This window comes from Streptomyces sp. NPDC006197 (assembly GCF_040613865.1).
Classification (GTDB): Bacteria; Actinomycetota; Actinomycetes; order Streptomycetales; family Streptomycetaceae; genus Streptomyces.
Map to the genome: position 1 here is coordinate 1 of NZ_JBEXSZ010000030.1, position 57,010 is coordinate 57,010.

At 71.9% G+C, this 57,010-nt stretch carries 51 protein-coding genes and 1 pseudogene (1 of these 52 cut by a window edge); 19 read left to right on the top strand and 33 right to left on the bottom strand.

Annotated features, from left to right (window positions below; genetic code table 11):
- Positions 1-113: 113 nt before the first annotated feature.
- The 3 genes from ABZ318_RS12415 to ABZ318_RS12425 all read right to left on the bottom strand — a co-directional run bounded on the left by ABZ318_RS12415 (position 114) and on the right by ABZ318_RS12425 (position 1,822).
- Entirely contained in the window at positions 114-308 is a 195-nt protein-coding gene (locus ABZ318_RS12415; protein ID WP_356902416.1) for a hypothetical protein, read from the bottom strand.
- 156 nt (positions 309-464) lie between these two features.
- On the bottom strand, positions 465-911 hold the full coding sequence (locus tag ABZ318_RS12420; protein WP_356902417.1) for a VOC family protein: 447 nt from the start codon (positions 909-911) through the stop codon (positions 465-467).
- Between the two features lie 38 nt (positions 912-949).
- Complete coding sequence (locus ABZ318_RS12425) at positions 950-1,822, bottom strand: alpha/beta hydrolase (protein ID WP_356902418.1); 873 nt, start codon at positions 1,820-1,822, stop codon at positions 950-952.
- Positions 1,823-2,170: 348 nt separating this feature from the next.
- Here ABZ318_RS12425 and ABZ318_RS12430 point away from each other — a divergent pair, with 348 nt between their 5' ends.
- Together ABZ318_RS12430 and ABZ318_RS12435 are read left to right on the top strand one after the other, a co-directional pair.
- Positions 2,171-3,229, top strand: coding sequence for an alpha/beta hydrolase (locus ABZ318_RS12430; protein WP_356902419.1), 1,059 nt, complete (start codon positions 2,171-2,173; stop codon positions 3,227-3,229).
- Between the two features lie 113 nt (positions 3,230-3,342).
- Positions 3,343-3,510 carry a hypothetical protein gene (locus tag ABZ318_RS12435; RefSeq protein WP_356902420.1) on the top strand — a complete coding sequence of 56 codons (168 nt, stop codon included), beginning with the start codon at positions 3,343-3,345 and terminating at the stop codon, positions 3,508-3,510.
- Positions 3,511-3,526: 16 nt separating this feature from the next.
- Here ABZ318_RS12435 and ABZ318_RS12440 read toward each other — a convergent pair whose 3' ends face one another.
- A complete protein-coding gene (locus tag ABZ318_RS12440) occupies positions 3,527-5,146 on the bottom strand; it encodes a DUF6351 family protein (protein ID WP_356902421.1) in 1,620 nt (539 codons plus the stop codon).
- Between the two features lie 248 nt (positions 5,147-5,394).
- Here ABZ318_RS12440 and ABZ318_RS12445 point away from each other — a divergent pair, with 248 nt between their 5' ends.
- Entirely contained in the window at positions 5,395-5,967 is a 573-nt protein-coding gene (locus ABZ318_RS12445) for a hypothetical protein (protein ID WP_356902422.1), read from the top strand.
- A 162-nt stretch (positions 5,968-6,129) separates the two neighbouring features.
- Here the strand turns inward: ABZ318_RS12445 and ABZ318_RS12450 are convergent, their stop codons facing one another.
- Entirely contained in the window at positions 6,130-6,930 is an 801-nt protein-coding gene (locus tag ABZ318_RS12450) for a GNAT family N-acetyltransferase (RefSeq protein WP_356902423.1), read from the bottom strand.
- 283 nt (positions 6,931-7,213) lie between these two features.
- Here ABZ318_RS12450 and ABZ318_RS12455 point away from each other — a divergent pair, with 283 nt between their 5' ends.
- Positions 7,214-8,059, top strand: a complete 846-nt coding sequence (locus ABZ318_RS12455; RefSeq protein WP_356902424.1) for a prephenate dehydratase — start codon at positions 7,214-7,216, stop codon at positions 8,057-8,059.
- Positions 8,060-8,182: 123 nt separating this feature from the next.
- On the opposite strand, the gene msrA is transcribed toward ABZ318_RS12455, so the two are convergent.
- From msrA to ABZ318_RS12475, 4 genes are all read right to left on the bottom strand, one after another.
- Positions 8,183-8,695: a peptide-methionine (S)-S-oxide reductase MsrA gene (gene msrA, locus ABZ318_RS12460; protein ID WP_356902425.1), complete on the bottom strand. Its 513-nt coding sequence runs from the start codon at positions 8,693-8,695 to the stop codon at positions 8,183-8,185.
- Positions 8,696-8,874: 179 nt separating this feature from the next.
- Complete coding sequence (locus ABZ318_RS12465) at positions 8,875-9,423, bottom strand: ABATE domain-containing protein (RefSeq protein WP_356902426.1); 549 nt, start codon at positions 9,421-9,423, stop codon at positions 8,875-8,877.
- A 156-nt stretch (positions 9,424-9,579) separates the two neighbouring features.
- On the bottom strand, positions 9,580-10,398 hold the full coding sequence (locus ABZ318_RS12470) for a pyridoxamine 5'-phosphate oxidase family protein (protein WP_356902428.1): 819 nt from the start codon (positions 10,396-10,398) through the stop codon (positions 9,580-9,582).
- A complete protein-coding gene (locus ABZ318_RS12475) occupies positions 10,395-11,720 on the bottom strand; it encodes a globin domain-containing protein (protein WP_356902429.1) in 1,326 nt (441 codons plus the stop codon). Before ABZ318_RS12475 ends, ABZ318_RS12470 begins: the two co-directional genes overlap by 4 nt.
- 514 nt (positions 11,721-12,234) lie before the next feature.
- On the opposite strand from ABZ318_RS12475, the gene ABZ318_RS12480 reads away from it, so the two are divergent.
- Both ABZ318_RS12480 and ABZ318_RS12485 read left to right on the top strand, forming a co-directional pair.
- Positions 12,235-13,428, top strand: a complete 1,194-nt coding sequence (locus tag ABZ318_RS12480) for a cytochrome P450 (RefSeq protein ID WP_356902430.1) — start codon at positions 12,235-12,237, stop codon at positions 13,426-13,428.
- A complete protein-coding gene (locus ABZ318_RS12485) occupies positions 13,425-13,646 on the top strand; it encodes a ferredoxin (protein WP_356902431.1) in 222 nt (73 codons plus the stop codon). Before ABZ318_RS12480 ends, ABZ318_RS12485 begins: the two co-directional genes overlap by 4 nt.
- A gap of 228 nt (positions 13,647-13,874) precedes the next feature.
- Here ABZ318_RS12485 and ABZ318_RS12490 read toward each other — a convergent pair whose 3' ends face one another.
- The 4 genes from ABZ318_RS12490 to ABZ318_RS12505 form a co-directional block, all read right to left on the bottom strand.
- Positions 13,875-15,809, bottom strand: a complete 1,935-nt coding sequence (locus tag ABZ318_RS12490; RefSeq protein WP_356902432.1) for a GAF domain-containing protein — start codon at positions 15,807-15,809, stop codon at positions 13,875-13,877.
- A 112-nt stretch (positions 15,810-15,921) separates the two neighbouring features.
- Positions 15,922-17,289: an MFS transporter gene (locus ABZ318_RS12495; protein WP_356902433.1), complete on the bottom strand. Its 1,368-nt coding sequence runs from the start codon at positions 17,287-17,289 to the stop codon at positions 15,922-15,924.
- Between the two features lie 79 nt (positions 17,290-17,368).
- Complete coding sequence (locus ABZ318_RS12500) at positions 17,369-18,163, bottom strand: 3-hydroxybutyrate dehydrogenase (RefSeq protein ID WP_356902434.1); 795 nt, start codon at positions 18,161-18,163, stop codon at positions 17,369-17,371.
- A gap of 114 nt (positions 18,164-18,277) precedes the next feature.
- Positions 18,278-19,720 carry a tannase/feruloyl esterase family alpha/beta hydrolase gene (locus ABZ318_RS12505; protein ID WP_356902435.1) on the bottom strand — a complete coding sequence of 481 codons (1,443 nt, stop codon included), beginning with the start codon at positions 19,718-19,720 and terminating at the stop codon, positions 18,278-18,280.
- 353 nt (positions 19,721-20,073) lie between these two features.
- Here ABZ318_RS12505 and ABZ318_RS12510 point away from each other — a divergent pair, with 353 nt between their 5' ends.
- The 5 genes from ABZ318_RS12510 (at position 20,074) to ABZ318_RS12530 (ending at position 25,649) form a co-directional block, all read left to right on the top strand.
- A complete protein-coding gene (locus tag ABZ318_RS12510) occupies positions 20,074-21,564 on the top strand; it encodes a PHB depolymerase family esterase (protein WP_356902436.1) in 1,491 nt (496 codons plus the stop codon).
- A 233-nt stretch (positions 21,565-21,797) separates the two neighbouring features.
- Positions 21,798-22,574, top strand: coding sequence for a CoA transferase subunit A (locus tag ABZ318_RS12515; RefSeq protein WP_356902437.1), 777 nt, complete (start codon positions 21,798-21,800; stop codon positions 22,572-22,574).
- Between the two features lies 1 nt (position 22,575).
- Complete coding sequence (locus tag ABZ318_RS12520; RefSeq protein WP_356902438.1) at positions 22,576-23,229, top strand: CoA transferase subunit B; 654 nt, start codon at positions 22,576-22,578, stop codon at positions 23,227-23,229.
- Between the two features lie 265 nt (positions 23,230-23,494).
- Positions 23,495-23,821, top strand: a complete 327-nt coding sequence (locus ABZ318_RS12525) for a plasmid stabilization protein (RefSeq protein ID WP_356902439.1) — start codon at positions 23,495-23,497, stop codon at positions 23,819-23,821.
- A gap of 442 nt (positions 23,822-24,263) precedes the next feature.
- Complete coding sequence (locus ABZ318_RS12530) at positions 24,264-25,649, top strand: M20/M25/M40 family metallo-hydrolase (RefSeq protein ID WP_356902440.1); 1,386 nt, start codon at positions 24,264-24,266, stop codon at positions 25,647-25,649.
- A 155-nt stretch (positions 25,650-25,804) separates the two neighbouring features.
- Here ABZ318_RS12530 and ruvB read toward each other — a convergent pair whose 3' ends face one another.
- The 9 genes from ruvB to ABZ318_RS12575 form a co-directional block, all read right to left on the bottom strand.
- Entirely contained in the window at positions 25,805-27,037 is a 1,233-nt protein-coding gene (gene ruvB, locus ABZ318_RS12535; protein WP_356902441.1) for a Holliday junction branch migration DNA helicase RuvB, read from the bottom strand.
- 44 nt (positions 27,038-27,081) lie between these two features.
- Entirely contained in the window at positions 27,082-28,251 is a 1,170-nt protein-coding gene (gene recA / locus ABZ318_RS12540) for a recombinase RecA (protein ID WP_356902442.1), read from the bottom strand.
- Between the two features lie 61 nt (positions 28,252-28,312).
- Positions 28,313-28,816 carry a single-stranded DNA-binding protein gene (locus ABZ318_RS12545; protein ID WP_356902443.1) on the bottom strand — a complete coding sequence of 168 codons (504 nt, stop codon included), beginning with the start codon at positions 28,814-28,816 and terminating at the stop codon, positions 28,313-28,315.
- Positions 28,817-29,041: 225 nt separating this feature from the next.
- Positions 29,042-29,824 carry a hypothetical protein gene (locus ABZ318_RS12550; protein WP_356902444.1) on the bottom strand — a complete coding sequence of 261 codons (783 nt, stop codon included), beginning with the start codon at positions 29,822-29,824 and terminating at the stop codon, positions 29,042-29,044.
- Positions 29,821-30,336, bottom strand: a complete 516-nt coding sequence (locus ABZ318_RS12555; protein ID WP_356902445.1) for a hypothetical protein — start codon at positions 30,334-30,336, stop codon at positions 29,821-29,823. Before ABZ318_RS12555 ends, ABZ318_RS12550 begins: the two co-directional genes overlap by 4 nt.
- Entirely contained in the window at positions 30,333-31,289 is a 957-nt protein-coding gene (locus tag ABZ318_RS12560) for an ATP-binding protein (RefSeq protein ID WP_356902446.1), read from the bottom strand. Before ABZ318_RS12560 ends, ABZ318_RS12555 begins: the two co-directional genes overlap by 4 nt.
- A 257-nt stretch (positions 31,290-31,546) precedes the next feature.
- Positions 31,547-32,467 carry a RecB family exonuclease gene (locus tag ABZ318_RS12565; protein ID WP_356902447.1) on the bottom strand — a complete coding sequence of 307 codons (921 nt, stop codon included), beginning with the start codon at positions 32,465-32,467 and terminating at the stop codon, positions 31,547-31,549.
- A 172-nt stretch (positions 32,468-32,639) separates the two neighbouring features.
- Positions 32,640-33,140: a histidine phosphatase family protein gene (locus ABZ318_RS12570; protein WP_356902468.1), complete on the bottom strand. Its 501-nt coding sequence runs from the start codon at positions 33,138-33,140 to the stop codon at positions 32,640-32,642.
- A 137-nt stretch (positions 33,141-33,277) separates the two neighbouring features.
- Positions 33,278-33,739 carry an Rrf2 family transcriptional regulator gene (locus ABZ318_RS12575; protein ID WP_356902448.1) on the bottom strand — a complete coding sequence of 154 codons (462 nt, stop codon included), beginning with the start codon at positions 33,737-33,739 and terminating at the stop codon, positions 33,278-33,280.
- A gap of 235 nt (positions 33,740-33,974) precedes the next feature.
- Here ABZ318_RS12575 and ABZ318_RS12580 point away from each other — a divergent pair, with 235 nt between their 5' ends.
- Positions 33,975-36,668, top strand: coding sequence for an FAD/NAD(P)-binding protein (locus ABZ318_RS12580; protein WP_356902449.1), 2,694 nt, complete (start codon positions 33,975-33,977; stop codon positions 36,666-36,668).
- A gap of 156 nt (positions 36,669-36,824) precedes the next feature.
- Here the strand turns inward: ABZ318_RS12580 and ABZ318_RS12585 are convergent, their stop codons facing one another.
- From ABZ318_RS12585 to ABZ318_RS12625, 9 genes and pseudogenes are all read right to left on the bottom strand, one after another.
- Entirely contained in the window at positions 36,825-38,249 is a 1,425-nt protein-coding gene (locus ABZ318_RS12585) for a tetratricopeptide repeat protein (RefSeq protein WP_356902450.1), read from the bottom strand.
- Positions 38,250-38,416: 167 nt separating this feature from the next.
- Positions 38,417-40,366 carry an alkyl sulfatase dimerization domain-containing protein gene (locus tag ABZ318_RS12590; RefSeq protein WP_356902451.1) on the bottom strand — a complete coding sequence of 650 codons (1,950 nt, stop codon included), beginning with the start codon at positions 40,364-40,366 and terminating at the stop codon, positions 38,417-38,419.
- A gap of 173 nt (positions 40,367-40,539) precedes the next feature.
- Positions 40,540-41,082 (bottom strand): TetR/AcrR family transcriptional regulator, encoded by a 543-nt coding sequence (locus ABZ318_RS12595; protein ID WP_356902452.1) that lies wholly within the window; start codon positions 41,080-41,082, stop codon positions 40,540-40,542.
- 177 nt (positions 41,083-41,259) lie between these two features.
- Positions 41,260-41,691 carry an aldehyde dehydrogenase family protein gene (locus ABZ318_RS12600; RefSeq protein WP_356902469.1) on the bottom strand — a complete coding sequence of 144 codons (432 nt, stop codon included), beginning with the start codon at positions 41,689-41,691 and terminating at the stop codon, positions 41,260-41,262.
- Positions 41,692-41,818: 127 nt separating this feature from the next.
- Positions 41,819-41,917 (bottom strand): annotated as a pseudogene (locus ABZ318_RS12605) (restriction endonuclease); the annotation flags it as partial.
- A gap of 99 nt (positions 41,918-42,016) precedes the next feature.
- The gene (locus tag ABZ318_RS12610; protein WP_356902453.1) at positions 42,017-42,622 is read right to left on the bottom strand and encodes an antibiotic biosynthesis monooxygenase; all 606 of its coding nucleotides are present in this window, start codon (positions 42,620-42,622) and stop codon (positions 42,017-42,019) included.
- Positions 42,623-42,969: 347 nt separating this feature from the next.
- Complete coding sequence (locus ABZ318_RS12615; protein ID WP_356902454.1) at positions 42,970-43,836, bottom strand: glycosyltransferase; 867 nt, start codon at positions 43,834-43,836, stop codon at positions 42,970-42,972.
- Between the two features lie 29 nt (positions 43,837-43,865).
- On the bottom strand, positions 43,866-44,615 hold the full coding sequence (locus ABZ318_RS12620; protein WP_356902455.1) for a hypothetical protein: 750 nt from the start codon (positions 44,613-44,615) through the stop codon (positions 43,866-43,868).
- Positions 44,612-45,262 (bottom strand): 2OG-Fe(II) oxygenase, encoded by a 651-nt coding sequence (locus tag ABZ318_RS12625; protein ID WP_356902456.1) that lies wholly within the window; start codon positions 45,260-45,262, stop codon positions 44,612-44,614. Before ABZ318_RS12625 ends, ABZ318_RS12620 begins: the two co-directional genes overlap by 4 nt.
- A gap of 306 nt (positions 45,263-45,568) precedes the next feature.
- Here ABZ318_RS12625 and ABZ318_RS12630 point away from each other — a divergent pair, with 306 nt between their 5' ends.
- The 6 genes from ABZ318_RS12630 to ABZ318_RS12655 all read left to right on the top strand — a co-directional run bounded on the left by ABZ318_RS12630 (position 45,569) and on the right by ABZ318_RS12655 (position 53,458).
- Positions 45,569-45,943: a PRC-barrel domain containing protein gene (locus tag ABZ318_RS12630; protein ID WP_356902457.1), complete on the top strand. Its 375-nt coding sequence runs from the start codon at positions 45,569-45,571 to the stop codon at positions 45,941-45,943.
- A gap of 272 nt (positions 45,944-46,215) precedes the next feature.
- On the top strand, positions 46,216-47,724 hold the full coding sequence (locus ABZ318_RS12635) for an aldehyde dehydrogenase family protein (RefSeq protein ID WP_356902458.1): 1,509 nt from the start codon (positions 46,216-46,218) through the stop codon (positions 47,722-47,724).
- Positions 47,721-49,247 (top strand): GMC oxidoreductase, encoded by a 1,527-nt coding sequence (locus tag ABZ318_RS12640; RefSeq protein WP_356902459.1) that lies wholly within the window; start codon positions 47,721-47,723, stop codon positions 49,245-49,247. Before ABZ318_RS12635 ends, ABZ318_RS12640 begins: the two co-directional genes overlap by 4 nt.
- On the top strand, positions 49,244-50,317 hold the full coding sequence (locus tag ABZ318_RS12645; RefSeq protein WP_356902460.1) for a glycine betaine/L-proline ABC transporter ATP-binding protein: 1,074 nt from the start codon (positions 49,244-49,246) through the stop codon (positions 50,315-50,317). Before ABZ318_RS12640 ends, ABZ318_RS12645 begins: the two co-directional genes overlap by 4 nt.
- A gap of 193 nt (positions 50,318-50,510) precedes the next feature.
- Complete coding sequence (locus ABZ318_RS12650; protein ID WP_356902461.1) at positions 50,511-52,484, top strand: ABC transporter permease subunit; 1,974 nt, start codon at positions 50,511-50,513, stop codon at positions 52,482-52,484.
- A 2-nt stretch (positions 52,485-52,486) separates the two neighbouring features.
- Entirely contained in the window at positions 52,487-53,458 is a 972-nt protein-coding gene (locus tag ABZ318_RS12655; protein WP_356902462.1) for an ABC transporter substrate-binding protein, read from the top strand.
- Positions 53,459-53,556: 98 nt separating this feature from the next.
- Here ABZ318_RS12655 and ABZ318_RS12660 read toward each other — a convergent pair whose 3' ends face one another.
- Positions 53,557-53,889 carry a GYD domain-containing protein gene (locus tag ABZ318_RS12660; protein WP_356902463.1) on the bottom strand — a complete coding sequence of 111 codons (333 nt, stop codon included), beginning with the start codon at positions 53,887-53,889 and terminating at the stop codon, positions 53,557-53,559.
- 569 nt (positions 53,890-54,458) lie between these two features.
- Here ABZ318_RS12660 and ABZ318_RS12665 point away from each other — a divergent pair.
- Positions 54,459-54,848 carry a hypothetical protein gene (locus ABZ318_RS12665; RefSeq protein WP_356902464.1) on the top strand — a complete coding sequence of 130 codons (390 nt, stop codon included), beginning with the start codon at positions 54,459-54,461 and terminating at the stop codon, positions 54,846-54,848.
- A gap of 25 nt (positions 54,849-54,873) precedes the next feature.
- On the opposite strand, the gene ABZ318_RS12670 is transcribed toward ABZ318_RS12665, so the two are convergent.
- On the bottom strand, positions 54,874-57,010 hold the 3' portion of the coding sequence (locus ABZ318_RS12670) for a CHAT domain-containing protein (RefSeq protein WP_356902465.1). 14 nt of this gene lie beyond the right edge of the window; 2,137 of the gene's 2,151 nt are visible here — the last part of the coding sequence; its start codon lies beyond the right edge, outside the window; it ends in the stop codon at positions 54,874-54,876.

Consider the following 57,010-nt stretch of genomic DNA (forward strand, 5'->3'; position numbering starts at 1 on the left):
GTCCGGCGACGTGGCCGAGGAGTACTTCACCACCATCGGCGACGACCGGGACGCGGTGTTCGCCGCGCGGGAAACGCATGTGCGTCGTAAGAACGCGTCGCCCGCGCGACCGACTACAGCCCCAGGTCCAGAGCGAGGCAGGAGTAGAAGTTCCACGCGCCTTCGGGGTTGTACTCCGCGGTCACCCCTGCGTTCGGCTCGGCCTGCTTCTCCTCGATCATGCTCTCGAGAGGGACGCGCTCGGGGAGCTTGCCGAACCGCTCGTGCCGCGCCACCGCCGCGGGGTCCACCGTGAGTTCCCTGTTCATGGCCGGTCTCCACTTCGTCGCTCATGGATCACGTTCTGCTCACTGTCCGAACAACCATCACTATGCCCCTCCTCGCGTAACCAGTCAAGATGGTTACGCGAGACGCGCCCGCGAGAGAGGTCGTCACGGGACGCCGAAGGGCGTGACGCGCGAGGGTCAGCGTCCAGGGGCGCGGACGGTGACCTCCTGGAGGAACCACTCGTTGCCGTCGGGGTCGGTGAAGGCGGCGAAGGTGCCGTAGCTGCGACGCTCCGGGGCCGGGCCGGGCACCCGGTGGGTCCCGCCGGCGTGGTGGAAGGCTCCGGTGGCGTCGTGGAACGGGCCGTCGACGTCGATGCCGCGCCCGGTCAGTTCCTCCACCGCCTGCTCGATGTCGGTCACGATCAGGTGCAGCCCCTGGGCCGAACCGGCCGGCGCGGTGGTCAGCCCCTCGCCGAAGATGACCGAGCAGGCGGAGCCGGGGGGCGTGACCTGGACGATGCGGTAGCCGTCGTGGATGGGGAAGTCGGCGTCGGCGCGGAATCCGAGCGTGTCGATATAGAACTCCTTGGCCTTGTCGACGTCCGAGACGGGGATGACGACGACTTCGAGCTTCAGGTCCATGGCGGTGCTCTCTCTTCCGGAGGTGCGGGGGCGGGAGGTCAGCGGGTGGCGCGTGCGGCGTTCTCGATGACGCGGGCGACGACGCCGGGCCGGGAGACGGCGACGGAGTGCGAGGCCGCGACCTCCGTGACGTGGGCGCCGGCCCGCTCGGCCATGAAGCGCTGCGCGGCGGCCGGGATGTTCAGGTCCTGGGTGGTGACGACGGCCCAGCTGGGGATGGTCTTCCAGGCGGCCGCGGTGGCCTTCTCCTCCAGCGCGGCCTGGGCGATGGGGCGCTGGCCGGCGGCGGCGAGGGCGGCCTCGGCGCGAGGGACGTCCGCCGCGAACTGGTGGGGGAACTCGTCCTGCCGGATGTAGAGGTCGGTTCCCGTGGCGCCGTCGGGGTTGGTCACGGGGACCGGGTCGAGGGCGCCGGGGAGGGTGGAGCCGGGGTACTTGCCGGTCAGCTCCAGCGCGGTCTCGCCGGGGGCGGGGAGGAACGCCGCCACGTAGACGAGGGCCTTGACGTCGGTACGGTCGGCGGCGGCCTCGCTGATCACGGAACCGCCGTACGAGTGACCGACGAGGATCTTCGGCCCCTTGACGTGGTCGAGCAGACCCCGCAGAGCGGTGGCGTCGCCGTGGGGGCCGCGCAGCGGGTTGGCGGCGGCCACGACGGGGTAACCGTCGGCGCGCAGCCTGGAGATGACGCCGTTCCAGCTGGAGGAGTCCGCGAACGCGCCGTGCTCCAGGACGACGGTGGGCCTGGATCCGTGCTTGCCGCCCTCGGCGGCGACGGCGGCGACCTCACCGGGGGCGCCGGCGCTGGCGGTGCCGGCCAGGGCGAGAGCCCCGAACGCGGCCGCCGCGAGGACTGCGGCTGCGACCCCGGTCGCCATCCGCTTCCCACCTACGCCCTTGAGGTTCGTCACGACAGATCCTTTCGACAGTGGATCGGCGGGCACGTGATGCGCCGTCACCGGTTTGCACGGTGACTAACTTGTCAGCCGCACCGTAACCTGTCAAGACGGTGATGCGGCTTGAGAAACGGGCACTTCCTGGATTCATAACCGCTTCGACAGGTGATACCTTCACGACAAGGAAGTAACCGCCTTATCCGGTTACTTACCAGGGGTACGGCACACGCGTCGCGCAAGGCCGTCACACGCACTGATGTGCGGACGGGCTGCGCGGAGAAGAGTGAGGGCGTGCGCCGGCCCCCGGTCCGACCGCCCCCTGCGCCGGGCAGGGAGCGAGCCACAGCGCACGGAGGGTTTCACATGATCAACAGGCGTACCTTCAGCAAGGTCTTGGGGCTCGGTACGGGAACGGCCGCCGCTTCGCTGGCCGGCCTCCAGGGCGTGGCGAACGCCGCCGCCCCGAGCCACGACGACGAAGCACCCGCCGTACCGGCGGCCACTTCGGGCACGCACGCCTCCTTCCCCGTCCTCAAGCAGGTGAAGGCCGGTCTGCTGGACGTCGGCTACGCCGAACTGGGTCCCGCCCACGGGCCCGCGGTCATCTGCCTGCACGGCTGGCCGTACGACATCCACAGTTACGTCGACGTCGCTCCCCTGCTGGCGGACCAGGGCTACCGCGTGATCGTGCCCTACCTCCGCGGCCACGGCACGACGCGCTTCCTCTCCTCCCGAACGTTCCGCAACGCGCAGCAGTCGGCGATCGCACTGGACGTCATCGCGCTCATGGACGCCCTCAGGATCCACAAGGCCGTGATCGCAGGCTTCGACTGGGGTTCGCGGACGGGCGACATCCTCGCGGCCCTGTGGCCGGAGCGGGTCAAGGCGCTGGTCTCGGTCAGCGGCTACCTCGTCACCAACCGCGCCATGCAACTGGAGCCGATCTCACCGGCCGCCGAGCACACGTGGTGGTACCAGTACTACTTCGCGACCGAGCGCGGCAAGAAGGCCATGGAGCGCGAAGACCTCCGCCACGACCTGACCCGGCTCGTCTGGGACCTGGTCTCGCCGACCTGGAACTTCGACGACGCCACCTTCGAGCGCACCGCGGCGGCCTTCCGGAACCCCGACTATGCCGCGATCGTCATCCACAACTACCGCTGGCGACTGGGTCTCGCCGAGGGCGAGCGCCGCTACGACCGCTACGAGGACCTGCTCGCCACAGCCCCGCTCATCGGGGTGCCCACCCTCACCATCGACCCCCTGCTCGACCCCTTCACCGCACCGCCCGGTGACGGCTCCTCCTACCGCGGCAAGTTCACCGGCCCGTACGAGCACCGCGCGCTGTCCGTCGGACACAACGTGCCGCAGGAGGCGCCGACGGCGTTCGCGCAGGCCGTCGTCGACGTGGACCACTTCTAGCGGAACCGGGCCGGCCGCCCCCTCCCCCGTCGGCCGGCCTCTCCCCCACCGCCCGCGCCGGTTCGCGGCGCGCCTGGGCGACGGTCCGCCTCCGGGCCCAGGACCTGCGCCCCATGCGCGCCGCGAACCCGCCGGCTTTCGACGTGGTGCTGCTGCAAGGGGAGGCGACGTGCCATCCCGCGCGGGAAGTTCTGACACCGGCGATGCCCGTCGCGGTCGCGGCCTGCGTACCGGGCATCCTGGTGTCCGTCTCACGGCGGTCGGCCCACCTCAGCGACTGAGGGGCGTTTCAGCAGGTCAGTGCCGGGCCGGTGACACGCACCGGAAGCTGTCGGCGGCGGCCGGGTCGCCGTGGCCCCGGTAGCGGGACACCTTCGGGTAGGCGCACAGATCGCGGGTGACCTGCTCACCGGAGGAGTTCGTGAGCGTGGCGGTCAGGGTGCTGGGCGCCCTGCCCTGCTCGACCCAGGCCCGCAGGGCTCCGAGGTCGTCGGTCTGCCCCGTCAGGGCGCAGTGGGCCGCACCGGGCGCGAGGAAGAGACGGTAGAAGTCGTCGACCCGCCGGGCGCCGCCCATCTTCCGCTCGACCTGCCGGCGGTAGGTCACCGTGCCCTGGGTCGGGATGAGCTGGTCCTGCTGTCCGTGCCAGGTCAGGAGCTTGCCGCCGGACTTGCGGAAGGCGGTCAGGTCCGGGTCGTCGGTGCCGATGACCCGGTCGTACTCGGCCTGGGACTGCCGGAACAGTTCGGTGAACCGGCTGTAGGTGATCGTCGAGACGTCGAAGGAGGGCTGCTTCTTCAGCCAGGTGGCGACCCAGGCGGACGGGACGGGGAACGGAGCGCCCTTGAGGTCGCCGTTCGCGTCCGGCAGCGTGCCCGCCAGGTACGGGAACTTCAGGTCGGCGCCGATCGGGACGCCGGACCACAGCTTCTTGCCCGAGGTGGTGCGCGGGCCGTCCCAGACCTTGCGGACCACGGCCGCGTCGGCCGCGCTGACGGTCAGCTCCCTGCCCTCGCACACGACCTTGGTGCCGATGAGCCGGCGGGGGTCGAAGTCGCAGTGGGCCGGGTTCTCGACCAGGCCGTCCTCGACGCCGTCGAGGGGGTCGCAGGCCTTGACGGCGGCGGTGTTGAAGGCGTCGAACTCACACCCGCTGGGGTAGGTCTTCTCGTTGTTCATCACCACCTGCGGCCACAGCGTGGCGACCTCGAACTCGTCCCAGTTGACGGCCGGCGCGTTGGCGAGGATGCCGTCGTAGTCGTCGGGGTGGCGCTGGGCTTCCGCGTAGCCCTGGCGGCCGCCGGTGGAGCAGCCGTTGAAGTACGCGTAGGAGGCCGCCCTGCCGTAGTAGTCGCCGATGACCTGCTTGGCGACGACGGCCGTCTCGTGCTCGGAGCGGGAGGCGAAGTTCTTCAGCAGCGTGGTGTCGACCTGGCCCTTGGCGTCCAGGGCCCAGCTGGTGTCGAGGTAGGTCTTGACGCCGGCGTCGGTGGTGGCGGCGGCGTAGCCGTTCTTGACGGCGCCCGCCAGCGCGGTGCCGTAGTCGCCGGCGGCGAAGGCGCTTCCGCCGACCGTCTGCAGGCGGCCGTTCCAACTGTCCTGGGGAAGCCAGATCTTCACCTTGGTGTGGTCGCCCTCGCCCGGGTGGGTGAGCGTGACCGTCAGATCGCAGGAGGCCGGCACGTCGGTGATCTGCGAGGCGGGGAGAGGCGGGATCGCCGGCACGTCGACGGTCCCGGCCGGACGGGCGACCGCCACGACGTTCTCCACCGCGGTGCCCGCGGGGGCCTGCACGGTGACGGTCGAGCAGCTGAGCGGCTGGGCGGAGATCCCGGCACCCGCCCATGCGGTCGGCGGGGACACCGCCGCGGCCAGCGGCATCCCCGCCGCGACGGCGGTCAGAAGTCGTCGTCTCATGTTTCCTCCACCAGAAGTGCGTCACCGCACGAAGCGGTTCCTCTTGCGTTGACATGTTTCCGCACAGCGTGCGCGAGAAGAGACTGACATGAGCCTGCATCACCGGTCAAGACGGTTACTCAGCAGGGAAGGGGAGCCATGACCGGGGCGAGCACCGAGGTCGTACGACATCACCCGGGCTTTCTGCACGGCCGCCCCCGCCTGGGTAGCATGCGCAGCTACATCCATGTGTTAGGGAGTGAACGGTTGTGACCAGCCAGCCAGCCGCCACGCTCCGAACGCGGCTCGTCGATCAGGCCGCGTCGGATCTGAAGGAGAACCGTCGACGCCAGCAGGAGCTGGCCGAGAAGGTCAGGATGCTGAAGCAGGAGGAAGCTCTCCTCGTCGACATCCTCAAACTCGCCGAACGGTACGAGAGTTTGGCGGAACCCTCGCCTCTGCCCGAGCAGGCTCAGGAAGATCCCGTGACCACCGGGACCACGTCACGCAAGGCACCCGCCTCGTCATCCACCGGTGCTCCCGCGCGGCGGGCGGCACGGACGGGAAAGCCCGCGAGGGCAGTCGCGAAGGGGAAGTCGCGGCAGCCCCTGCTCGGAGACCTCCTGATGTCCCTGCTCGCCGGTGGCGACGAGCCGCGCCGTGCGAAGGAACTGCGGGACGAGCTGCTGGAGAAGCACCCGGACCGCAACCCCACTCCGCAGGTCGTGCGCAACACCCTGGAGTCGCTCGTGGCCAAGGGGCACATCCGGCGTCACAAACAGCAGCGATCCGTGATGTACACCCTCGAAGAATCCGGCCGCCGCGCACTCGCGGCCCAGTGAGCCGCCCACGCGGCACACGGCTGAAGCGGACGCCCCTTCGTCGGCGGTTCGTCGGACGGCCGGAGGCGCGCCGCTGAAACCGGCCGGCCGAACGGCAGCGGCGGCGTCCGGAGCGGGCGGCGTTCGGCAACGCGTGGCGCGCCTCCGACCGGTGGCGGCCGGTCAGCCCTTGAGGGCGAAGAAGCGCATCGGCGAGTTCGGTTCGAAGCCGATGCGCGGGTACACGGGTGCCCCGGCGACGGTCGCGTGCAGGGTGGCGCGGGTCAGGCCGGTGGCGCGGGCCCCCTCGTACAGCGCCTTCCTCGTCACCGCCTCCCCGTATCCGCGACGCTCCCAGTCAGGGTCCGTGGCGACCAGTACGACGAAGAGACGGCCGTCCGCCTCCACCGTCGCGGCGCAGGTCACCGGGACTCCGTCGCGCATGCCCAGGTAGGCATGGACCTGGTCCTTCCACAGCGCGGAGCCGGCGAGGCCGTCCCTGCCGTCCTCCAAGGGGAAGCCGTACGCGCGGGAGTTGAGGTCCGCGTACGCCTGAAGCTGTTCGTCGGTCGTCACCCGCACGAACGTCAGATCCGGATGGACCGGCTCCGGCAGGGGCAGCAGGTCCCCCGCCATGCCCGTGCCGGGGAAGGCGTGCACAAGGCCCGCTCGCTCGGCCGCCGCGTCCAGGCCCGCGCGCGCGTCGTCCTCGATCAGGTCCTCGAAGACCCACAGGAAGCCCGGCTGCCTCTTCGCGCGCATGACCTCCGCCGCCTCGTGCAGACGCTGCTCCAGAAGCCCGGCGTCGACGCCGACATCGGTCAGGGTGACGCAGTTCCAGAAGGCGAACCGACAGTCGGCCCAGCGGACGGCGATGCCCGGAAGGTCACGGACGTCCGCGTCCTTGTCCCGGTCGAGCACCATGGCCCGCCAGGCCACCGCCAGTTGCTCCATCGATTCGACAGAGTCCCCGAGAACGGCCACTGGAATCCCTCACTTCGTCGAGATGTACGAGATATGCGAGACGTACGGGATCTGCGCGCAGATCGCACGGCTTCGGGGTCTCCTTCCCTCCTGGAGCGCTCATCAGTCGGCAACGAGGTGAGTGGTGGGAGCTCGGTGCGGAGCTCCTTCGGGCCGGCGGCGCACTTCTCGGCGTCTCTGGTGGTGGACAGGACCACGGTCGTCCACCGCCCGAGGTCTACGGTGGCTCTTCTGCCGGTCGCCGAGTCCGGCCGCCTCACATGATGAAAGGTGTTACAAGGCAATGATCGCCGCATATCAGGGTGAACCGGGTTCCAATTCGGCGGCAGCCACGCAGCACCTGTTTCCCGGCATCACGGAGCTGCCCTGCACCGGCTTCGAGCAGGCCCTGGACGCCGTGACGCTCGGCACCGCCGACCTGGCGGTGATTCCGGTGGACAACTCCGCCGCCGGTCGGGTCGCGGACGTGCACCACCTGCTGCCGGAGTCGGGGCTCTTCGTGACCGGCGAGCACTTCCTCGCCATCCGCTTCGACCTGATGGGCGTCCCCGGAGCCACGCTGGACGACATCGAGTGCGTACGCAGCCATGTGCACGCGCTGGGGCAGTGCCGGAAGGTGCTGCGGGAGGGCGGCTGGCGCACGCTCGTCAGTGACGACACGGCGGGGGCCGCCCGTGAGGTGGCGGAGCTCGGCGACGTACGGCATGCGGCGCTGGCCCCGCCCGCCGCGGCCCGGCACTACGGTCTGGAGGTCCTCCGCCCGGAGGTCGAGGACGATCCGGACAATACGACGCGGTTCGTCGTGCTCTCCCGCGAGCCCGCGTTCGCGCCCGTCGGCGAGGGGCCGACGATGACGAGCCTGTTCTTCGCCGTACGGAACATCCCGAGCGCCCTCTACAAGGCTCTGGGCGGCTTCGCCAGCAGCGCGGTCAACCTCACCAAGATCGAGAGCTACCAGAGGGGCGCCGGGCTCAGCCCGAGCCGGTTCTACGTGGAGATCGAGGGGCACCCGGACGAACCGCAGGTGGCGCTGGCCCTGCACGAGCTGCGTTTCTTCTCCACCGAGGTACGCGTCCTCGGTGTGTACCCGGCCCATCCGCACCGCCGCAGCGGCGTGGCGACCGCCTGACGGTCAGGGCGGGCCTGCGGGCACGATCGCCCTCGGGACGGCGACGGGGCAGGGCGGCGCTCCCGGGCGCGGGTCACAAGCCGACCTCCGCACCCGTGGCGCCTCCCTGCCCCGTCGACCGGGTCAGGACCCTTCTCGCCTGGGCAGTCGCCAGCCGGGGCGCGGGAAGTGGCAGGTGTACCCGTCCGGGTAGCGCTGCAGGTAGTCCTGGTGCTCGGGCTCGGCCTCCCAGAACGGGCCCGCGGGGGTGACCTCGGTGACCACGGGGCCCGGCCACAGGCCCGAGGCGTCGACGTCGGCGATGGTGTCCTCGGCCACGCGCCGCTGCTCGTCGTCCAGGTAGAACACGGCGGAGCGGTAGCTGTCCCCGATGTCGTTGCCCTGGCGGTTCTTCGTGCTCGGGTCGTGGATCTGGAAGAAGAACTCCAGCAGGGTCCGGTAGTCGGTCACCGTACCGTCGAAGATGATCTCGACGGCCTCCGCGTGCCCCTCGTGACGGCGGTACGTGGGGTGGGCCAGGTCGCCGCCGCTGTATCCCACCCGCGTCGCCAGCACACCCGGCTGCGCGCGGATGAGTTCCTGCATGCCCCAGAAGCAGCCGCCCGCCAGTACGGCCCTCTCCTCGCTGCCGGTCATCGCCCGTCACCGTCCTCTTCGCTTGTCGCGTCGCCTCGGGCCGCCCTCTCGGGCCGGCCGGTCGGCCTCGGGTGTGTCGTATCACCGAAGGGTGGACACGCTCCAGACTGACACAGAAGCTCATCACCGGTCAAACAGGTGACGCAATGGAAGGTGCCGCCGGGTCGGGGCCGGAGCGGTCAGGCCTGGGCGGCCTGCTGACGCGCCCGGTAGTTGGCGGCCTTGACCCGGTTGCCACAGGTCTTCATCGCGCACCATTCCCGGCGGTGGCCCCGCGAGCGGTCGAGGTAGACCTGCGTGCACTCCGGGCGGGCGCACTCCCTCAGCAGGGTGGCTTCGTCGCCGCCCAGGAGCCGGACCGCCTCGCGGGCCAGCGTCGCCAGCCCCTGCGCGACCGACCCCGTCCGCATGACCCCATCGGGCCCCAGCCGCAGCGTCACCGGCAGACCGGAGGCGTGCAGGTTCACCTCCGCGACCGCTTCCGTCGGCAGTGGCCGCGCATCGAGGCGAGCGGCCACCAGGTCGTAGACCGCCTCGCGCAACTGCACGGCGATCACCACATCCGCCTCACCCGCACCGGGCGCCAGGTCCACCATCCCCGACTCCACGAACCAGTCGTCCAGGAGACCGGGCGTGGCCAGCTTCTCCAGGGGCGCGGCATTGCGGCGCGCCCGCAGGGTGCCGACGAAGTCCAGGCAGAGCGTCCCGCAGGGAAATGCATGATTCACGTAACCATACTGAACGGTGACTGCGCGCATGGCAAGCCCCGGCCGGCCGGCACTGACCGAGAATCGCGTTCCCGGCCCCTCCCGCAAGCGTTGATCATCGGGATCACGGCCGTGACAGGAGCCTCCGTACGGTTCTGCCGCCTTCGCCTGAGCGGCTCAGCGCGGGCCGGTGCCGCGACTGAACCAGCCGCTGAACGCCCGTGCCCCCGCCGCGGAATCGGCCTTCTCCAGTACCGTCTCGGCCGCCGCGCGCCAGGTCGCCCGGTCGGCGCGGGGCGGCGGCACGAACGGGCCGCGCTCCGGGGCGTCGACGGCCGCGCCGAAGAAGTCGCCGCCCTTGCGCTTGACGTCGTCCGTGCCCCAGGACCGGCCGCTGCCGCGGGCGGGGGCCTTCTGGAGGTGGGGAATGTGCTTGGCGCAGTGGATGTACGCCTCGTCGACGGCGATCTCGACCCACATCAGGGCCCGCCGGCCGGGTACCGGGTCGACGGTGAGTGCGGCGTCGGGATGGGCGCGGCGCATCTCGTCGTCGGCGACGACCCTGGCCCGGCCGTTGACGTGGAGGCCGATGCGGTCGCGGAGGAAGTCCACCATCAGGACGCCGACGTGCGGGTTCTCCTCGATGTTGCCGAGGCTGGCGTGGACGCCGTTGCCCCGGTACTCGGGGTAGGCGAGTGTCGTCTCGTCGAGGACGTGGAGGAAGCCGGGCGGGCCGGCTCGGAAGGTGCTGTCGCAGGCTCCGTGGCGGTCGGCGGTGGCCAGGAAGAACATCTCCTGTCGTGCCGTGAACTCGCGCATCCGGGGGTTCAGCCGATCGAGGACCTGTTCGGCGTAGAACCGGTCGGCGCGTTCGGTGGTGCCCAGGCGCCGCTGGACGAGGTGTTCGCCGTCGCTGCCCGGGCGGGTGGTGCGCAGGGCTGCCGTCCGCCGCTCGGTCTGTTCGAAGGTGCTCGGGTCCTGCTGGAAAGTGCTCACGTCGTTGCCCCGGCCAGTTCCTCTAGGGAGTCGTGTCGTATGCGGTGGGTGGGGATGCCGACACCCACCAGGGCCTCGACACCGCGGCGGATCATTCCGGGCGGGCCGGACAGATAGGCGTCGTGGGTGTACCACGGGCCGTGCTCACGGATGGCGTCGGGCAGTCCGCCGGAGGGCAGGCCGCCGGGGCCGTCGTCCAGGACGGGTCGGACCGAGAGCCAGGAGTGCGACTGCCGGAGCCGGAGCATCGTCTCGATGTCGTACAGGCCGTGGTTCTCGCGGGCACCGTAGAAGACGTCGACGGTGCGACGCCTGCCGTGCCGGGCGACGTCCTCCACGAGGGCCTTGATGGGTGCGATGCCGGTGCCGCCGCCGAGGCACAGCAGCCCGTTGTCGGTGCTGTGGTCCACGGTCATGGAGCCGGCGGGGGGACCGAGCCGGATGACGTCGCCGGGACGGGCGCGGCGCACGAGGGCGGTGGAGACCCAGCCCGCCGGGACGGCCTTGACGTGGAAGGAGAGCAGCCCGTCGGCGCGGGGCGCGGAGGCGAAGGAGTAGTGCCGCCAGACGCGCGGCCACCACGGGGTCTCCAGGGAGGTGTACTGCCCGGCGAGGAAGGGGTACGGCTGGTCGGGCCGGACCGTGACGACCGCGATGTCCGGGGTCCGCATCTCGTGGGCGACCACCTCGGCCTGCCACCAGGCGGGCGAACGGAGTTCGTCCTCGGTCGCCGCGTCGATCATGATCTGCGAGATCGTGGTGTAGGCGGCCACCCACGCGGCCTCGGTCCTCGGCCCCCAGACGGCGGAGGCGTGACGGGTGAGGGCGCCGATCAGGGCCTCACCGACGGCCGGGTAGTGCTCGGGGCGGGTGCCGTACTTCCGGTGCCCGCGGCCGAGGTGGGTGAGGTACGTGGTCAGGGTGGCGGGGTCGTCCGCGTGGGTCGCGGCGGTGAGCAGTGCCTTGAAGAGGCGGTCCCGCTGGGTGTTCATCGCCGCGGGGAAGAGCTCCCGCAGCTCGGGGTGGTGGAGGAAGAGCAGGGCGTAGAAGTACGAGGTGACCTGGTCGGCGATCGGCTCGATCTCGGCCATGGTGCGGCGCAGGAGGGCCGCGTCCGACTCGTCCGACGGGCCGGTCCCGGCCGTGCCGGCCGGCGCGTGGGGCCCCTGGGTTGTGTAGGGGCTGTGAGGCGCGTGAGGTGCCTGGGATGCCTGGGGCACCTGGGGAGCAGAAAACGCGTCAGGTGCCTGAGCCGGCCTGCGTGTGAACCAACCCCCGCCTTCACCTGCCCCGTCGGACGACGGAGTGGTCGGAGTTCCCATCGGTGTGCCTCGCCTCGAATTGCCTCGCCCTCACGCCCACCCGTACGAGGGCGGCCTGACCATACATCGGCCGTCTGAAGGAGCGGATATGCGCGATGGGCCACTCCGTGAACGCGTTCGCCCAGCTCAGAGGCGTGTTACCAATGAGTTCGAAGGATGCGCATACGTGTTCGGTGGGCTGCGGGCGGCGAACCCCCGACGGAAAAGTCACGCGACCACCAGAACTTCTCCATAATCTTCCGAAGAATTCCTCGACGATCAGCGGTCCGCTCCGGCGGCGGGTCCGGCCGCGCTGTGTTCGCGGTCCTCCTGGGCCATCCGTCCTCCCGGCATGCCCCGAGCACGCTTCCGCCATCATTCATTGCAACGCATCGTTGCATTCAGCTTCAGCGTCATTGCATCAATTTACCGCTATTCACCTGGGGTTACGCGGTCAACTCATTGACGTCAATGTGAATGCAACGTAGCTTTCATACATCTTCGAACAAGTCGTATCGCGAGATGAGGACGCACCATGAGCGACTCCCTCCACACCGTCACGGCACTGCCGACGGAGCGTCGGACCGGCTGCCCCTTCGACCCCCCGGCCGAGCTGCTCGACGCCCGCCGGCACGGACCCATCAGCCACTACACCCACCCCGGCGGAAAACCCGGCTGGCTGATCACCGGATACGACATGGTGCGGTCGGTCCTGGCCGACCCGCGGTTCAGCTCGCGCAAGGACCTCATGAACGTCGTCGACTTCCAGCTTCCTCCGGCGCCGCCCGGCGAGTTCCTCCTCATGGACGAGCCCGAGCACGGCCGCTACCGCAAGCCCCTGATCGGCAAGTTCACCGTGCGGCGGATGCGGATGCTCACCGAGCGGATCGAGCAGATCACCGCCGACTGCCTGGACGCCATGGAGGAGGCCGGGCCGACGGCGGATCTGGTGACCGCGTTCGCCAAGCCCATCCCCACCATCGTGATCTGCGAGATCCTGGGCGTGCCCTACGAGGACCGGGCGTCCTTCCAGGAGCAGATCGACACGTTCATGGGCGGGGAGGTCAGCGACGAGGAACTGATCGCTGCCTACACCGCGACCCAGGAGTACCTCGCACAGCTGGTGGCGGCCAAGCGCGCCCACCCCACCGACGACGTCCTCAGCGAGCTCACCGACAGCGATCTGACCGACGAGGAGCTGAGGGGCATCAGCCTCATCCTCCTGGCGGCCGGTTTCGACACCACCGCGAACATGCTGTCCCTCGGCACCTTCGCGCTGCTGCAGAACCCGGACCAACTCGCGGCGCTGCGTGCCGATCCCGCGCTCACCGACGGGGCCGTGGAGGAACTGCTGCGGTATCTGAGCGTCGCCAAGACGTTCCACAGGACGGCGCTGGAAGACATCGAGCTGGGCGGCCAGACCATCAAGGCCGGCACGACGGTCGTCCTCTCGTACAACACCGCCAACCGCGACCCCGACCGCTTCGCCGACCCCCACGCGCTCGACCTGAGCAGGCAGGCCGCCGGACACCTGGCCTTCAGCCACGGCATCCACCAGTGTCTGGGCCAGCAGCTGGCCCGCGTCGAGATGCGGGTCGCGTTCCGCGCGCTGGTCGACCGCTTCCCCACCCTGCGCCTGGCGGTGCCGGCCGAGGAGGTCGTCCTGCGCCCGGAGAGCGCGGACATCTTCGGGGTGAAGAGCCTCCCCGTCATCTGGGACGCGAAGTGAGCGCGCCCCGGCTGACCGCCGACCGGGAACGCTGCATCGGCGCCGGCATGTGCGCCATGACCGCCCCCGACGTCTTCGACCAGGACCCGGACGACGGCCTCGTGCTCCTGTTGCACGCCGAGCCGCCCGCCGCCCACCGCGCGGCCGCACGGATGGCCGTCGGCGTCTGCCCCTCCGGGGCGATCGCCCTCCACGAGCCGGAACCCGACGGCTCCTAGCCGCCAGGGGCGACCGCATCCGTCCGAGCCCCCGCCGCGCAGGTCGGGGGCTCCCGCACGACCACGCTCCTGACCCTGACGGCACGGTGAGGTCGACAGGTGGGACCGATTCGTTCCACGCCGCCGTTCGAAACGGTACGCGGCCGCCCCGCAAGCCGGAAGAAGCCTCCTCGCCGGCGGAAGCGTCCCTGTCCCCAGGACTCGCCCGGTCTGCCCGGCCCGCCGGGTTCAGTGGCCGGTCGTTCCCAGCGAGAGGTGGTGGAGGCGGAGCGCCAGGTGGATCTCCAGGGCATTGGCCGGGGTGTTCCAGTCGGGGCCCAGGAGCTGCGCGACGCGGTCGAGGCGCTGGACGACGGTGTTGACGTGGACGTGGAGGGCGTCCTTGGCACGGGAGAGGCTGGCCCCCTGGTCGTAGTAGGCGTGCAGGGTGCGCACCAGTTCGGTGCCGCGCTCGCTGTCGTAGGCGAGGACGGGGCCGAGGACGCGCTCGACGTACGCGCCGACGTCGGCCCGGTCGCCGAGCAGGACACCGATGAATCCCAGGTCGGCGATGTCGGCGCCGTCTCCGGTGCGGTCGAGGGCGTGGAGCGCCGACAGGCAGCGCAGGGCCTCGGCGTGGAGGGCGGCGAGGTGTTCCGGCCCGGTCCCGGGCCCGGCCGCGCCCACGGTGACGGGCGCGCCGACGACCCGCGCGAGGTCGGCGGCGAGTTCACGGGCGAGCGCTCCCGGCCGGTCGCAGGGCACCAGCAGGACGCTGCGCCCGTGCCGGGTGCCCGCCAGGCCGCCGGGCCCTCGCACGACGCGGGCGGCTTCCGCGGCGAGCCGGGGGCGCAGGGCGGACTCGCTGTCGAGGACGGCGACGGCGTGGGGCCGGGTCAGGTCGACTCCGAGGCGCCGGGCGCGCAGGGTGAGGCTTCTGCCGTCCCAGTGCGCCGAGGAGGAGGGGCCCGCGAGGAGGTCGTCGAGGAGCTCGCCTCGTACCCGGTCCTCGGTCTCGGCGACCGAGCGGCGGATCAGCAGGAGCATCGCGGTGACGAGCGCCGCGCGTTCGAACAGACGCCGGTCGGCCTCGGAGAGATCCGCGCGTCCGGTCAGGACGATGCTGCCCAGCGGTTCGGCGCCGGCGAGGACGGCGCAGGTCCACACGCCGTGGGCGTGGACGGCGCGGCCCTCGCTGTGCGCCGCGTCGAGACTGACGGTGGAGGGCGTCACCGGTTCGGTGCCGACCCGGGCCAGCTCCGTGCCGTCGGTGTCGTGGACGGCCACTCCTCCGCCGAGCAGCGCCGCGATCTCGGCCGCCACCTCGTCGGTGCCGGCGCCGCGCAGGACCAGCTTGGACAGCCGGTCGTGGGCGTCGGAGGCCTGGTGCAGGGCCTCGCTGTGGGCGCGGGCGGTCGCGTTGGCGGCTTCGAGCCGGGCGAGGGCGGTGCGGGTCTCCTCCAGTCGGCGTGCGCTGTCGATGGCGACGGCGGCGTGGTCGGCGAGCGAGCCGAGGAGGGCGATGGCGTCGGGCGTGAACTCGCGCGGGGTGCGGTCCGCCGCGAAGAGGACGCCGATGATCTCCTCCCCCAGGCGGAGCGGGACGCCGAGGATGCCGCGGAGTCCTTCCTCGGCCACGCCGTCGTCGATGGTGCCGGTGTGCCGGTAGCGCCGGTCGGTGCGGTAGTCCGTACTGGCGTAGGGGCGGGCGGTCTGCGCGACCAGGCCGCCCAGGCCCTCGCCCATGCCCAGTCGGAGCTGCTGGAAGGCCGCCGAGACGGACCCCTCGGTGACACGCATGAAGGTGTCGTGTGCGACCGGGTCGTTCAACGTCAGGTAGGCGACGTCCGAACCGAGCAGGGTACGGGCCCGGCGGACGATGGCGCGCAGCACGGCGTCCAGGTCCCGCAGGCCGGCCAGGTCGCCGGCGGTGTCGAACAGCGCCACCAGCTCCGTCTCCCGACGCCGGTGCTGATCGAGCGCCCGCCGCACCGACAGGGCGACCTCGGTGGTCTCCTCGATCCACTCGACGTCCGCGGGGGTGGTCCCGCCGGCCCGTGAGCGCGCGAGCTGGGCGGCGAACTCCTGTGCGGGGGCGTCGGCGGCAAGGAGGTCCAGCATGCGGCGCGCGGCCGTCTCGGCGGTCGACGGTGTTCGGGCGGCGGCTCGACGGTCGGCGGTCATGGGGCCTCCTCACGGTCGTGTCGGCGGGTGGTGCTGCGGTCGTGAAGCCCGGCCCGGTCCGTCGTCCCACCCGTCAGGGCGACGGACCGGGCGGCTCACGCGTGCGTCGGTGCTACGCCCGGTCGCCCGCGGTGACCACGGGCGCCGCCGCGGTCTCCTCGTCCTTGGTGCGGGTGAGGTCGCGGCCGAGGGTCTCCCGGGTGACGGCCACGGTGATGGTGGTGATCACGGCCGCCGCGCAGAGGTAGATGCTGATGGGCGTGGAGCTGCCGTAGTCCTTGAGGAGTTCGACCGCGATGATCGGGGCGAGGGCGCCGGCGAGGATCGAGGCGAGCTGGGAGCCCATGGAGGCGCCGGAGTAGCGGACCTTGGTGTCGAACATTTCGGAGATGAACGCGGCCTGCGGTCCGTACATCGCTCCGTGCAGCAGCAGACCGGCGGTGACGGCCAGGGCGATCACCACGAACGACCTGGAGTCGACGAGGCCGAAGAAGACGAACGCCCAGATCGCCATGCCCGCGGAACCGATGAGGGTCACCGGCCGGCGGCCGATGCGGTCGGACAGCGCGCCCCAGAGGGGGATGGTGACGAAGTGGACGGCCGAACCGATCAGGACGGCGTTCAGCGCGGTGCTCTTCGCCAGTCCCAGGTGGGTGGTGACGTACACGAGGAGGAACGAGGTCAGGATGTAGTACGAGATGTTCTCGCCGAAGCGGGTGCCGATCGCGGACAGGACCTCACGCCAGCTGCGCTTGAACACCTCGACGACCGGGGCCTCCTCCTTCACGCCCTGCGCGGCGGCGGCCTCGGCCTTCGCCTGCGCCTCCAGGAAGACCGGGGACTCGGAGACCGAGACGCGGATCCACAGGCCGATCATGACGAGGAGGCCGGAGAGCAGGAACGGTATGCGCCAGCCCCAGGACTGGAAGGCGGCGTCCGACTGGACGGCGGCGAGCAGCGACAGGACTCCGGTGGCGAGCAGGTTGCCGCCGGGGGCGCCGGCCTGCGGCCACGAGGCCCAGAAGCCGCGGTTCTTGTCGCCTCCGTGCTCGGAGACGATCAGGACCGCCCCGCCCCATTCGCCGCCCAGGGCGAAGCCCTGGACCAGGCGCAGCACCGTCAGCAGGACCGGCGCCCAGACGCCGATGGTGTCGTACGTGGGCAGCAGGCCCATCGCGAAGGTGGCGCCGCCCATCATCAGGAGGCTGAGCACCAGCAGCTTCTTGCGTCCTATCTTGTCCCCGAAGTGGCCGAAGACGATCCCGCCGAGCGGCCGGGCGGCGAACCCGATGGCGTACGTGATGAAGGCGATGAGCGTGCCCACCAGCGGGTCGGCGCTGGGGAAGAACAGCGTGTTGAAGACGAGCGCGGCAGCCGATCCGTACAGGAAGAAGTCGTACCACTCGATCGTGGTGCCGATCAGGCTCGCTCCGACGATGCGGCCGATGCCGCCTCTCGGCTTGGTGGTGGTGTCAGACATGGGTTCACCGGTTTCACGAAGGGACGGAACGGGGCGGAACGAGGTGGTGCGGGTGCGGCAGGGCCTGCGGCGGGCGGGGTCAGCCGGCGGTCCAGCCGCCGTCGAGCGGCAGGGACGTGCCCGTGAGGTATCCGGAGTGGGGGCCGCACAGCCACAGGACGGCGGCGGCCACCTCTTCGGACTCCAGGAGCCGCTTGACGGGTGAGCGGGCGAGCATCACGTTCGAGAGGACGTCGCCCTCGCTGATGCCGTGGGCGGCGGCCTGGTCGCGGACCTGACCCTCGACCAGGGGGGTGCGGACGTATCCGGGGTTGACGCAGTTGCTGGTGACTCCGTGCGGGGCGCCTTCGATCGCGGCGACCTTGCTGAGTCCCTCGAGTGCGTGCTTGGCGGTCACGTAGGCGGCCTTGTAGGCGCTGGCCCGCAGTCCGTGGACGCTGGAGATGTTGACGATCCGGCCCCAGCCCTGTCCGTACATGTGCGGCAGCGTCCTCCGCATGAGCAGGAACGGGGCGGTGACCATCACCTTCTGGATCAGTTCGAAGCGTTCCACCGGGAACTCGGTGAGGGGCGCGACGTGCTGGAGGCCGGCGTTGTTCACCAGGATGTCGACCTCGGCCGGGAGGAGGTCGACGGCTCCCGGGTCGGCGAGGTCGGCCACCCGAGCCTGGCCTCCGGCGATCTCGGCGACCGCCTCGGCCGCCGCGGCGTCCCGGTCGACCACGTGGACGGCGGCGCCCGCCCGCGCCAGGGCGAGCACACAGGCCCGGCCGATGCCGCTGCCGCCGCCCGTCACCAGGGCCGTGCGCCCGCCGAGGTCGATACCGGCGACGGGCGACGGCAGAGGGGCCGGGGTGGGAAATGTGTTCGTCATGGCCGGAAACAGTAGGGAGCGCCTTCCGCCCGGCCTATGGATGGACCACCTACAGTCCTGGGCAGTTCAATGGGGTGAAACCCCATAGGCTCCCTCGGAAGGGGGCCGTGACGCTCAGGAGGAGGCGCCGCCCTTCCCCGTGTCCAGGGAGCAGCTGTTGGCCAGGGTGACGGGGTCCTGGCCGGCACTCAGGGCGACGGTGCCCGAGGCGGGCGGACGGTGGCCCGTCCCCAGCCAGCTCTCCAGGGCCGTGAAGGCGGTGTGGTGGCACGGGGTGAGGGGGCGCAGCCGGCCGGGGAACGCGTCGACGAGCGAGTCGGTGTGGGTTCCGCCCTCGATGCGGTAGTAGCGGTGCAGGAAGCCGCGGCCGGCCTCGCGCACCATCCGCGCGTAGACGTCCGAGTCCCGGCTGATCGGCAGCAGGGCGTCCAGGGTGCCGTGCAGGGTGATCAGGGGCTTTCCGATCCGGCCGGTCAGCGCGATCCTCGCCACGGCCTGCCGGACCTCGTCGGGCCGGGTCGCGTAGTCGTAGTCGGTGTCGCAGGCGGGCGCGCCCGTCGCGCAGTACGGGGTGCCGGCCTCGGTCGCGCCGTCGAAGCCGGGGTCCAGCTCCTCGCGGTAGATGCGCTGGGTCAGGTCCCAGTAGACCTTGTGGTGGTACGGCCACAGGAACTCCGACCCCTCCGGGAAGCCGGCCGCGTGCATCTGCCGCCGCGCCTCTTCGGCGCCGTCGCCGCCCGCCGCGTACACGGGATGGGCGCGCAGGGCCTTCGGCAGGAAGTCCAGCAGGTTGGGGCCGTCGGCCCGCCAGAGGGTGCCTTCCCAGTCCACTCCGCCGTCGTAGAGCTCGGGATGGTTCTCCAGCTGCCAGCGCACCAGGTAGCCGGCGTTGGACAGGCCGGTGACCAGGGTGCGGGACGGGGGGCGGTGGTAGCGCTGGGCGATCGTGGCGCGGGCGGCGCGGGTGAGCTGGGTGACCCGGTCGTTCCACTCGGCGATGGCGTCGCCCGGTGCCTTGCCGTCCCGGTGGAAGGCGAGGCCCGTGTTGCCCTTGTCCGTGGCGGCGTACGCGTAGCCCTGGGCCAGCACCCGGTCCGCGATGGCCCGGTCGTTGGCGTACTGCTCGCGGTTGCCGGGGGTGCCGGCCACGACGAGACCGCCGTTCCACCGGTCGGGCATGCGGATGACGAACTGGGCGTCGTGGTTCCAGCCGTGGTCGGTGTTGGTGGTGGAGGTGTCGGGGAAGTAGCCGTCGATCTGGATGCCGGGGACCCCGCTGGGGACGGTCAGGTCCTTGGGCGTCAGCCCGGCCCAGTCGGCCGGGTCGGTGTGACCGGAGGCGACCGTGCCCGCCGTGGTCAGTTCGTCCAGACACGCGGCCTGCTGGAGTTCGGCGCCCGGGACGTGGAGGTGGGTCAGGCGGGCGCAGTGTCCGCCGGGGGCGGTGGGCGCCGCCGTCGCGGGGGCGGTGGTGAGGATGAGTGCGGTCAGGGCGAGTACCGCCGGTGCGCCCCGCCGCCAGGGTCGGGGTGCGGAACGGAAGGGGGAACGACGCATCGGTGTGCCTCCGAGGATCGTGGATGAGGACCTGCGGGAGGCTATGGCGCCGGTCGTCCCCTGGACATGGCTCTGCCGCCCACCATCAGCGGGCTTCTGGTGGATCTCCCCACCACCTCGCTGAGGAGCTGAAAGAAGTGGCGAGCCCGGCGCCTTCTCACCACTGGGCCCTCACTACTAGGCCGTTCGCAGGTCGGGCCATGGAAGGCCGACACACTGATCCTCCGTCAAGGCTGGCTGTCCCGCCCATGTCCGTGCCGGTGAACCGAACCGCATGATTCACGCCACACCGGTGGCACGAACCGCGACCGCCACGGTGCTCCTCGTCCTCTCCCCCACGGAAGGCATCAGCCATGGGACAGCCGTACCCCCCGCTCCGCACCACGAAGGGCCGCCACGTCATCGGCGGCATCCGCCGGTGGCTCGCCGCCGCCGCGGGCGCTCTCGCCCTGACGGGCGGTCTGGTGGCCGTCGGCCCGCAGGCGTCCGCCGCGGGCCTGACCCAGGTCACCGGCTTCGGCTCCAACCCCGGCAACCTGTCCATGCACACGTACGCGCCGGACGGCCTCGCCGCGGGCGCACCGCTCGTCGTCGCCCTGCACGGCTGCACGCAGAGCGCGAGCGACTACTACTCCCACTCCGGCTGGCCGAAGTTCGCCGACCAGTACAAGTTCGCCCTCGTCTTCCCCCAGACGACCAGCGCGAACAACTCCAACTCCTGCTTCAACTGGTTCGATTCGGGCGACAGCACGCGCGGCAAAGGCGAAGCCCTGTCCATCAGGCAGATGGTCGACACCGCCGTCGCGCGCTACGGCAGCGACACACGGCGGGTGTACATCACCGGTCTGTCCGCGGGCGCCGCCATGACCGCGAACATGCTCGCCGCCTACCCCGACGTCTTCGCCGGCGGCTCCATCGACTCCGGACTTCCCGCGTACTGTGCGACGAGCGTGTCCGCCGCGTACACCTGCATGTCCAGCCCGCCGAACAGGACTCCCGCCCAGTGGGGCGACCTCGTGCGCTCCGCCGCACCCGCCGGCACCACCTCCTGGCCCCGCGTGGCGATCTGGCAGGGCACCTCCGACACCACGGTCGTACCGGCCAACGCCGCCGAACTGCGCGACCAGTGGACGAACGTGTGGGGCATCGGCCAAACGCCCTCCCGCACCGAGAACCTCTCCGGCGGCACCACGCTGAGCGAGTACGACGACGCCGCCGGCAAGCCCGCCGTGCGGGTCTACTCGGTCTCCGGCATGGCCCACGGCCTCGCGGTCGACCCGGGCAGCGGCCCGGACCAGTGCGGCACCACCGGCACGTACTACCTCGACACCATCTGCTCCAGCTACCACACCGCCCGCTTCTGGGGGCTCGACGGCGGCGGCAACGGCGGTGAGACGCCGGGCACCCTGCCCGCGCCCGCCGGGCTGACGGTCGGCGGCACCACCGACAGCTCCGTCTCGCTGAGCTGGAACGCGGTCCCCGGAGCGGCCTCCTACGAGGTCTACCGCGGCGGCGCGAAGGTGGGCACCACGACGTCGGCCTCCTACACCGACACGGGCCTGGCCGCCGGCACCACGTACGCCTACACGGTGGCCGCCGTCGACGCGGCCGGGGCGGTGGGGACGGTCTCCTCGTCGGTGACCGCGACCATCACCGGCTCCACGCCCACCTGCTACACGGCGAACAACTACCAGCACACCGCCGCCGGCCGTGCCTACCAGAGCGGCGGCCAGACCTACGCCATGGGCTCCGGCCAGGCCATGGGTCTGTACAACACGTTCATCACGCACACCCTGAAGCGGACCGCGCCCGGCTATTACGTCGTCGCGGACGCCGGCTGCTAGGGCCTGTCCGCCGCGCCCCGGGTGGGCTGTGTCCGCCCGGGGTTGCGTGCCGTTCCGGTCCCCGCTCGGCGTCGTCGGAGGCAGTGGTCGTCCCCATGGAGGTGCCCCATGGTGTGTGGATGACAACCATGGTCGCGTCCGTACGGCCTGCCTAGGCTCGCTGCCCATCGGTTGTATCGGCCACCGGCTCTGACCAGCGAGGTCATGCCGGTCGCCCGAGGGAAGGGATCCGTATGGGTCTGGACAAGACAGTCGCGAGCGCCGCGGAGGCGGTGGCCGACATCGCGGACGGCGCCTCGCTCGCGGTGGGCGGCTTCGGGCTGTGCGGAATACCGGGCACGCTCATCGACGCCCTGTGGCAGCGTGGGCTGAACGGCCTGGAGATCGTCTCCAACAACTGCGGCGTCGACGACTGGGGCCTCGGTCTCCTGCTCGCCGCCGGGCAGATCTCCCGCATGACGAGCTCGTACGTGGGAGAGAACAAGGAGTTCGCCCGCCAGTACCTGAGCGGAGAGCTCGAGGTCGAACTCGTCCCCCAGGGCACCCTGGCGGAGCGGCTGCGGGCCGGCGGCGCCGGCATCCCCGCCTTCTACACCCCCGCCGGAACCGGCACCCAGGTCGGCGAAGGCGGGCTGCCCTGGCGGTACGCGGCCGACGGGTCGGTCGCCGTCGCCTCGCCGGCCAAGGAGACCCGGGAGTTCGACGGGCGCCCGTACCTGCTGGAACACGGCATCACCACCGACTTCGCGCTGGTCCACGCGACCATCGGCGACCGGCACGGCAACCTCGTCTTCCGCTCCTCAGCCCGCAACTTCAACCCGCTGGCCGCCATGGCCGGGCGGATCACCGTCGCCGAGGTGGACCACCTCGTCGAACCGGGCGAACTCGACCCCGACGAGGTCCATCTGCCCGGCGTCTTCGTCCAGCGCGTCGTCCGGGTCACGCCCGGCGACCCCGCAGCCGAGCGGCGCATCGAGCGCCGGACCGTCCGACCGGAAGGCGACGCCTGAGATGGCCCTCACCCGCGCGCAGATGGCGGCCCGCGCCGCCCTCGAACTGACCGACGGCAGCTACGTCAACCTCGGCATCGGCCTGCCCACCCTCGTCCCCAACCACCTGCCGCCCGGCATCGAGGTCGTCCTCCAGTCGGAGAACGGCATCCTCGGTGTGGGCCCCTACCCGAGCGAGGACGAACTCGACGCCGACCTCGTCAACGCCGGCAAGGAGACCGTCACCGCCCTGCCCGGTGCCTCGTTCTTCGACTCGGCCCTGTCCTTCGGCATGATCCGCGGCGGCCACATCGACGCCGCCGTCCTCGGCGCCATGCAGGTCTCCTCCTCCGGCGATCTCGCCAACTGGATGATCCCCGGCAAGATGGTCAAGGGCATGGGCGGCGCCATGGACCTCGTCCACGGCGCCGGCCGGGTCATCGTCCTGATGGAACACACCGCCAAGGACGGCACCCCCAAGCTCGTTGGCGAATGCAGCCTCCCGCTCACCGGCAAGGCCGTCGTCCAGCGCGTCATCACCGACCTCGCCGTCGTCGACATCACCGAGGACGGCTTCGTCCTGGCCGAACTCGCCCCCGGCGTCACCGTCGACGAGGTCGTCGCGGCCACCGCGGCACCGCTGCGCGTGCCGCAGGGGGTCGGGCCGACCGCCTGAGGTCTTCCGCCGGTCCGGCGTCCGCGGACAGCCACCGGACCGGCGGACCCGCCGCCCCGACCGGGGTCGGAACGGACCGGTATCGCGACGTGGTCACCGTGCCGGGGAGCGGTTCACCGGCGGCGGGGGCGGCGGCAGCGGTCTGCCCGGCCGTGTGGGCGCAGACGGCTTCCGGTTCTCGTATGGGTGCGCGTGACATGCGTGGCGGTCTGGGTACGCGCAGCATTACCGGGAACCCCGAATCCCTCACGAAGGAAGTGTTCCCATGCCCAGAGGAAGCAGCTCCAAGCGCGAGCGCCAGTACGAGCACGTCAAGGAGTCCGGCGAGAAGCGGGGCATGTCCGAGGACCGTGCCAAGGAGATGGCCTCCCGCACCGTGAACAAGGAACGGGCGCAGTCGGGTGAGAGCAAGTCGGCCAGCCGCGGTTCGACCTCGGGAAAGTCCGCCTCGCAGCGCGGCGGCGAGAAGTCCGGGGGCGGCGGCTCGTCCGAGCGGACCAAGGACGACCTGTACCAGGAGGCGAAGAAGCGCGGCATCGAAGGTCGCTCCACCATGACGAAGCAGCAGCTCAAGAACGCCCTCGGCCACTGAGCACGAGCACGGCGCGCCACGGCCTCCGGCCGTCCCGTCCTGGCCCGAGAACCGCTTCTCGGGCGTGAGCGCGGTCGCCCTCCGCGCAGTGGCGCGTGGGGCCACCGTTCCAGGGGCCGGTCTCGCCGCTGCTCACGCAGCGGCGTGGCGGAAGGGGAGCAGCCACGCCGGAGGGCGTCGCGGCCCTCAAGGCCCGGCAGAAGCAGGAAGGGGCGGGGAAGTCCTCGGGCTCGGCCCATGGCACCGGCAAGGGCGACCGGGGCGGCGGCGAAGGGGGCGGCACCCCGCCCGGTCGGAAGGGCACGGGCGCTTGGCCTGTGGGTCGTGACGGCAGGACCCGGGCCGCTGCCCGCTCCACGACGGACAGGCGCGGGATTCCGCGGCCCGGCGTCCTGGCGTTCCACGGGGGTTCGAACCGGTGGGACCCGGGCAGCCGCCGACCATGAACGCTCCGGAGTCCGCCACGCCTCGGGATGCCCCGGCCGAGTCCCTCGCCGTGGAGTCCCTGGCCGAGTGGGTGGGCATTCCCTCCGTCTCGTCGGACCCCGGCCACGCGGACGACGTACGACGCTCCGCCCGGTGGCTGGCGGACACGATGCGGCGGACGGGCCTCCCTCGTGCGGAGGTCTGGGAGACGGACGGCCTGCCCGCCGTCTACGGCTGCCGGCCCGCCGCCGATCCCGGCGCGCCCGTCCTGCTGACCTACAGCCATCACGACGTCCATGCCGCCGACCCGTCCGAGTGGCAGGTCACCGCGCCCTTCTCCCCCTTCCGACGAGACGGACGCCTGTACGGACGGGGCGCGTCCGACGCGAAGGGCCAGGTCCTGGCGCATCTGTGGGCTCTGCGGGATCACCTTGCCGAGCGCCACGCTCCGGCGGTGACGGTGAAGTACCTGATCGAGGGCGAGGAGGAGATCGGTTCGGTGCATCTGGCGGACGTACTGTCGGAGCACGCCGAGGACCTGTCCGCCGACGTGGTCATGGTGTCCGACACCATGCTGTGGTCCCTGGAGGAAGCGACCGTCTGCACCACCGTCCGCGGGTCGGTGACCGCCACCCTCACCGTCCGCGGCGCCGAGCGGGACCTGCACAGCGGCGCCGTCTCCGGCGCCGCCGCCAACGCGGCCCTGGAGCTCTGCAGGCTGGTGGACCTGCTGAGCGACGCCGCCGGCCGGATCACGCTGCCCGGGTTCTACGACCCGGTGGCGGCCCCGGGCCCGGAGCTCCGTGGGTCACTGGACGGCCTGCCCTTCGAGCTGCCGACCTGGCTGGCGGACACCGGCACGTTCCGGGCCGACGGGGAGGCGGGGTTCACGGCGACGGAGCGCCTCTGGACCCGTCCCGCCGTGGAGGTCGCCCGCCTCACGGCCGGCCGCTCCGGCTCCCCGTCGCTCGGGCTCATTCCCTCGGTGGCCAGTGCGGACCTGCTGCTCAGGCTCGTACCGGAGCAGCGGGCCGACCAGGTCGCCGGCCAGTTGCGCGCCTGGCTGACCGGACACAGCCGGGCGGGGTACGCCTACGACCTGGACGTCTCCTCGACCATCTCGGATCCGTACCGGACACCCGCGGACGCGCCCGCGCTGGCGGCACTCACCCGCGCGGTCGGCCATGCCTACGGCTCTCCCGCCCGCCCCATAGGAAACGGCGGTGCCGCTCCCGCGGCGCAGCTGGCCCGTGCCTGCGGGGCCCCGGTGCTCTTCTTCGGTACGGGGCTGCCGGGGGACCGCTGGCACGGCCCGGACGAGAGGGTCGAACTCCAGGCCCTCCGCCTCGGGGTCCGTACGCTCGGCGCCCTTCTCCGGGAGCTGCCGTCCGCCCTCCGCTGACGCCGCCACGAGGGGCGCCACTCGCCGCGGTCGGCGGTGAAGACGACGGTGCGGTCCGCGGCAGCGGCCGAGCCACCTGGCTGTGTGCCGGCCGCGCTCGGTGCAGCGGTAGGACGGCCGGACCTTGGCGGTTTTCGTACGGGCAGCCATGGGGCTCACCGTCGCGGGAGCCGGCGTCGAGGGGCGGCCGGGGAGGTGGTCCGTCCGGTGCGGCCTCCTGGCAGGCCGCCCTGTCCGGAATCGCCGCTCCGGTGTGGTCCCGGGGACGCGGCCCGGGACGGCCGGGACGGCCCGGGCGGCGGTAAGAGCCCGAGGTGGGCCCAGGCGGCGGGCGTCGCGACCCGCCCCCGGGGCGTCCGGGCCAGCAGCCCCTCCCGTACGAGGAACGGCTCGGCAACCTCCTCCACCGTCTCCCGTTCCTCCCCCACCGCCACCGCGAGGGTGGCCAGGCCCACCGGGCCGCCGCCGAACAGCTTCAGCAGGGCGTGCAGCACGGCCCGGTCCAAGCGGTCCAGGCCGCGGCCGTCGACCTCGTAGACCCCCAGGGCCGCGGACGCGATCTCGCGGGTGACCACGCCGTCCGCGGTGACCTGGGCGTAGTCCCGCACCCGGCGCAGCAGCCGGTTGGCGATGCGGGGGGTGCCGCGGGAGCGGCCGGCGATCTCGGCGGCGCCCGCGGGGTCGATCTCCACCTCCAGCAGCCGGGCGGAGCGGTGGACGACGCGCTCCAGTTCGGCCGGGTCGTAGAACTCCATGTGGGCGGTGAAGCCGAAGCGGTCGCGCAGCGGCGGGAGCAGCAGGCCGGCCCGGACGGTGGCGCCGACGAGGGTGAACGGCGGCAGTTCGAGGGACATGGCGGTCGCGTCGAGGCCGGTGCCGACGACGATGTCGACGCGGAAGTCCTCCATCGCCAGGTAGAGCATCTCCTCGGCGGGGCGGGACATGCGGTGGATCTCGTCGAGGAAGAGGACCTCGCCCCCGGTGAGTGAGGCCAGGACCGCCGCCAGGTCCCCGGGGTGCTGGATGGCGGGGCCGGAGGTGATGCGCAGCGGGACGCCCATCTCCGCGGCGATGATCATCGCCAGGGTGGTCTTGCCGAGCCCCGGGGCACCGGAGAGCAGCACGTGTTCGGCGGTGGCGCTCCGCTGCCGCGCGGCCCGGAGGACGAGGTCGAGCTGCTCGCGGACCCGTTCCTGGCCGATGAACCCGTCCAGGTGCTTGGGGCGCAGCGCCGCCTCGGTGGCCCGGTCCTCGCCGTCGGCGGGGGCTGCGACCGGCCGGTGGAGCGGCTCCGCCGTGGTGGGCCGGCCTGCGGCGGTCCTGTCGGGGGTCGGTGTCCCGTCCCGGGGCGGGACGGCGCCGGGGAACATGGTGCCGTCCCGGTTCACCGGCGTTCGCCCCGCGCCGGGGTGAGGGAGCGGCGGGCTGGTCTTCACGGCCCGGCCGGGGTGCCGTCGAGGAGGACGCGGGGGGCCGGACCGCTCGGGGTCGACGGGGTCGTCCCGGTGAGGCGCCGACCGGTCGCGACCGAGTCGAACGGCACGGTGCCGGGGGCGGCCACTCGGGTCGCCGCATCCGCCCGGGGCTCCTCCGCCGGGGCCTCCGGCTTCGCCCCGATGCCCAGTTTCCCCCTGATCTTCTTCTCGATCCCGTCGGCGAGGTCGGGGTGCTCCCTGAGGAAGGTGCGGGCGTTCTCCTTGCCCTGGCCGAGCCGGTCGCCCTCGTACGTGTACCAGGTGCCGGACTTGCGGACGAGGCCCTGCTGGACGCCCAGGTCGATCAGCTCGCCCTCGCGGCTGATGCCCCGGCCGTAGAGGATGTCGAACTCGGCCTGCCTGAACGGCGGGGCGACCTTGTTCTTGGCCACCTTGACGCGGGTGCGGTTGCCCACCGGCTCGGTGCCGTCCTTGAGGGTCTCGATCCGGCGGATGTCCAGGCGGACCGAGGCGTAGAACTTCAGCGCCCGGCCGCCGGGAGTGGTCTCCGGCGAGCCGAACATCACGCCGATCTTCTCGCGGAGCTGGTTGATGAAGACCATCGTGGTTCCGGAGTGGCCCAGCGCGCCGGCGGTCTTCCGGAGCGCCTGGCTCATCAGCCGGGCCTGCAGGCCGACGTGCGGGTCGCCCATCTCGCCCTCGATCTCCGCGCGCGGCACCAGCGCGGCGACGGAGTCGATGACGATGAGGCCCAGGGCGCCGGAGTGGATGAGGGTGTCGGCGATCTGCAGGGCCTGTTCGCCGTTGTCCGGCTGGCAGACCAGCAGGGCGTCGGTGTCGACGCCGAGCCGCCTGGCGTACTCGAGGTCGAGGCCGTACTCGGCGTCGATGAACGCCGCGATGCTGCCCGCCTTCTGCGCGTTGGCCATGGCGTGCAGGGCCAGGGTCGTCTTGCCGGAGGACTCCGGGCCGTAGATCTCCACCACGCGGCCGCGCGGCAGGCCGCCGGCGCCGAGGGCGAGATCCAGGGCGATCGAGCCGGTGGGGATGACCTCGATCGGGACCTCCGGCTCGTCGCCCAGGCGCATCACCGAGCCCGTGCCGAACCGTTTTTCGATCTGGGCGAGGGCGAGCTCGAGCGCTTCCTCGCGGTCCTGTTCCTTCATGGGGTCCGCCTCGGATGGGTGCGGTGTGTGGTCGCGGCCGGCGCACGGGTGCGCCGGCCCGTCAGAAGGGGTCCGTCTCCTCGCGGGGGGCACGTCGTCCGCCCTCGGCGGGGACGGGCTGCTCGCCGCCGTCGGGCCGGGTGAACAGGTCCTCGGCGGGAGGACGGGGGCCGCCGCGGGAGCCGGCGGGGACGCCGGTGTGCGGGGGTTTGGTGACCATCGCGTCGGCGAACCGCAGCGACGGGCCGATCTCGTCGGCCTCCAGCTCGATGACGGTCCGCCTCTCGCCCTCCCGGGTCTCGTACGTCCGCTGGCGCAGCCGCCCCTGGACGATGACGCGGGTGCCGCGGGTCAGGGACGCGGCGGCGTGCTCCGCCTCCTGCCGCCAGACCGAGCAGCGCAGGAACAGCGTCTCGGCGTCCCGCCATTCGTTGCTCTGCCGGTCGAAGGTGCGGGGCGTGGACGCGACGGTGAAGTGCGCGACCGTGTCGCCGGACGGGGTGAGGCGCAGTTCGGGGTCGTCGGTCAGGTTGCCGACGACGGTGATGACGGTTTCACCGGCCATGGCGGCTTTCCTCTCGTGCGACGGGTGGATTCCTCACCCGTGCCTGTTCGAGTTCGACGGGCAGCCTCGTACCGGTGGTGATGGTGCCCGGAGGGGAGGCTGCGCCGCTCCGGCCAGGTGTGAGGGGTGAGTCGGGCGGCGCGGGTCTCCAGGGGAGTCGCGGTGGCGAGGGACGGCGGGGCTCCCGTATGGCGGCCTTTTCTCGAGTCGGGGCGCTCATCGGGTTCACCGCGCTTCCCCCTCCTGCCTCGGCCCGGGCTCGACGAGCCCGGCTGCGAGGAGCCGCGCCTGGTGGGCAGGTGCCCTCCTCAGCGGGATTCCGAGCCGGGGGACGATGCAGGGACGGCCCACGGCAGCCCCGCACCAGGGACAGGGCACGCGGAGGGAGCGGAGGCGCGGATCGCGCTTCGGGCCGGTGGGGCGGGAGGGCGGACCGGCCGGGGCGGCTGGTATGCGCTCGACTCGCTGTCCCGAGGCGATCGCGGTCACCAGCTCGAGGAGTTCCGCACGGTAACGGCGCGGGTCGTCGGGGTCGCTGTCCGGGAGTGGCAGCGGGTCGCGGGCGAGCCGCTCCTCCCGGATCGCGCGCACCTCGGCGCGGATGTCGGCGGCGGCGATACGGGACCGCTGCCTGCCCAGCCGGGTCACAGCCGCCCGCACATCGGCGACGTCCAGGTCGGCGAGCAGCAGGTGCCAGGCGTCCGTCGTGGTCTCCTCCAGGTGCATCGACGGGCACATCGCCGCGACCAGGGCGACGAGTTGGGCCGTCTCGACCGGCAGCATGCGCTCTTCCCTTCCGCGGGGGAGCGTCCCGGCTGACGCCGGCACGCCGTTTCCCGCCGCATCCACCGGCTGCTGGTACACGTACAGGACGGCCCCGCAGGCGCACCGCAGCCGCTTGTCGTCCTCGAACGTCCAGCGGCCGCAATCGAGGTGACCGGCTTGGGAGACCAGGAACCACACCGTGCCGAGCGCATCCCGGTCGGGGTGGGCGATGACAGCGGTCATGGATCCTCGCCACCCTTGAGGGGGAGCAGACGGCGCAGGTCGAGCGTGCCGGTGTCCCAGGCACGGGCGATCCGTTCCCACCCGCCGGGCAGGGGGCGCAGGCTGAACGAGCGCGGTTCGGAGGCCGACAGCACGCCCAGCCCCGGGATCGCCTCGCCGGTGTACGGGTCGGCGACCGGGTCGAGGCAGGTCAGCCGGGCGAGGAACTGCCGCTGCCAGCCGGGGCGCACCCGGACCAGCGTCTCCACCTCGCCGGGGTGGTTGTCGGCGACCCAGGCGGTGAAGGCCTCCTCGTCGGCGACCACGACCGTCGGTTTGGGGTCGACGAGGGTGAGGGTGGCGACCGGTGTGTCGTCCGGCAGGGTCACCCGGATCGACTTCAGGTTCAGCTCGGCGCGGGCCGCGCGCAGCTCCTCGAGGACCTCGTGGCGCTCGGTCTGGTACTCGGCGTCGACGGCGTCGCGCAGCACCCGGAGCACGGCGACCCGGGTGGCGTGCTCCTTGAGGCTCATGCGGACTTGTCCTTCCGCTCGGTCCCGTTCTCCCGCCTGGTCCCGGCCCCGGACTCGACGTCCTCGGCGACCCTGTTCCTCGCCGCCGCGGTGCCGTGGCGCACTATCAGCTGGCCGAGTGTGTGGGTCTCCCCGGTGTCGTCCAGGACGGCGGCGCCGAGCAGATTGTGCCGGCGGGCTTCCTCGTACAGGGCGCGCAACTCCTCGTGGGTGGCGCCCGGCGCGGTGGCCGCCGTGACGTAGTCGGAGACGGAGGGGGCGGGCTTGCCGGCCTCCAGCCAGCCGAGGACGGCCTCGGCGAACTCCGGGCCCGGCCTGTGGAGCACCGTCCCGGACAGCGTCTTCGCCCGGGACTTGGAGATCACCAGGGTGTTCTCGTGGTCGAGATCGCCGACGATGTCGAATTCGTACTCGATGCCCTCCCGCTGCTCGGGCTTGAGCCCGATCTTGCGCGGAACCTTGCGGCCGCGCTCGTCGGCCTCCACGACGTACTCGGTCTTGGTGCGCATGGTGACGATGAGGTGACCGGGGTAGGCGAGCAGGGCGTCGATCATCGCCCGCTCCTGGGGGCGGGCCTCCTTCCAGCCGGCGAAGCTGCCGCCCGCCCCGAGGCGCTTGGCCGCGTTGTCGACCTGCTCCAGCATCCCGCCGGTGCCGGACCAGAAGTGACTCAGGGAATCGACGATCATGACGTCGTAGCCCTCGTGGGCGGCCACCGCGAGCGCGTCGACGAGGGTGGTGGGCTGGAACGTCGTGAGCGGGAGGGTGTCGAAGGCGAACTCGTCGGCGTACTTGGCGGCGCTGCCGTGCTCGGTGTCGATCAGGGCGATCCGCTCGCCGAGCCCGGTGGCGGTGACCAGGGCGGTGTAGGTCTTGCCCGACCCGGTGGGGCCGGCGAGCGCGATACGGGCCTTGGCCTGTTCCTTGGTGGCGGTGGTGAAGGTGAGGTTCACGCCGTTCTCCTGGCGTCTGCGACGGCGGTTCCGGGTGGGCCTGTCGGCAGGGGACGCGGTCCTCGTTCGGCAGGACGTGCTCCCGTGCGGCCGCCGCTCGGATCGAATATGCATTCGAATTACTGTCTGCATCCACGCTAGGCGTACAAGACGTAATAATCCACCCTTTTGCGCGAGAAAAACACTAGAATGGAGGAAATGTCGGCAGAGAGGCGTACAATACCTCCGCGCATGTGCGGGGCCGGGTGCCTCCGGCCTCAGTCGGCGGCGTCGTCGTCGGGACGCTCGCCCTCCCCCGCGGCCGGGTCCGTGGCGACGGCCAGGGGATAGGGCGGCGGGGTGCCGCCCCAGGCCGGGCACAGCGCCCGATGGGGGCACCAGTCGCACAGCCGGCTCGGGCGCGGGCGCCAGTCGCCCGTCCGCGTCGCCCGCCCGATCGCGTCCCACAGCGCCAGCAGCTTGCGCTCCACGGCCCGCAGATCAGCCTCCGCCGGGTCGTAAGTGAGCACGTCCCCGCTGCCCAGGTAGACCAGCTGAAGGCGGCGCGGCACGGTGCCACGCAGCCGCCACAGCACCAGGGCGTAGAACTTCAGCTGGAACAGCGCGTCCGCCGCGTACTCGGGCCGGGGCGCCCGGCCGGTCTTGTAGTCGACGATCCGCACCTCGCCGGTCGGCGCCACGTCCACCCGGTCGATGATCCCGCGCAGCCTCAGCCCGGAGTCCAGCGTGGTGTTGACGAACAACTCTCGCTCCGCGGGCTCCAGCCGGGCCGGGTCCTCCAGGGTGAACCACCGCTCGACCAGCTGCTCCGCCGTGGCCAGCCACTCCGCGACCCGTTCCGGGGCGGGCGCCCCGCCGTCCTGCGCGAACAGCTCCGCGAGCTCGGGCCGCGCCGCCAGCAGCCGCTCCCACTCGCCCGCCACCATGGCCCGGGCCCGGACGGGCGTGCGCTCCGCCGCCGGGACGTCGAAGAGCCGCTCCAGCACCGCGTGCACCAGCGTGCCCCGGGCCGCCGCCTCGCTCGGCTTCTCCGGCAGCCGGTCGATCACCCGGAGCCGGTAGAGCAGCGGGCACTGCATGAAGTCGCCCGCCCGCGACGGCGACAGCGACGACGGCGGCGCGGCGGGCCGGAGTGCTGCGGGCGGGGCCGGTGCGCCGGAGGTGTCGATCGGCTGCACACCCCCGACCTTACGCCGGAGGCCGGCGCACCGCTCCGGCACCGCCGACGCCTTCGAGGTCGGACGCCCCCTCGTCGAGCGGCTCCGCCGCGAACCGGAGATCACCGGGGCGGTCGGGGTTCACGTACCGCTGCGGTCGGGGACCCCCGCCGACCTCGCCTGCGGGAGGCTCTCAGGACGAGCCGCGGGCGATCCGCAGCCCGGTCAGGAGCGCTTCGCCCGGGCCGAGGTCCGTCCAGGTGCCGTGCCAGGTCAGGCCGGCGAGCGCGCAGGTCGGGAACTTGGTCCGTACGCGGTCCAGGGCGTTGTCGACCGAACCGCCGGCGAGCAGCGTGATCAGGTCCTCCAAGCCCGGGTTGTGTCCGACGACCAGCAGGGTGCCGACCTCGTCGGACACCTCGTGGAGGACGTCGAGGAGGTCCTGCTCGTCCGCCCCGTACAGCCGCGGGTCGTGACGGATCACGACAGGGCTCTCCAGTTCCGCGGCGGCCAGTTCCCAGGTCTCGCGGGCCCGCCGGGCCGGGGAGCACAGCACCAGATCGGGCAGCCCGCCGGCCTCCGCCAGGAAGCGCCCGGCCACCGGGGCGTCACGCAGGCCGCGCGGGCCGAGAGGGCGCTCCCGGTCTGGTACGCCCTCGGGCCAGGCGCTCTTGGCGTGTCTCAGGACGAACAGTCGGCGCGGCCCGGTGTCGCCGGACCCGGTGGGCGAAGGAACCTGGGTGGGCGCAGGGGTCCCGGCGGGATCGGGGGCCTCGGTGGACGGCGGCACGTTCCGAGCGTAGGAGATGGGGCGGTCGTCGGCCACGGACGCTACGGATACGTCCGTACGTCGTCGTTGTAGTCGCGAGCGCGGTCCCGTACGAGCTCGGGCAGCGCGTTCGCCGCCAGGTCGGCGAGGGTCGTGCTCTCCAGGACCTGACGCAGGCTCGTCCGCACGGCACGCCACACGTCCGGCAGGGAAGCCGCCGCACCCTGGTACTCCAGGCCCGTCAGTTTCAGGTCGCGCACGCTGACGAGCGGTCCGTCCATCGCCCTGATGACGTCGGCGAGGGTGATCTCCGCGGGCGGCCGGGTGAGGCTGTATCCACCGTCGGGGCCGCGCACGCTCCGTACCAGGCGTCCCTGTCTCAACTCGCTGAGCACGACGAAGAGGAAACGGACGGGGATGTCCTGGCGCCCGGCGATGTCCTCGGCCTTGAGGGGCCGGTCCGGCGAGCAGGCCAACTCGGCCGTGGCCCGGATGGCGTAGTCCGTTCGTGCTGAGATCCTCACGCACTCAATGTCTCACGAGTGACGGGAACCTGACCTGTGGCGGCGTGTTCCGCACTCGTCAACGGCACTCCGGCGCGCCGTTGTTGTCCTGAAGCGGCATTGCCAGTTCACTTTGTTCATCGACATGGTGAACATCGACCCTGCACTGTCCGCCCCTGGTTCGGAGGTCTCCGTGGTGTCCGTGGCGCCTGTCGTTTCCCCGTCGTCCGCCGGGTCCTCCCCTCCGCGTCCGACCGTGGCCGTCGTCGGCGCGGGCGCGGCGGGTGCCCTCGTCGCCGTCCAGCTGTGCGAAGCGGCGGCCCGGCGCCGTACCCCGCTCGATCTGGTCCTCGTCGACCCCGCGCCGGAGGCCGGGCGGGGCGTCGCGTACGCCACCGGGGTTCCCGAGCACCGGCTCAACGTGCCCGTGGGCGGCATGAGCTGTTACCCGGACGACCCGGGCCACTTCCGGCGCTGGCTCTGCCGGCACGGCGAACCCACCGTCACCGCGGCGGACTTCGCCTCCCGGTACCGCTACGGCTCGTATCTCGCCGACACCCTCGGGCGCGCCATCATCACGGCGCACGGCACCGTCTCCGTGCGGCGGCTGCGCACCAGGGCGACGGGGTGTGCCGACGCGGCCGGTGGGCGGATGGAGCTCCGGCTCGCCGACGGCGGCACGGTGACGGCGGACAGCGTGGTCCTCGCCACCGGGCCCGCGGCGGGCCGGGCGTCCTGGGCCCCGGCCGAGCTCGTCGCCTCCGAGCGGTTCATCGCCCGTCCCTGGGCGCCGGGGGCGCTCGACGCCGTGGGCGAGTCGGACGACGTCCTCCTCGTGGGTACCGGTCTCACCGCCGTCGATCTCGCGCTCGTCCTCGACCGTTCCGGCCGTACGGTGCACGCCGTGTCCCGTCGTGGGCTGCTCCCCCAGCCGCACGCCCTCGCCCCGCTGCCCCCCGTGGCGCCGCCGCCGGGCCTCGTCGGTCTCCCGTTCCCTCGACTCCGCAGGGAGCTGACGCGGCACTTCGCCGCCACGCGCCGCGTCCACGGCGACTGGCGGCCCGCCCTCGACGGGCTGCGGCCCGAGATCGTGCGGCTCTGGGAGGGTCTCACCGACGAGGAGCGGGCGGAGTTCCTCGGCCGCGACGCCACCCTGTGGAACGTGCACCGGCACCGGATGGCGCCGTCCACCGCCGAGACGGTCGCCCGGGCGCGCGCCGCCCGCAGGCTCCGCGTCCACGCGGGCCGGGTCGCCGCGGTGGCCCCGGGAGAGGACGGGGGCCTCGCCGTCTCCCTCGCCGACGGCCGTGTCCTGCGCGTGGCCTGGGTGGTGGACTGTACGGGGCCGGGGCTGCGGGCCGACGCCGGCGGTGACCCGTTGTGGAGCGGGCTGCTGGCCGACGGCCTCGCCGTACCCGGGCCGCTGGGCATCGGTGTGTCCACCGACAGGGGCCGGCTGGTCGCCGCCGCGGGCCATCGCCAGCGGCCGCTGTTCACGCTGGGCTCGCCCCGCCGGGGCGAGCTGTGGGAGACGACCGCGATCCCCGAGATCCGGAGCCAGGCCAAGGAGGTCGCCGAGGCCGTTCTCGCTCCGCTCGCCGGTGCTCCCCGGCCGGTTCGCCGCCGGCCCACCGACCAGTTCGGGCTGCCGCTGTCCACCCATGCGGCGGCCGCCGCGTCGTTCCGCTGTGGACTCGGCCGGGTGATCACCGTACGGGCGAAGGCGGCCGAGGCGTTCGCGCGCGCCACCGCACTGGACCCCGGGTTCGCGCTCGGGCACGCCGCTCTGGCCCTGCTCGGGCACGAGTGCGGAGCGGACGTCGACGTCGCGCGGGAGCTCGCGGACGCCCAGCGCAGTGTGCGCGAACGCGGGGACGAGCGGGAGCGATCGTTCGTCGACGTCGTCACGCGCCGTGTCACGGCGCACGAGGCCCAGAGCGGCGGGGCCGGCGCGGGGCTCGGAGCCGTCGACGGGGACGCGGCGCTCGCGGAGCATCTCGGCCGCTTCCCCGCCGACGCGTTCGCGCTCGGCATCGCGGTCCCCACGATCGCCTTCTCCGGCGTCACCGACCTCGACGGCACCCTCGCCGTGGACCTGGTGGAGCGGACCGCCCCGTCCTACGAAGGACACTGGTTCCACGCCTCTCTGCTCTCCTTCGTCCGGCAGGAGCAGGGGCGGATCGAGGAGGCCGGGGAGCTCGCCCGGGCGGCACTCGCCGCGGAACCCGCCTCCGGCCACGCCGTGCACGCCCTCACCCACGTCCACTACGAGTCCGGTGAGCACCGCGTCGGTCGGGACTGGCTCGACGGCTGGATCGGCGACCAGGGGCGGGGGGCCGTGCACCGGGCGCACTTCTCCTGGCACGTGGCGCTCCACGAACTGGCTCTGGACGACACCGCGGCCGTGCGCCGCCGATGGTTCGCCCAGCTCGCCCCGAGCCAGGTGAACGGGGTGCGGGCGCTCGTCGACTCCGGATCGCTGCTGTGGCGGGCCCGCATGTCCCGGAACTGGACCGGCCGCGTCCCCGTCGACGGCGTGCTCGGCGCGGTCGCGCGCGATCTGGTCGAGCGCCCCGCGACCGCGTTCACAGCCCTGCACAGCGCTGTCGCGCTCACCGCCGCGGGCGATCTCCCCGCGCTCCGCCGCCTGCGCACCCACGCGGCCGGCGCGGACCCGGTGCAGCGGGAGGTCATCGTCCCGCTGTGCGGGGCGCTGGAGGCGGTTCTGGAAGAGGAGTGGGCCACGGCGGTACGGGACCTCCGAGGGCTGCTGCCCTCGCTGCGCCGCGTCGGAGGCAGCGCGGCACAGCGCGAGGTCGTCGAGGAGACCCTGCTGTACGCGTTGGTGGAGGCGGGTCACAGCGACACCGCCCGGCGTCTCCTCGAACGACGCCTCGATCGCCGGGCGTCGCCGCTCGACAGCCGCAGGCTGGCCGGGCTGCGCGACTGACGCAGACCGGCCTGGTCGCGCGACTGACGCAGGCCGCGCGACCTGCCCTCGTGGTCTCGCGGGGAGGGAGCACGAGGGCTGCCGGAAGCGGTCGGTCGCCGTGTCACACGCTCGCGGGAGGCCGGCCACCCGTCCGGGGTGAGGTCCGGCAGCCCGTCAGATCCGCTCGGACCCGGGAGATCCGTCCCGCCCCAGCCGGCTTGCACGATCCCGGGCGAGGCCGGCCCGGGTGGCGTCACCCATCGAGTCCGCCAGGCGTGCGCTGGTCAGCCAGTTGTACGGGCTGCGCGGCCGCAGCGCGGTCCGCTCGCTGATCAGAAGCCTCGCCATGTCGTGTCGCCCGGAGCTCAGGGCCGCCTCGATGAGGGTCTTCTGGAGTGCGTCGCGTTGGGCGTGGCTCCCTCCGAACTCGTGGAGTCGTCGACGTAGCGGCCACAGCAGTTCCATGACGGTGTCGTGGTCTCCTCCGGCCTGCGCGACCAGCGCCTCGCACACGGGCAGGCCCACGTTCGCGGTCATCGCGTGGTTGGTGAGGGTTTTCGAGCCCGGTTCCGCCAGCCAGCGCCGACGGTCGGCGATCAGCCGTCGTGCTTCCTCCGTCCGGCCCGCGCCGACGTAGGACATGACGGCGTGCACGTCGTTGAAGGCGTAGAACGGAGGATCAGCCCGTGCGGACCAGGCGTCGGCAAGCGTCTCCCATCGGCGGGTCTGATCGGATCCCGCGAGATGCAACCGCCACAGCAGGGATGCCGCATCGAGGAGTTCCATCGCCAGTCCTCTGGATTCCCCGTTGTACAGCACCGTGTCGTAGATGCCGAGCGCCGTGTCGGTGTGGCCCGCTTCCAGGGCGTACAGCGCGTAGTGCCACCAGTTGTGGACCGTCAGGAAGTTGCCGTCGGACCAGTCGCCGACGCGCGCGTCGAGAAAGGTGATGCCTTCGGCGAAGCGGCCCTGCATCTCGTAGGTGTGCACGACTGCATGGATGGCCCACACGTCATGTCGATTCCGTTCGACCGCGGCCGATCCCGTCTCCCGGGCGTGGGTGTAGTGTCCGCACTCCTCCAGGCCGAAGGCGTACATGCCCAGGAGCGGGCCCCGATGAGGGTCGTCCTCCTCCCAGGCGGACAGCGCACCGCCGATCCTGTCCCGCAGGCGCAGCGCGTCACCGGTGAGGAAGTCGAGCTGGTGCCCGACGAAGAGCGCGAGCGCGTCCCGCGGGTAGGCGGTGGTCAGCTCCTCCAGAAGCGCGCTCCCCCGCCGCAGATCGCCCGCGAGCAGGCTTTCGGCAGCGGCCGTGTGCAGTCGCTCCCGCGGGGGAAGCCTGGTCAGGTCCAGCCCGGAGGCCGAACCTTCGAACCGCAGCTGCGCCGCAGCGGCGTCGGCCGACTCCGTACCCAGCACGCCCAGATAGGCCGCGAAAGCGTGCGCGACCGGTGAGGCGGGGGCGGCCTCGAGAAGGTCGTCGACCGCTCCGGCCACTTCGGGGCGGAAGAAGAGCAGGTCCTCCACGGCGCGGTCCAGGTATCCGGCTGCCTCTGATGTGCCGTTGTACAGGTCGTGGCCGTACCGGTCGGTCGCCAACGCTGATCACCTCGTCACGTGAGCCGTACTCCGATCGGCGCCGCGACCGCGGACGCCACGTCTCATGGAGCCACCGACGGGCGCCCGGGGCACAGTCCCTGAACAGGTGATCCGTCGGGCCGGCGCCGCTCCCGAACCGGTCGGCCGCGGCCGCCCACGACCCGGCCTCAGGGCGTGACGATCGGGAAGTCCGGGTCCGGGGAGTCCAGGACCGACAGAAGGCGGGGCAGTAGGGCGGAATCACCGCTCATGGTGATGCCGTTGGTTCCTTTGCCCGCGAGGAGGGCGAGAAGTTGGGGCTTGGTCATCGTCATGGTGAGGCCCGCGTCCGTGGCCGGGCTGGTGCCGGAGGTCCAGGTGAGCAGGCCGTTGGCGAGGCGGAGATGCCAGTACGTGTCGCCGATGTGCCAGTCGACGGCCATGCGCAGTGACCATGCCTTGGGGCCGTCGACCCGGACGGCGAGGCCGTCGATCAGCTGCCCGACGGTGAGGGCCAGGTACATGTCGGGGCCGAGGGTGGCGCTGGTGCTGGGCGTGATGCCATGGGTGAGCTCCTGGGCGCCGGTGAGGTAGAAGTTGCGCCAGACGGCGTTTTCGGCGGCCTGGCCGAGGCGGGTGTAGAGGACGGCGAGCAGGCGCTTGGCCCTGGCGTCCTTCGGGTCGTTGAAGACCGCGTGGTTGAGCAGGGTGACGGCGAAGCGCAGGTCGCCGCGGTCGGCGTAGTGCCGGGCGCGGGCGCGCACGGCGGCCTGGCCTCCGAGGGACTCGACCCAGCGGCGGGCCTCTTCCACCGGCGGATGCTCCCACAGGTGCGCGGGGTTCCCGTCGAACCAGCCCATGTAGCGCTGGTAGACCGCCTTGACGTTGTGGCTGATCGAACCGTAGTAGCCGCGGTTGGCCCACACGCGCTCCAGTTGCGGCGGGAGGGCGAAGTTCTCCGCGATCTCCGTGCCGGTGAAGCCCTGATTGATCAGGCGGACGGTCTGGTCGTGCAGGTAGCCGTAGAGGTCCCGCTGGTGGGTGAGCAGCCCGACGATGTTCTCGCCTCCCCACGTGGGCCAGTGGTGGGAGGCGAAGGCCACGTCGGCCGTTCCGGTGTACAAACCGATGGACTCGGTCAGATATCCGGCCCAGGCGTGGGCGTCGCGGACCTGTGCGCCGCGCAGGGTGAGGATGTTGTGCATGGTGTGCGTGGCGTTCTCCGCCATGCAGACCGCGCGGAGGTCGGGGAAGAGGAAGTTCATCTCCTCCTGGGACTCGGTCCCGGGAGTCATCTGGAAACGGATGCGGACGCCGTCGAGGGTGACCTCCTGCCCGGTGGCGCCGATGTACTGGGTGGGGGCGATGAGACCGACGGTGCCGAGGGAGACGTTCAGCCCGAGCCCGCAGCCCACCTGGGCAGCGGCGCCCGTGGGCAGCTGGGCGCCGTACATGTAGGCGGCGCGCCGGGCCATCGCGGGCCCGGCGTAGACGTTCTCGCTGACCGCGTGCTCCATGAAGCCCCGCGGGGCGAGGACGGGTACGTCGCCGGCGCCGTCGGGCAGGACGCCGCGGCAGCCGCCGAAGTGGTCGACGTGCGGATGGGTGTAGATCATCGCCCTGACCGGGCGGTCTCCGCGGTGGTCCCGGTAGAGCCGGAGCGCGGCGGCCGCGGTCTCGGCGGAGATCAGCGGGTCGATGACGATGATGCCGGTGTCGCCCTCGACGACGGTCATGTTGGACAGGTCGAGGCCGCGCACCTGGTAGATCCGGTCGGTGACCTCGTAGAGCCCCTGGCGGGACAGGAGCCGGGCCTGCCGCCACAGGCTCGGGTCGACGCTCTCGGGCGGCTTTGCGGCGTCGGCGCCGGTGAGGAAGCGGTACGCAGCGGGGTCCCAGGCGGTCTTCCCGGCAGCGGTGGTGATCGGCCCGCCGGTGAACGCGGCGATGAACCCCCGGTCGGCGTCGGCGAAGTCGGCCTGGTCGTCATAGGGCAGCCCGTCGGTCCGCGTGGGCGACGGCGTCAGGGGGTGGTGCGGTCCGGGGAGCGCCTCGGCGGTCTGCGGGTTCAGCGACACGGCTGCTGCCGCGGCGCCCATCGCGGCGGCGACGAACCCGCGCCGGTCCATGGGAGTCATTGCAGTACACACCCTTCTTGTCGGTCGCGGGACGGCGAAGAAGCGGCCGTCGGTGCCGGCAGGCACGGCGACGCGGTCGCCGGCCCTGCCGGGAGCCGCGCAGCACGAGGCCACTATTGCAGTACGACTGCAATAGTGGTCAAGGGATGTTCCGCGGACGCACCGCCCGGCGCTCAGTCCTCCATGGGGTCCAGCAACGCTCGAAGGGTCCGGCGGACCGCCGAGCAGGCAGCCGCCACGTCCAGCCCACGCCGGGTACGCAGGTGGTCCCAGGCCGCCCAGGAGGAAGCGGCCTCCAGAGCATCCAGCAGCCCCCCGGGCCGCCGCGCCCGCGGCACCCGCCGCAGCTCCGGGTCGAACATCCCGGCCAGGTCCTCGCGGAACCAGGCGTCCCCCTTCGCCATCACGAGGCGGAGGCCCGGGGAGACCGGTTCAAGTCCCAGGCCGACCTTGCGGATCGGCGTCATCAGCTCGTACATGCGGCTGCGCTGAGCCACCAGCGCCCGTACCTTGCGTACCGTCGGCCACTCGGGCGGCACCGGTTCGGCCAGCGCCCGCCACCGTTCCGCCTGCCGCTCGGCGGCTGCGACGTGCAGTGCCTCGCGATCGGCGAAATGTACGAACACCGTCCGCTCGGAGACGCCGGCCCGCTCGGCCACCGCCTTCCGAGTGGGCTCCGCCTGCCCCTCGGCCACCAGCTCCAGAAGAGCGTCCACCAGCACCGCGTGCGTTCGCTCCGGGTCACGCCGCCACCGACGCTCCCGCCCCGCCGAGGTTTCCCTGCCGTCCCGTTCACCCTGTGCACTCACGGCACCCATCGTGACAGCGTCCCGCCCGTCGGCCACGCAGCCGAGGTCGCAATCGGCACCGTGGGCGCGGGACGTGTTCGGGTGTCACAGCATGACGCGCTTCGGGTGGGTGTGGTCCAGGAGGCCCGTCAGGGAGAGGTCGCTGCCGTAGCCGGACTGGTCGACGCCGCCGTGGGGCGTTTCGGAGACCGTGGTGCCGTGGGTGTGGACCCAGACGATGCCCGTGCGAAGGGCGCGGACGGCGCGCGTCGCGCGGTCGTGGTTCGTGGTCCGGATGCCGGCGGCGAGGCCGAAGACGGCCTCGCGGTGCGCGGGGGCAGCCGTCGTGGCAGCCCCGGTCTCCTGCCCGGACCGGTCTCCTGCCCGGACCGGACGCTGCCGGTGACGGCGATCAGGGCGACGTCCCGGTGTGCGGTGAGCGCCCGGCGGCTGCGACCAGGGCGTCCGCGCGCCTCGATGACGTCGGCGATGCCGAGCAGCGCGCGCCGGCGGGCGGCCGGGGCGGGCGCCGACCAGCGTGGGAACGTCGCTGCCGCCACCGCTCCGGCCGCGTCCCTGTCGGCGCGGCCGGAGCGGAAGGCCGTGGACCTCGCCGGTGGCGGGGTCCCCCGGTTCCGTCGCCTCTCCGGAGGCGGAGGGCGGGCCAGGCCGACGGCTCCGTACCGTCGACGCGGACGATCCCGCAGGAGGCCGCGTACTCCAGGGCCGGCTCCGTGGAGGAACTGGTGGTGACGAGGACGGCCGACGGGGAAGATCCCACGATCTACCGGGCACCGCGAACCTGCCGGGTGCCGTTGTCGGTGCGGCGCCGCACTCCGCTGCCCGTTCACACGTGGACGGTCTACCGGCGTTCGAGCGTGACCACCTCGAACTCCTCAAGGCTGCGGATGGACACCCCCGTCTTCGTGGCCGCTTCGCCGCGAGCCGCCGACTGCTTGCCGCGGGAGGCCGCCAGCGCGGCCTGATCGGCATAGATCACACCCACGCTGCCCCGGCCCCCGGCCCGGTCGAGGAGCATCGCCGCGGTCTCGAAGCCCTCGATGGCCTGCACCCTGGGCAGTGTGGTGCTCCGGAACGTCTCCACCAGCAGGTCGGCGTCGGACGGGTCGATCTCGAACCGGGTCAGGCGGAAACCCGCGCCGGGTCCGACCTGCGCGGGAGGGGTGAACACCGCCGCCTCCCAGCTGTCGACCGTCACGGTGCTCGCGAACGGCGCCAGCATCGCCGCGCGTCGCTCCTTGAGCTGCTCGTCGCTGTTCCGCAGCGCCTCTTCGCTCTCCCACCAGGAACCCGTGAGGATCTTGCCGAGCTCGCGGTCGGTGAACAGCGCGAAGCCCCGGTACCCGGGCTGGCCGGCCAATGCCCTGGGGGCCTCCTCGCGGAGCTCGTCCACACACGCGTCGATCTTGGCGGGGTCACCGATGGTGTAGATGGTGCGAACGTACATGGGGGTGTGCTCCTGTTCTTCGGGCCGACGCTCGCCGGGACGGCGGTCTCGTTCTCGCCGCTTCCATCCGAGGCGCCCACGCGGCCGGGAGCAACGCGGACGGACCGTTCGGACGAACGGCAGGAGGGCACGACCGGCCGAAGAGGATCCTGCGGACGACACTCACCCGGTTGCGCGACACAGCCGGGGCAACCGTGGATCTGGCCGCCTCCACCGACAGCGCAAGGGCCGCGGTGGCGGGCGTCCGCCCGGATTCGGCTGCCCCCCGTGTTTCGCTTTCCTGCAAGTGGGCCGCCGGCCTCCGGGCCCGGCATGACTGTTCCATGGCGGGCTGCTCCGCCCGGAGATCACCGCCAGTCTCCGAAGCAGTCGAAGAACGCCTCCACGGTTCTCGAGCTCGTCGCCGCCAGCAGGGCTCTCTGCTGCTCCCAGTCGCTGACGAATGCGTCCACCAAGACCCCGGCGGCTCTGGGGGCGCCGATGACCGTCCGCAGGCACTGTTCGCGGCGAGCACCGTCGAAGTGGACCAGCGCGACCCTCGCCACGTTGTAGGCGCGACTGGCAGAGCTGAGCCGGTAGGGCGGGTTGGGGCGGAAGCGGTGTGCGAGACGCGCCGAGGGGACGGCTAGGACGTCGATGCCCGCACGCCATGCGCGCAGGCTGAAGTCAATGTCCTCCAGGCCCAGTTCGCGAAAGGATCCGAAGCCGTTCAGGCGATCGAAGGTCGCCCGGCTCAGTGCGAGGCATCCTCCTGGCGCGATGGGGAGGGGGTGGAAGGCATCGTCCGTGCGCGGTGGCAGCCAGCGCACGCGCAGTTCGGCATCGATCAAACGGGCACCACATCCGTAGACCGTGCTGTCGAAGTCGCACACGGCGGGTGCCAGGACCGCGTCGGGGCGAGCGGACAGCGCGCGCTCCAGTCGCGCGAGACAGTCCCGGTCCAACCGGCAGTGGGCATCCAGGAAAAGCAGGTAGGGACTCTGCGTGAGGGCGACGCCCGCATTGCGCGCCGCTGCCACGCCGCTGCGCTCGATGCGATGGACGACGACGCCCCGCTCGCGCCACGCGGCCTCCTTCAGGACAGCGCAACTGCCGTCCGTACCCCCGTCGTCGACCACGACGGTTTCGGCCGGCACCACCGACCCGGCGTAGACGGACAGCAGGGTGTCATGCAGTTCCGTGTTCTCGTCCAGGCTCGATACGACGAGGGACAACGGTGCCGGCCGTATCCGATTGCGGGGCATCACTCGGACCGTTCGACGGGTGGACCGGGCGTACCGGGCGGCACTCCCCCGGGCGGCAGGGTGGCGACCAGGTCGATCAGGCCGGGCAGCAGGGCCGCGAAGCGGATCGAGTCGTGGAGATAGGACGTGAGGCCGGCGGCCAGTGCGAAGTGGTAGGTGCTCAGACGGTCGAGCTCTCGGCCGTCCAGATTGAGCGCCAGGACGTCTCCCAGCCGGAGACCGTCGATGCCCATGGATTCGAGCACCTTGCCGGGCGCGGCCGCATATTCCAGGTACTCGGCGTAGTCGGTCGCCGACTGGAGGTCGGATTCGGCGTATCCCGCCTGTTCCAGCACGCGTTCAAGCACGCGATCGCCCTGGCGGACGAGGTAGCCGACGGTCGGCACGCTCTCGTCACGGAGATGCTGCAGCAGTTCCTTCGTCACAGCGCCGACGAGGCCGATGTTCGTCGCGTTGCTGAAGTCGGTCAGAACCGGGGTGAGAAGCGCCCTGCCTTCGGTGCCGATCAGTGCGATCCCAACGGCCTCCACCGTCTGTGAACCGATCCCCTTGGGCGGCCACGGCCTCTCCCGCGTCGCCAACGCAAGAACCAGGCCCGACTGAGCCAACAGGGGTTCCAGCACCTCGGAGTAGAGGTGCGGATATCCGTTTCGGCGGCAGAATCGGACCAGGGCCGTCCGTGTTTCGACGGTCGTCTCCCTGGTCACCCAAATCCGCGTCGACTCGTTGACGGGGGCGTGATGGGTCATGGCCGGCCTCCGGAGGAGAGAGAGTTCGAACTGGACATCCAGCCCGCGACCGCATACCGGGTGCCGTCCAGCACGGTTGCCACCTCATGCATCAGCGACGCCCGGAACAGCACCAGCATTCCTGGCTCCGGCACGATCACCACCCTGCGGTCGGAGAGATCGGGGTCGGTCTCGTAGAGCGTGAGCGCGCCGCCGTCGAAGGCCGGCAACGGGCCTCCGGGGTCCCGCCCGTTGAGGTAGAGCAGGAGCGACCAGCGGTGCGCGGCCAGACGCGGTGGATCGTCCTTGTGGTTGGCGACGTCGCGATGAGCACGGAAGTAGCTTCCCTTCTCGTACGACATGAAGTAGGGGCCGTACAAGTAGTCGGCGTCGGAATCGAATTCCGGCCGGTGGTCATCGAAATAGGACGTCAGGCGTTCACCGACGAAGCGCTTGGTGTCGTCGGGAAGGTGGTGGTCGAAACAGAACCGCAGTGACTGGTCCAGGATCGATTCGCCGGCGCGCACGACCTGCGCCGGTTCCCTCGGCGCTTCTTCCATGGCACGGATGAGGGCTCCGCATTCGTCGATCGACAGCAAGTCACGGGTCAAGGCGACGTTGCGGGTCCTGAACCGAGGGTGCGTGGTCTCGGCGTCCTGGGATCGCATGTGAGGGAGCGTAGAAGGGCCCCGTCCCGGGGCCCGGGAGGCCGCACCGTCCCGGACGCCGCGTTACCCCGAGCGGCCGAGTGGAGGCGGACGCGGCGAGGGCAGGATTCGAACCTGCCGGTGAGTGCGGTGGCGAAGGGGCTGCGGCGGTCGGCGAAGGCGCGGTCGACGCCGTCCTCCGCCGACGGCGGCCAGTGGTGTGGGACCCGGGTCGCGGGGCAGCCGGTCCTCCTGAGGTTGCGGCGGGAAGCGATCGGTTCCCGCCGGACACACGGTGAGCGTCTCGGAGTGGAGGAGTGATCGGGCATGGCGGAGAACGTGTGGAACTACGGGCAGGCCTTCAGCCACCTGGTGGGCACCGACCTGACCGGCTGGAGGGTCGAAGCCACCGACGGGCACATCGGGAAGGTCGATAAGCACTCCCACGACATCGACGACTCCTACCTGGTCGTCGACACCGGCGTGTGGATCTTCGGCAAGGAGGTACTGCTTCCGGCAAGCACGGTGACCCGCTTCGACCTGGAGAACCACACGGTGCACCTCGGTCTGACCAAGGACCAGGTCAAGGCCGCACCGGAGTTCCACTCCGGCGAGCACCTCGCGGACCGGCAGCGCCGGGAGGAGATCGCCGTGTACTACCGGACGGGCGGGCCGTTCGGGGGCGGACCGAGCCCCGTCTGACGTTCGGGCGAGCAGGACGGGCGGTCACGCATCCGGGTGCGTGACCGCCCCGGTCGTCCCTGGCCACTCGTACCGTCTGGCCTCGCTCCCCGGTCCCCATCAGGGCCCCACCCACACGGGACTGTCCCATATGCCCTATTTGCCCATCGCTGGACGTGAGACAGAACACTCTCCGTAAGGCATTGCGCATGGGTTGCACGGCCCAGGGCAGGCGGCTGAACCGCCGGTACTGCCGGCAGGGGGACTCAAAGGAACGAAGGGCCGTACACGAAGTGACCGCAGCACAACAAACCATCCACGTCGGCGGCGAGTGGCGCTCAGCCCTCTCCGGCGCCACGCGCGAGCTCATCGATCCCGTCGACGCGACCGCCTTCGCGGTGGTGGCGGAGGGCGGTGTCCAGGACACCGACGACGCCGTGGCCGCGGCACGGGCCGCGTTCGACGACGGCGCCTGGCCACGCACGCCGGCCCCCGAGCGGGCCGCTCTGCTGCGACGGGTCGCCGCCCTGCTCGAGCGCGATCGGGAGCGGATCGGCGCCCTGGAGAGCCAGGACGCCGGCAAGACGCTGGAGGAGGGCCGCATCGACGTCGACTGCGTCCGCGACGCCTTCCTGTACTTCGCCGACCTCGTGGCGAACGAGGACGGCGGACGCGTCGTCGACGCCGGTTCGGACGAGATCCGCAGTGTCGTCGTGTACGAGCCGGTCGGGGTCTGCGCCCTGATCACGCCGTGGAACTATCCGCTGCTCCAGGCCAGCTGGAAGATCGCGCCCGCCCTCGCCGCCGGCAACACCTTCGTCATCAAGCCCAGCGAGATCACCCCGCTGAGCACCGTCGTCCTGGTCGAACTGCTCCTGGAGGCCGGACTGCCGCTCGGCGCGGCCAACATCGTCACGGGCCCCGGCGGCACCGTCGGCGCCCGGCTCGCCGAGCACCCCGACGTCGATCTCGTCTCGTTCACGGGCGGTCTCGTCAGCGGCACGAAGGTCGCCAGGGCGGCCGCCGACAGCGTGAAGAAGGTCGCCCTGGAACTGGGCGGCAAGAACCCCAACGTCGTGTTCGCCGATGCCTGTTCGACGCCCGAGGGCTTCGACACCGCCGTCGACCAGGCGCTGAACGCCGCCTTCATCCACAGCGGCCAGGTCTGCTCCGCGGGCTCCCGACTCATCGTCGAGGAGTCGCTGCGCGAGCGTTTCGTCGCCGAACTCGCCCGCCGGGCCGGGCACATCCGGCTGGGCCGCGGCACCGACGAGGGCGTCGAGTGCGGTCCGCTGGTCTCCGCGGCCCAGTTGGCGCGGACCGAGGAGTACGTCGCCTCCGCCCTCGGCGAGGGCGCGGTCCTGCGCGCGGGCGGCGAGCGGCCGGCCGGTCCCGGCTACTTCTACCGGCCCACGGTCCTGGACCGGTGCCACCGCGGCATGCGGGTCGTCCGCGAGGAGGTCTTCGGCCCCGTCCTCACCGTGGAGACCTTCCGCACCGAGCAGGAGGCCGTCGCCCTCGCCAACGACACCGAGTACGGCCTCGCCGGAGCGGTGTGGAGCTCCGACGAGGACCGTGCCCGACGCGTCGCGGCCCGGCTGCGCCACGGCACCGTCTGGATCAACGACTTCCACCCCTACCTGCCCCAGGCGGAATGGGGCGGCTTCGGCAAGTCCGGCATCGGCCGGGAGCTGGGCCCGAGCGGCCTCGCCGAGTACCGCGAGGCCAAGCACATCTACCAGAACCTCGCTCCGCGCCCCGTGCGCTGGTTCGCGGGCGAGACGCAGAAGGAGCAGGCGTGAACGACCGGCACGTGTACGACTACGTCGTCGTCGGCGGCGGCACCGCGGGATCGGTGATCGCCTCCCGGCTGACCGAGGACCCGGACGTCAGCGTCGCCGTCATCGAGGGCGGCCCCAGCGACGTCGGCCGCGACGACGTCCTCACCCTGCGCCGCTGGATGGGCCTGCTCGGCGGCGAGCTGGACTACGACTACCCCACCACCGAGCAGCCCCGGGGCAACTCGTACATCCGGCACAGCCGGGCGCGCGTGCTGGGCGGCTGCTCCTCGCACAACACCCTCATCGCGTTCAAGCCCCTTCCCTCCGACTGGGACGAGTGGGCCGAGGCGGGTGCCGAGGGCTGGGACGCGGCGGCCATGGACCCCTACTTCGCCCGGCTGCGCAACAACATCGTCCCCGTCGACGAGGCCGACCGGAACGCGATCGCCCGGGACTTCGTCGACGCGGCGCAGACCGCGCTCGGAGTTCCGCGCGTCGAGGGCTTCAACAAGCAGCCCTTCCACGAAGGCGTCGGCTTCTTCGACCTCGCCTACCACCCGGAGAACAACAAGCGGTCGTCCGCGTCCGTCGCCTATCTCCACCCGTTCCTGGACCGGCCGAACCTGCACATCGCCCTGGAGACCTGGGCGTTCCGGCTGGAGTTCGAGGGCACCCGCGCCACCGGTGTGCACATCCGCACCAAGGAGGGCACGGAGCACGTCGTACGCGCCCGACGGGAGATCCTGGTGTGCGCGGGCGCCGTGGACACCCCGCGCCTGCTGCTGCACTCCGGGATCGGTCCGCGCGCCGACCTGGAGAAGCTCGGCATACCCGTCGTGCACGACCTGCCGGGCGTGGGTGAGAACCTGCTCGACCACCCCGAGTCGGTCATCGTGTGGGAGACGCACGGTCCGATCCCGGAGAACTCCGCCATGGACTCCGATGCCGGGCTGTTCGTCCGCCGGGACCCGGAGTCCGACGGGCCGGACCTGATGTTCCACTTCTACCAGATCCCCTTCACCGACAACCCCGAGCGCCTGGGCTACGAACGTCCCGCGCACGGTGTGTCGATGACCCCCAACATCCCCAAGCCGCGCAGCCGCGGCAGGCTCTACCTGACGAGCGCCGACCCCGAGGACAAACCCGCGCTCGACTTCCGGTACTTCACCGACGAGGACGACTACGACGGCCGGACCCTCGTGGACGGAATCCGCATCGCCCGGCAGATCGCGGCGAGCGAGCCGCTGGCCGGTTGGCTGAAGCGCGAGGTGTGCCCGGGCCCGGAGGTCACCTCCGACGAGGAGCTCAGCGCGTACGCCCGTCATGTCGCGCACACCGTCTATCACCCCGCCGGAACCTGCCGGATGGGGGCCGTCGACGACGAACTCGCGGTCGTCGCGCCCGATCTGAGGATCCGGGGCCTGGACGGCATCCGGATCGCCGACGCGTCCGTCTTCCCGACCATGACCGCCGTCAACCCGATGATCGGCGTGCTCATGGTCGGCGAGAAATGCGCCGATCTGCTGGGAGGCACCACACGATGACCACTACGCCGCACACCACCACACCGCCGTCCGTCTTCTCCGTGCGTGACCTGTGGAAGGTCTTCGGTCCCAAGGCCGAGCGCGTGCCCGCCGAACCGGAGCTCGGCGCCCTCGGCGCCGCCGAGCTGCGCGAGCGCACCGGCTGCACCGCGGCCGTCCGCGACGTCTCCTTCGACGTCCGCAAGGGCGAGGTCTTCGTCGTGATGGGCCTCTCCGGCTCGGGCAAGTCCACGCTCGTACGCTGTCTGACCCGCCTGATCGAGCCCACCTCGGGCACGATCACCATCGACGGCGAGGACGTCCTGTCCATGGACTCCGGACGGCTCCGCGAGCTGCGCCGGCACCGGGCGGCGATGGTCTTCCAGCACTTCGGGCTGCTGCCGCACCGGACGGTGCTCGACAACGTCGCCTACGGTCTGGAGATCCAGGGCGTGGGCCGCGGCGAACGGCGCGAGCGGGCGGCGGAGTTCGTCACGAAGGTCGGCCTGGACGGCATGGGGCACCGCAGGCCGAGTCAGCTCTCGGGCGGTCAGCAGCAGCGGGTCGGGCTGGCCCGCGCGCTCGCCGTCGACCCCGAGGTCCTGCTGTTCGACGAGCCGTTCAGCGCGCTGGACCCGCTCATCCGCCGGGACATGCAGGAGGAGGTCGTACGCCTGCACCGGGAGGAGGGACGCACGATGGTCTTCATCACGCACGACCTCGGCGAGGCGCTGAAGCTCGGCGACCGCATCGCGCTGATGCGCGACGGCCGCGTCGTGCAGCTCGGGACGCCCGAGGAGATCGTGGGCGCGCCCGCCGACGACTACGTCAGGGACTTCGTCCGGGACGTGCCGCGCGAACAGGTGCTGACCGTCCGCTCGGCGATGCGTCCCGCGCTCGCGGACGAGTACGAGGCCGGGCCCGCGCTCGCGCCGACCGCCACCGTCCACGAGGCCATCGAGGCCGTCGCCCGTACCGGAGCGAACGCCCGGATCGTCGAGGACGGCCGGTGCCTCGGTGTGGTCGACCACGCGGGGCTCCTCGGTGTCGTCGCCGGGGTCCCGGCCACGACGGGAAAGGCGGTGGCCTGATGTACGCCCATACGACCTGGCCGCCGCCGGGCGGCACGACCCGCGCCGCCGGGGGATCGCACCGCACCGGACACGGCCGGGAGTCCCTCGTCGGCCCGTGGCAGCCGGTCCGTCGCGACGGCCGCGGCACTTCGGGACCGGTCCGCTGCGCCCTCCCCGTGGCGCGGAACCGCGACGCGAGCAGGTGGGGCCGATGACCGCGACCGTCACCCCTGCCTCTCCCCGCCGTGCCTCCGCCCCCGGCGCGGCGCCCGGCGTCCTGCGCGTGTTCGTGGGCCACCGCGGCCGGCTGATCGGCGCCGCCACGGCCGTCGCGCTCGTCCTCGGAGCCGTGCTCCTCGGAGGCGGCAGCTGGCCGGCGTCGTTCGTCGCCGATCTGTCGGGGCCCCTCGACCGCGCCGGCGACTGGATCGTCGACAACCGTGACGGCCACCCGCTGTTCCTCTACTTCCTCGGCCACATCAGCAACGCCGTGGTCGTCTCCGTCCGCGCCGTGTACCTCGTCCTGCTGGCTCTCGGCTGGGCCGGCGTCACCGCCGCCGCGGGTCTGGTGGCCTGGCGCGTCGCGGGCGTCCGGCTCGCACTGACCTCCGTCGCCGCCATCTCCGTGTGCGGACTGCTCGGCATGTGGGTGCCCACCCTGCAGACCCTCGCCCTGATGGTCGTCGCCGTCGCCGCGTCCGTGCTGCTCGGAGGCCTCCTCGGGCTCGCCGCCGGCCTGTCCGACCGCATGCACCGGATCCTCCGTCCGGTCCTCGACACCATGCAGGTGCTGCCGGCCTTCGCGTACCTCCTGCCCGTCGTCCTGGTCTTCGGCATCGGGGTACCCGCGGCCGTCCTCGCCACCGTCGTCTACGCCGCCCCGCCCATGGCCCGTCTCACCGCGCTCGGACTGCGCGGCGCGGACGCCGGCGTCATGGAGGCCGTCGCCTCCCTCGGGGCCACCGGCAGGCAGCGACTGCTGACGGCCCGGCTGCCGCTGGCCCGCAAGGAGCTGCTGCTCGGCACCAGTCAGTCGATCATGATGGCCCTCGGCATGGCCGTGATCGCGTCCGTCATCGGCGCGGGTGGCCTCGGCGACCGCGTCTACCAGGCGCTGGCCTCCGTCGACGTCGGAGCCGCGCTCGCCGCCGGCGTGCCGATCGTGCTGCTCGCCGTCGTCCTGGACCGGGTCACCGCCGCGGCGGGCGAGCGCATCGGCGCCGCTCCGGCCCGCCGGGCCGGACTCGGCTGGGCCGTCGCCCTCGCGGTGACCGCCGCCGTCGCCGGGGCCGGTCGCCTGTCCGACCGGCTCTCCTGGCCCGACGGGTGGACGGTGGACATCGCCGAACCCGTCAACGGTGCGGTCGACTGGATGACCGCCCACCTCTACTCCGGCGTGCCCCTCGTCGGCGGCACCGCCGACTGGGCCGCGCGGTTCACCACGTGGGTCCTGAACCCCCTGCGCGACGGCCTGCAGTGGCTGCCCTGGTGGGCCGTCCTGCTGACCGTCGGCTCGCTCGCGCTGCTCATCGGCACCTGGCGCACCGCCGCGACCGCCGTCCTCGCGATGGCGGCGATCGGTGCGCTGGGCGTCTGGGACCCGGCGCTCGACACGCTGTCCCAGGTCCTGGCCGCCGTCGCCGTGACGCTGGTGCTCGGCTTCGCCCTCGGGATCGCCGCGGCCCGCAGCACCCGTCTGGGACGCGTACTGCGTCCTGTGCTCGACGTCTTCCAGACGCTGCCGCAGTTCGTCTACCTGATCCCCGTCGTGGCCCTGTTCGGTGTCGGCCGCGCCCCGGCGGTCGCGGCCGCCGTGGTCTACGCCTTGCCCGCGGTCGTACGCATCACGGCGCAGGGGGTGCGCGCGGTGGACCCCGCCGCCCTCGAATCCTCGCGCTCGCTGGGCGCGACCGGTCGCCAGCAGCTGTTCCAGGTCCAGCTGCCGCTGGCCCGGCCCGCGCTGCTGCTCGCCGTCAACCAGGGTGTGGTGCTGGTCCTCGCCGTCGTCGTCATCGGCGGCCTCGTGGGCGGCGGAGCGCTCGGCTACGACGCGGTCTTCGGCCTCGCCCAGGGCGACCTGGCGACCGGTCTGGTCGCCGGTGCGGCGATCGTCTGCCTCGGCCTGGTGCTCGACCGCGTCACCCAGCCGACGGAACGCCGCGACCTCGCCCGGAAGGGGGCCTGACCATGGCTCGCACACGCCTCGCCCTCGGCGGCTCCGCGCTCGCGGCGGCCGTCACCCTGACGGCCCTCACCGGCTGCGGCGCCGCCGACATGACCCGTCAGGCGTCCCCGTACGCCGACGCGAAGGACTCCCGCACGGTGACCCTCTCCGTGCAGTCGTGGGTGGGCGCACAGGCCAACGTGGCCGTCGCGCGGTATCTGCTGGAGCACGAGCTCGGCTACCGGGTGGACACCGTCCAGATCGACGAGGTACCCGCCTGGGACGCCCTCAGCCAGGGCCGGGTGGACGCCATCCTGGAGGACTGGGGCCACCCGGACCAGGAGAAGAGGTACATCGACGACAAGGGGACGATCACCCGGGGCGGGGACCTCGGGGTGACCGGCCACATCGGCTGGTTCGTGCCGACCTACTTCGCCGAGAAGCACCCGGACGTCACCGAGTGGAAGAACCTGAACAAGTACGCCGACGAGTTCCGTACCGCGGAGAGCGGCGGCAAGGGCCAGTTGCTGGACGGCTCCCCGTCCTACGTCACGAACGACAAGGCCCTTGTGGACAACCTGGGCCTGGACTACCAGGTCGTGTTCGCGGGCTCGGAGGCGGCGCAGATCACGCAGATCAAACAGCTCGCCAAGGAGAAGAAGCCGTTCCTCAGCTACTGGTACAAGCCCCAGTGGCTGTTCGAGAAGGTCCCGATGACGGAGGTGAAGCTGCCCGAGTACAAGGAGGGCTGCGACGCCGAACCGGAGAAGGTGGCCTGCGCCTACCCCCACACCCCGCTGCAGAAGTTCCTCAACACCCGCTTCGCGGACGGCGGGGGCGACGCCGCCGCCTTCCTGAAGAAGTTCCGGTGGACGACCGACATGCAGAACGACGTGGCCCTCATGATCGCGGAGCAGAAGCTGTCGCCCGAGGAGGCGGCAGGGCGGTGGGTGAAGGAGAACGAAGCCACCTGGCGGGAGTGGCTGCCGTCCTGACACGGGTACGGCGGACCGGGCGCGCACGCCGGTCCGCCGTCTCCTCGCCCCCGTCCACAGCCTCCGCCGGGTCCCGCGGGGACGGAGACCCTTGGGGCTCACCGCTCCGCGCCGGGAGGCCGGTACCGGACCTGACCGGCTCTGCGCAGGGCGTCCAGCGTTTCATCGACGGTCAACAGAACGGTCGTCTCGAACGAGCTGAGCGCGCCGCCTCCGCTGATCGCCAGCGCCACCGCAGCCATGGACACGTTGTCCGGGGCTTCCCACAGGTTGTAGCCGTCATGCGTGCCGAAGGCGTACCAGAAGCCGTGGAGCTTCCCGCCGACAGACTCGATGTACGACCGAGCGGCCTCTGCGCGGTCTTCGGGGTGCCCGGTCAGCCTCGCCCAGGTCTCCGGCGTGTAGCTGAACCTCGACAGATAGAGCGGCATCGGGTCTCTCCTTCGTTTCCCCACGGATGCCCGCGCTGGAGTGAGGAGGCGTCGGACGCGGCCCGTAGATCCCCCGAACAGCCGGGCACGATGACCGGTACAGCCCACCGTCAGCGGTGAGCGTGCGCGGAGGGCTTGCGTCGTGGGCTGCGACGGGAGCGGTGACATCACGAAGCGCTGGGAACCGACAAAGCCACAGGTCAGCGGGGTTCTTTCACCGCTCCGGCCGGTCGCGTCGAGGGCGACGACCTCCACCAGACGCCCCGCGGCATGAAAGTCGAGGTCGACCGAGGCCGGCGCCTGCTCACACGGGAAGCAGTACGGCGCGACGCACCGGCCCTCCCCGTGCCGGTCGGTACATGGGCGAGGGCGCGGGCGACCGCGTCCCTCCGCCCGTAGGGGTGCCGAGCGGCCCGCTTCGGGAAGTACTGGCGCACCGCAAGACCAGAGGATCGACGCCACCGTCCTGGGTCACAGCCTGATGCGTGCCATCGACTCGATCGAATCGATATGAGCCCTGTCACACCGGTACCTTGACCGCGTACGCAAGGGCGACGTGAGGAGCACACATGCAGGTTTCGACGCTCAGCCTCTGGGGGGCCGGGGCCTTCGGCGCGGTCATCGGGTGGATCGCCTACCGGACCCTGCGACGCGCGGCCGACGGGTCGAAGATCGCCGACCTCGTCACCGTGATCGCGGCTCTGGGCGGCGGCGCGGTCGTGAACAACCAGTTCGCGGAGCCGGACCTCTTCGCCATGTACGGCATCGGTCTGTTCGCCGGCTTCTTCGGTTACTTCGTGGTCGGCCTCCTCGTCGACCGGTCCGAGGCCAAGGCGAAGGCGAAGGCCGGGCTCCGGGCCGAGGTGCCCGCACAGGCGGAGGCCCCCGACACGGCCCCGGTACGACGGGAGGAGGCCGGCGCCGGATCGACCACGTCCACGTGGATGGGCGAGGAGTGACCGAGGTCGGCGGTCCGGCCTCCGGTCAGCGGCCCGATCGCAAGCGGAGCGCGGCGGAGCAGTACGCGGTGTAGGCGAGTCCCAGGATGTTGCCCTTGCGCAGCAGCTCGATCCGGACACGGTGCATGGCCGGGCCGACCTCCTCCCCGTCGAGCAGCGCCGCCCAGAAACGTTCGGCGAACTCGCCGGCGAGTGCCTGGTCCACGGTGACCTCGGTGCCGATCACGCCGGAGGCGTGGAGCTCGGTGAAAGTGTCGACGAAGCCCAGCCACGAGGAGGGATCGCGGTCGGCGGTGTGGCAGCCGTTGAGGAAGACGAGGGGGGTGAGTTCATCCCACCGGTCCCATCCCTCCTCCCCCGCCCAGGCGTTCAGGTCCTCCGGGAGGATCCGGTCGGTGTGGCCGATCTCCAGGACCGTGGCACTGGAGTGTTCGCCCTCGGCGGCGCGGGGCCGGCGCCCGTGCCCGTAGAAGTACACGCAGTCGCCCGGATCGCTGATGAGGGCGTCACGCAGGGCCGCACGGCGGTCGTACACGTTGACCTGCCGGAACCTCGCCCGCAGCGTGGCCAGGTGACGGTCCGCCAAGCCCTCGTCCAGGTGGTTGCTGCGGGCCACGGTGAGAACGGGGGCGGCGTCCGCGCGGCCCGCCGTGAGCCGCAGGCGCCGCCCGCGCGGGACGGACGGGGGGTGCTCGATGAGGTGGCGGTATCCCCAGAACCCGTACGGGCAGAGCGTGTTGAGGCCGTGGCTGTGCTGCGCCGGGCAGGAGCGGGCCGTGGTGTCCTCCGCCACCTGATCGAAGCCGGGCCCGCAGGGCACGAGCTGCGCCTGACTCTCGACGCGGATGTCGTACAACAGGCCCCAGGGGAAAACCAGGTCCTGGTGTTCCTCACGACAGATCTGGATCTGGGCGGGCTCCCGCAGGACCTGCATGAGCGCCGCCCGCTCCCTCCGGCCACGCGCGATCATCTGGAAGAAGGACCAGCCGAGCCGCGCCAGCTTCGTCATGTCGTGGAGCAGGGCTTCGGGCGACTTGCCGTTGTCCGGACCGAGCACGTTGCGGAGGCGGCGGTCCTCCCCTTCGCCCTGCCGTACCGCGTGACAGTCGAGCAGGGCCGCGCGGGCCTTCCGCAGGACGTCGATCACCTGGTGGTCGCCGAGCCAGAACGTGGCCACGGGCCCGTGCTGCGAGGTGACGTCGATCGTCATCGTGCCGTCGCCTCCGCGGCCCACCCGTACGCCCGCGGTCCGCGCGGGCAGCTCGGTGAGGTCCGCGAACCCGGGCGTCAGGGTGAAGTCGATGACAGCCGTCGTTGCGCCGCCCGCGCCCTCCCGGGCAGCGACCCAGGCGGTCAGAGACACCGACTGGAGCTGGTTCCCCCGGTACGAGACGTAGACGCGCATCCGCGCGGGCCCCGGCTCCTCCGGGGCGGCGAACGGGATGTGCAGGTAGCGGCCCCGGTGTCCCGCCTCGCACACGTGCTTCCCACCGGGCGGGCAGGGGCAGACCCAGCTGCGACCCTTCCGCGGCAGGAAGAGGGGGTACACGACGACCGTCGGGAAGATGAAGTCCTCGCTGACGACGGTCACGTCCAACCAGTCGCCACGGCCTTCGTCGTCCGTGTGCGGGAGCCCGTCCTCGGGGAGGGGCCGGGCCTGCCCGGCGAGGAGGCTCTCCATGGCCAACTCGCCGATGTCCAAACGGAGTTCGTACCAGCCCCCGGAAGCGAGAGTGCGATCCTGGGGGACGGTCTCCCGGGAGAGCGGCCAGACGACCGCCAGGTTGAGGAACCGGTCCTCCCTCGCGGGGGCGGAATCCGGCTCGGGTTCGACGTCGGAGTCGACCGGTTCCCGGGCCGTGTCGTCGGCGGCCCGGGGCGGACCGCTCCCGATCGGGACGCCGTCGGGCTCGGGGAGACCGCGCTCCCCTTCCTGGAGCCTGGCCTCGAAGAGGTCCCAGGTCTCCCTCGCACCCCCGCACAGGATCAGGATGTCGAAGTGCTCGTCCTCGAACTCCTCCTGGCCGATGTCCTCGTCGTTCAGGAGCGCCTCCCATCCGTCCCTGGCCTCGTCGGCCAGTTCTGGCCGGTGCCACAGGTCGGAGGCCCGCAGAGCACGCAGGTCCGCCTCCAACTTCCAGCGCGGGGGCCCCGCGTACCCG

Coding starts and splice junctions, on each gene's coding strand:
- ABZ318_RS12525 (WP_356902439.1), top strand. CDS start 23,495: ATGCCCAGAGGAAGCAGCTCCAAGCGCGAGCGCCAGTACGAGCACGTC.
- ABZ318_RS12490 (WP_356902432.1), bottom strand. CDS start 15,809: ATGACCGCCGACCGTCGAGCCGCCGCCCGAACACCGTCGACCGCCGAG.
- msrA (WP_356902425.1), bottom strand. CDS start 8,695: ATGACCGGCAGCGAGGAGAGGGCCGTACTGGCGGGCGGCTGCTTCTGG.
- ABZ318_RS12530 (WP_356902440.1), top strand. CDS start 24,264: ATGAACGCTCCGGAGTCCGCCACGCCTCGGGATGCCCCGGCCGAGTCC.
- ABZ318_RS12630 (WP_356902457.1), top strand. CDS start 45,569: ATGGCGGAGAACGTGTGGAACTACGGGCAGGCCTTCAGCCACCTGGTG.
- ABZ318_RS12505 (WP_356902435.1), bottom strand. CDS start 19,720: ATGCGTCGTTCCCCCTTCCGTTCCGCACCCCGACCCTGGCGGCGGGGC.
- ABZ318_RS12500 (WP_356902434.1), bottom strand. CDS start 18,163: ATGACGAACACATTTCCCACCCCGGCCCCTCTGCCGTCGCCCGTCGCC.
- ABZ318_RS12510 (WP_356902436.1), top strand. CDS start 20,074: ATGGGACAGCCGTACCCCCCGCTCCGCACCACGAAGGGCCGCCACGTC.
- ABZ318_RS12645 (WP_356902460.1), top strand. CDS start 49,244: ATGACCACTACGCCGCACACCACCACACCGCCGTCCGTCTTCTCCGTG.
- ABZ318_RS12475 (WP_356902429.1), bottom strand. CDS start 11,720: ATGGGAACTCCGACCACTCCGTCGTCCGACGGGGCAGGTGAAGGCGGG.
- ABZ318_RS12495 (WP_356902433.1), bottom strand. CDS start 17,289: ATGTCTGACACCACCACCAAGCCGAGAGGCGGCATCGGCCGCATCGTC.
- recA (WP_356902442.1), bottom strand. CDS start 28,251: ATGAAGGAACAGGACCGCGAGGAAGCGCTCGAGCTCGCCCTCGCCCAG.
- ABZ318_RS12650 (WP_356902461.1), top strand. CDS start 50,511: ATGACCGCGACCGTCACCCCTGCCTCTCCCCGCCGTGCCTCCGCCCCC.
- ABZ318_RS12660 (WP_356902463.1), bottom strand. CDS start 53,889: ATGCCGCTCTATCTGTCGAGGTTCAGCTACACGCCGGAGACCTGGGCG.
- ABZ318_RS12610 (WP_356902453.1), bottom strand. CDS start 42,622: ATGTACGTTCGCACCATCTACACCATCGGTGACCCCGCCAAGATCGAC.
- ABZ318_RS12420 (WP_356902417.1), bottom strand. CDS start 911: ATGGACCTGAAGCTCGAAGTCGTCGTCATCCCCGTCTCGGACGTCGAC.
- ABZ318_RS12415 (WP_356902416.1), bottom strand. CDS start 308: ATGAACAGGGAACTCACGGTGGACCCCGCGGCGGTGGCGCGGCACGAG.
- ABZ318_RS12590 (WP_356902451.1), bottom strand. CDS start 40,366: ATGACTCCCATGGACCGGCGCGGGTTCGTCGCCGCCGCGATGGGCGCC.
- ABZ318_RS12440 (WP_356902421.1), bottom strand. CDS start 5,146: ATGAGACGACGACTTCTGACCGCCGTCGCGGCGGGGATGCCGCTGGCC.
- ABZ318_RS12435 (WP_356902420.1), top strand. CDS start 3,343: ATGCGCGCCGCGAACCCGCCGGCTTTCGACGTGGTGCTGCTGCAAGGG.
- ABZ318_RS12515 (WP_356902437.1), top strand. CDS start 21,798: ATGGGTCTGGACAAGACAGTCGCGAGCGCCGCGGAGGCGGTGGCCGAC.
- ABZ318_RS12455 (WP_356902424.1), top strand. CDS start 7,214: ATGATCGCCGCATATCAGGGTGAACCGGGTTCCAATTCGGCGGCAGCC.
- ABZ318_RS12665 (WP_356902464.1), top strand. CDS start 54,459: ATGCAGGTTTCGACGCTCAGCCTCTGGGGGGCCGGGGCCTTCGGCGCG.
- ABZ318_RS12480 (WP_356902430.1), top strand. CDS start 12,235: ATGAGCGACTCCCTCCACACCGTCACGGCACTGCCGACGGAGCGTCGG.
- ABZ318_RS12545 (WP_356902443.1), bottom strand. CDS start 28,816: ATGGCCGGTGAAACCGTCATCACCGTCGTCGGCAACCTGACCGACGAC.
- ABZ318_RS12520 (WP_356902438.1), top strand. CDS start 22,576: ATGGCCCTCACCCGCGCGCAGATGGCGGCCCGCGCCGCCCTCGAACTG.
- ABZ318_RS12555 (WP_356902445.1), bottom strand. CDS start 30,336: ATGAGCCTCAAGGAGCACGCCACCCGGGTCGCCGTGCTCCGGGTGCTG.
- ABZ318_RS12655 (WP_356902462.1), top strand. CDS start 52,487: ATGGCTCGCACACGCCTCGCCCTCGGCGGCTCCGCGCTCGCGGCGGCC.
- ABZ318_RS12625 (WP_356902456.1), bottom strand. CDS start 45,262: ATGCGATCCCAGGACGCCGAGACCACGCACCCTCGGTTCAGGACCCGC.
- ABZ318_RS12620 (WP_356902455.1), bottom strand. CDS start 44,615: ATGACCCATCACGCCCCCGTCAACGAGTCGACGCGGATTTGGGTGACC.
- ABZ318_RS12430 (WP_356902419.1), top strand. CDS start 2,171: ATGATCAACAGGCGTACCTTCAGCAAGGTCTTGGGGCTCGGTACGGGA.
- ABZ318_RS12550 (WP_356902444.1), bottom strand. CDS start 29,824: ATGACCGCTGTCATCGCCCACCCCGACCGGGATGCGCTCGGCACGGTG.